Origin of the sequence: Paenibacillus sp. IHBB 10380, from assembly GCF_000949425.1 — a bacterium.
In the GTDB taxonomy this organism is placed as follows: Bacteria; Bacillota; Bacilli; order Paenibacillales; family Paenibacillaceae; genus Paenibacillus_AQ.
Map to the genome: position 1 here is coordinate 5,650,002 of NZ_CP010976.1, position 57,671 is coordinate 5,707,672.

Genomic DNA, 57,671 nt, shown 5'->3' on the forward strand with positions numbered 1-57,671 from the left:
AAGAGTCTGGGTGAATATAAAGAGCTGATTGGGAATCCAATCAGCTCTTTATGTTACTTACGAACCCTCCCGTATGTCCCCAAACGCCATATATATTCAACCGGTCCTATTGGAAAGCGGCGGAGCCAGAGCGTGCTTCCGATCATTTGACTAATCAGAATGAGGATAGCCGTCAGGAAGAGAGTAGAGCGATGAACAGTCCCTGACCAGTTGAAGGTATGATCGATGGTAAGAATAATAACCGTCTGTAATAGATAGTTGGTCAGCGCCATTCTACCTAAATTAGCTAAAGGAGTGAATAGGCGTTGATTCGAGCTTAATCGCATGAGAAGTATCATTGTAGTGACATAGAACACGCTGACGGGGAGCCCGCCTATCGCTAGTGCAATGTCTAAATATCCGGTTTCATTCAGAATCATTTCTTGAAGGAAGTACATGGGAATGATTAATACGAATGTTGCAATTTGTGTTCGTCTCAAGCCTTTTTTGTAGCGCTCTGGATCTTCGAATAGCTTAATTTGTCCTGTCCAATGTCCAAGTAAGAACATACCTAGAATAAGGACTGGGAAGCCTAACCAGCAGCCTATTATGGTGAAGAACAACCCGGAAGATAGAACGATCGTAGGTTTAGCGTTGTGGAATGGAATAAGCAATAATCCTATAATCGCATAATAGAATAGTGATTCTCCGGGTTGAAAGATGTGATGGACAGCCCCGAAGATGAGTAGAATAAGTAGTCTACGAAGAAATAGAAGTATCGGACGGCGTCTTTTAGCCTTGGCTCTAGAAGTAAAGAGATAGAATCCTACACCGAATAGGAAAGAGAAAATAACAAAGAATCGATGGCTGATTGCGATAATTGATACTTTGAAGAGCAAGAGATCGAGGGGACTAAAGTCTGTATTCACATAAACCATTTGCTCAATGTTAATAAAGATAATGCCTAGAAGCGCGAATCCTCGCAGAACATCAAGTGTAATCATTCGTTTCATAAGGAGTTCCTTTCTGATGACCGCTTAAGTTGTGTATTTAATGAAGGTTATACTCAACTGTAGCAGAGACCATTAGGAATTCCGATAGATTTAGATTACACTTTTCTTACAACGATTTAAGGTTATGTTCGATGGGACACTCACTTGCTTCAATGGTTATCCAGGGGTATTCTCTAAGTGAAGCTATATAGGTAAAGGAGTGTTAATGATGCAGACGATCTTGATTATTGAAGATGACCCTCAGTTACGGCAAATACTGAAGGAACACTTAGAAAAATATAATTATGAGGTTCACGTTATCGTAGAATTCGGGACCGTATTGGAACAGTTTAAAGAGGTTAAGCCACATTTGGTTCTGCTCGATGTGAATTTGCCCAAATTTGATGGCTTCTTCTGGTGCAGACAAATTCGTACCGTGTCGACCTGTCCCATTCTCTTTATCTCGGCGCGTGCAGATAAGATGGATCAAGTCGTAGCATTGCAGAACGGCGCAGATGACTATATCACCAAGCCATTCTATCCGGAAGTGGTGCTTGCGAAAGTTGAAAGTCAATTAAGACGTGCCTATGGAGATTATGCTTCATCCTCTACCATCATGACCGTAGGGGAATTGAGCTTGAAATTAGATACACATGAGCTTTCTTACAATGGTGTCACGGTTGAGCTTAGTTTTAAAGAAAAGACTTTACTAGCGCTACTAATGGAGCATTCTAATCAAGTGGTAAGTCGAGTATTTCTGCTCGATGCACTGTGGGATGATCATCGTTACGTGGGAGAGAACACGCTCAATGTCTATGTCACACGTTTGCGGAAGAGTCTTGAGATCATCGGTCTCGAACAGTCGATTGAGACGATCCGAGGTGTAGGGTACAGGCTGAAGTTGGGTGATGATACATGAGACTTTTTGTAAAAGATCACCTGATGCTCATCGCTATGAATCTTCTGCAATTATTCTTTTTATTATCGACGCTCTGGTTGGAAGGATTCACAAAGGTATCATCCCTCATGTATATTTTCTTGCTAGGCTTTGTTCTACTCTGCCTGTATTTAACCGTTCGTTATGTCCAGAATCGTTCTTACTATCATCTCCTATCTCAAGTTGAGACGATGAGCAAGCTGGATGATACCATACAGCTTAAAGCGAATACCTACGCAGCGAAGCGGACAGAAGACTTGTTACATAAGCAATATCAGCTATATATGAAAGATGTTGGGCAGTTTGAGTCGCGTCAGAAACAGCATATATTGTTTATGAATCAATGGGTTCATCAGATGAAGACACCTCTCTCCGTTGCGAATCTAATGACTAAAGGGCGACCCGATCCGTTATTTGTAGATATCCAAGAGCAGCTTGACCGGATGGAGAAAGGACTTGATATGGTGTTATATATGTCGCGTCTTGAGAGCTTTGAACTGGACTTTTTCCTCGAACAGACGGATATCCTTGAATTATTAAATGAGGTGTTACGCGATCATCGCCGTCTATTGATTAAAAATGAGCTGTATCCTTCCGTCCATGGAGAGGAAGGGTTGATCATCATAACGGATAAGAAGTGGTTAGCTTTCATCATGTCGCAGATTGTAACGAATGCAGTACGGTATTCTATGGCGTCTAGTCAGCTGGATGTTCGATTGTTTAGGGAAAAGGACTCGATTGTTGTTGAAGTAGAGGATTACGGTGTAGGTATTGCACCGCAGGATGTTCCTCGTGTATTTGATGCTCATTTTACGGGTGAGAACGGGCGACTATACCTTGAGTCAACAGGGATGGGTCTGTATATGGCTAAGGAAGTATGTCTACGCTTAACACATACGATTGAGGTGACATCCGTTCAAGGGTCAGGTACAACGGTTCGTATGACCTTTGCTGTGCCAAGAGACTTATCTTACATCGATGTAAGATAAGTGTAAGGAAAACAAGTCGATCCCTTGATTGTGATTACGGTAAGTTGTAGGTAACACAATAGAAGGGAAGAGGTTGGGCACATGAATACAGTACAAATAAATCAAGTGAGTAAGATATATAACGGCAAAGTATCCTATAAGGCATTATCAGATATTTCTTTTACGATACAGCAGGGAGAGTTTGTAGGAATTATGGGGCCATCGGGTAGTGGGAAGACAACATTACTTAACTTGATTTCCACGATTGATCCCCCTACATCAGGCGAAATAATGATTAATAATAAACGAGCAACAGGTTTATCGAAAAAGGAGCTTGCTACGTTTCGCCGTCGTGAATTCGGTCTTGTCTTTCAAGATTTTAACCTTCTTGATACGTTGACGGTCAAAGAAAATATCATCTTACCGTTATCGCTTGATCGCAAGAGTCTCGTTGAGATGAATATACGTGTCCAAGAGATTGCTGAACGAATTGGGATTTCAGAGATCCTAGATAAACGTACGTATGAAATTTCAGGGGGGCAGCTTCAACGCGCAGCGATTGCACGAGCCGTGATTCATCAGCCTTCACTATTACTTGCGGATGAGCCTACGGGTAATCTTGATTCCAACTCGTCTCGTCATGTGATGAGAATGATAGAAACGCTGAATCGTGAAGATCAGACTACGACCCTTCTAGTCACTCATGATCCTGTTGCGGCAAGTTATTGTCAGCGCATTATCTTTATAAAGGATGGTCAACTTCACAATGAACTGCGCCGAGGAGAGAATAAGCAGACCTTCTATCAGGAGATTATTAACACGTTGTCATTTCTAGGGGGCGAGTCTCGTGACATTTAGTCAATTCGCCTGGAACAATGTAACCCGAAATGCGCGAGCTTATGTAGCCTTCTTCCTGTGTAGCACATTCTCTGTGTCGATTTTCTTTTCTTATGCGATATTTATGTTTCATCCTAAACTGTTGAACAACGAACTCGGAATGTCTGTTAAAGCTGGAATGACAGCAGCAGAATATGTTATTTTCTTATTCTCTTTTTTCTTTGTTCTCTACTCCGTTAGTTCCTTCTTGAAAGCAAGGAAGAAGGAATTTGGAATATTAACCATACTCGGTGCGGAGCAAACACATATGTATACCCTTATTTTTATGGAGAATATAATCATTGGAGCGCTTGCTATAGTAAGTGGTCTAGGTTTAGGTCTATTGTTTTCTAAATTGTTCTTATTATTAAGTACCGAAATGACAGGCCTTGAAGGACTGAATTTTTACTTCCCAACACAAGCTATAGGGTTGACCACAGGTGCTTTTGCAGCCCTTTTCTTTATCATTTCGTTTACAACGATGTTTTTTCTACGAAATCAACAAACGATGGAATTACTGAAAGGGACGAGTAAACCGAAAACAGAGCCGAAAGCGTCAATTTTTCTGTCGCTCCTGTCGGTCGCTTGTATAGGTGGTTCTTTTTTCCTAATTCAGAGAGATATTGGTCAAACTTATTTATACGTGCTTGGCTTAGGTAGCATCGGTACGTATTTCTTTTTTACACAGCTAAGTGTATTCATGATCCGTATTTTGAAACGTAGTCAGACTTTCTTTTACCGTGGAGTCAATCTTCTCTGGCTATCAGAGATGGCGTACAAAATTAAAGACAGTGCACGTATATTCTTTATCATCACAGTCGTAACTGCGATGGCTTGTGGGTTCCTGAGCATTGTATTGAGTGAAGACAGTCAGAATAAACGAGAATTCATCAATAAACCGTTTGCGATTCAATATAAATCATATGATACGTTAAACTCCGAGTGGGATCAGGATGTACAGAGAATCGATCAAATCTTAGATCACAACGAAATAGCCTATGACAAAATACAATATGAAAGTGTAAATGTGAATTTTGAAGAGGAGGCTTCGGGTTCGTTTGCAGTAACTCGTTTATCGGACTACAAGCAACTAGCAGGGATTTATGATCTCCCTAACATCGATGCCTTAGCGGATCGAGAATTAGTTCTTCTCAACAATTCTTCAAGTTCATTTACCGATTCTGGTCAAAGGAAAACAGATGGGTTTAGATCATATACAAATCTGACAGTTAGTACATTTTCATTCGATGTTATGATGCAAGAAACGGTGACTATACCGAATATCTATGATGAGCAAATAGTAGTCATATCTGATCAGCAATATAACGATTTGTATGAGCAAGTATTGGAAGTTCCTAAAGGTAGGTCATCCTCTGCTGCCGTTTTTTATAGGATAACGGAATGGTCGAATGATGATCTTCCTGTAGAAGATTCAATAGAATCGAAGGTTACAGGAGAAATCAACAACGTGATTAATCAAGATCTAGGATTCATTTCTCTTCGTGCGCTGGACTTCTTACAAGTACAGCAAACAACTAGCATTTTTAAATTTGTATGGATCTTCATTGCTGCAATATTCTCAGTGTCATCCATCAGTTTCTTATATTTCAAATTGTACAGTGATTTGCAGGCGGATCAACGTATGTATCAGTCATTATCACGGATGGGTCTTACGGAGCAAGAAATGAGTACGTCAGCCTCGATCCAGCTGGCTATTCTATTCTTTCTTCCGCTATTCATTGCATCCCTTGGAGCGATTATAACGGTAGAGCTCATTCGTCCAGAACTAGCGATTGCGAGCACGATACAATCCTCTTTAACAGTTGTATTGGGTTACTTCATTATACAAGTTGTTTATTTCATTCTAATTAGAGCTCTCTATGTCCAAAAGTTGAAAAAGGCCATGTTCTAAGCATCGAAAGACCTGAAAGAAGGAGCCTTTGAGAAAAATGCCTTTCTTTTAGGTATCTTGCACGATGCCTCTAGATACTTCTATTGTTCTATTGGGTACAAATGGTGTTCGCCTAAAGAGCAGAAATGCAGCTATTCCTAGTATGTAGGAGTAGCTGCATTTTTGTTAGAAAGCATGTCCCAAATGACCTATTTGTTTTTGATGATTGAAAAGTATCATTTTTAGTTGTTCAGGTAGATAGTAATGGTTTTGCTCTCAGGATAGAATGTAAGAAGAACAACAAGAGCAAAGAGCAAGGGGGATTGAATAGTGGCGCAACTTTCCGTAGAGAACGAGTTAAGATTGAAACCGAAAAAGCCAAAAAGTGTGTTCAGTCGGTTTATAGCACAAATGGATCTCCAATTGATGGTGATTCCTGGGTTGTTGCTTATCTTTGTATTTAGTTATATTCCGATGTACGGTGTCCTAATGGCTTTTCAAGATTACAGCATTTTCAAAGGTTTTATGGCGAGTGAATGGGTTGGTCTGAAGCACTTTGATATGTTCTTCAACTCCCCAGAGTTTTGGAACGTCATGCGAAATACGGCTATCATAAGCTTATTGAAATTTTGTATTGGCTTCCCAGCACCGATCGCTCTCGCATTGATGCTCAATGAAGTAAAGAACATGATGTTTAAGAAAGTCATACAAACGGTAAGTTATCTTCCTCACTTTATGTCTTGGGTGATCGTCGCTGGATTGATCATGTCAATGCTTTCGACAGACAATGGAAGCGTAAACATCCTGCTTGAGAAGATGAATTTCATTGACGAACCGATTAACTTCCTATCGATTCCCAACATGTTTTGGGGCATTCTCGTATCAACGGGTGTCTGGAAGGAAATCGGCTTTGGCTCCATTGTATATCTAGCAGCTATCGCTAGTATTGATCCTAGCATGTATGAGGCTGCATCCATGGATGGAGCAAGTAAGTTTAAACAAATCTTTTTAATCACACTCCCTTCTATCATGCCTGTTATCATTATATTTATGATACTAGCGATTGGGAATTTGCTGAATGCAGGTTTTGAAGATATACTCCTGCTTGCTGTAAACCCAATACTCAGGGATGTTTCCGATGTCATTGATACTTACGTGTATCGAGTGGGTATTCAAAACTCAAGGTACTCATACGCCACTGCAGTAGGTTTATTCAAAGCAGTAATCAGCGTCGGACTTCTAACAATAGCCAACTATGCAGCACGCAGAAATGGCAACAGCTTGTGGTAAACAAACAACAGTCCGGAAAGGCGATGATGCAGTTATGAGACACAGCTTGGGAGACCGCATTATGACGGTTACCATTTACATCCTACTTACACTATTGGCTTTTGTGACCTTTTATCCCTTCTGGAATGCGCTTGTCATTTCATTTAACACGGGGATAGATACCTCGAAGGGTGGTATAACTTTTTGGCCACGAAGTTGGACTTTAGAAAATTACGGCATTGTATTTAAGGACCCTCGATTGGTCAACGCATTTATGGTCTCGATCGCAAGGACGGTTGTCGGTACTGCAGCATCGATACTGTGCACGGCGATTTTCGCTTATGGCATTTCGAAGAAAGAGCTGATGGGCCGCAAATATTATATGATTATGTGCATCATTACGATGTATTTCAGCGGTGGTCTCATTCCTTCCTTCCTGCTCATTCGGGAATTGCATCTGATGAATACGTTCTGGGTATTTATTATCCCATCGCTTATCAGCGTTTGGAATATGATCATTTTTCGCACCTTCTTTCAAGGCTTGCCTGCAGGTCTTGAGGAATCGGCCAAAATCGATGGAAGTGGCAATTGGGGCGTCTTTTTCCGGATCGTTATTCCACTATCCGGACCCGTTATCGCAACGCTATCGCTTTTCACGGCTATCTTTCATTGGAATGATTGGTTTGGGCCAAGTATCTACATTACAAATGAGAAGCTGGTTCCTATACAAACGATGCTGAAGCAAATATTGAACTCTAACACCATATCGGATTTGTCTCAGCTCGATTCAGCGGCACAGGGCCAACTGGCTAAAATGAGAACGGTATCAAGCAAGTCACTGTCCATGGCGACGATGATGGTGGCCACGCTTCCGATCATTATGGTGTATCCGTTCGTGCAGAGATATTTTGTAAAAGGTGTTCTCGTTGGATCTTTGAAAGAGTAGCAGCCAGCGTGTGAAAAGTGGTTTTTAGCGAAAGCTTTAAACATATAAAAATGAGCTTGAAAGGGGAGTTTTAACAAATGAAGTTTAAAAGTAAACTGCTCGTCCCGATCGTCTCCACATTTATGGCTGTTGCTTTAATAGCGGGCTGCGGCGGAGGTAATGGAGGTAATTCCAGCAACGGTGAAGCTGCTAAAACTCCAAAGGAGACTAATAGCGATACGCCAGCATCTGTGTATGAACTTGGCAAGGAACAACTTGATTTCACACTTTATGGTCATTATGACTGGTATACCATGCCTGCATGGGGTGGCGATATTTCAAGTACATGGATTAAAGATACGAAGAAAGTAAACGTTAAAGCGATTCATTCCGGTGGGTCAGCTGAATCTAAGTTGAACACGATGATTGCGAGTGGAGAGTTACCTGATGCGATCTGGTTGGAGCGTCTTAATGTTGAGAAATTGCGTAGTAACGATTTACTCGTACCATTGGACGATTATATAGACAAATATCCGAATCTGAAAAAGTGGTTGGGCGAAGAAGGTATTAACATGCTTCGTTCTGAAGACGGTAAATTGTACCAATTCCCTAACTGGTATACAAATCAACCTAACGGTAACGCGGGTTATGTTGTGAACAAGAAAATTTACACTGAGCTTGGCTCTCCTAAGCTAGAAACAACGGATGACCTATACAGCTACTTGAAGCTTGTAAAAGCGAAATATCCGAATGTTGTTCCTTATGAGCCAGATTTAGCGAAGGACGGACAAGGGATTGACATGTTGTATTCAGCTTTCAAAGAAAACGATCAAAAATATCCGGGTCTGCGTGCTGTTAAGAATGGGGATAAATTGACTTCGATTTTCCTTGATCCTGAATACCGCGAAGCACAACAATATGTCTCTAAGCTGTTCCGCGAGAAATTGATTACGCAAGATGCTATGACACAAACAAAAGATCAAATTGAAGAAAAAGTAATGACAGGCCGCGTTGCTGTTTACGCAGGTGCAAGTCCGACGGAATTCGCGATGAAAGCTCATGCTGAGCTTACGAAAAGTGATCCAGAAGCAGGTTATTTCATGATTTGGCCGATTCACAAGGAAGGTCTTGATAAAGATAAGATTTTCCCTGGAACATACAATATGCTTGGTTGGAACGTAACGGTTATTACGAAATCAGCTAAAAACCCAGAAGCGATCTTCGCCTTCTATGACTGGCTGACAGGTGCTGAAGGACAGAGTGTAATAACATGGGGCCCTCCAGGCATCTATTGGGATGGCGTAGAAGCAGACGGCGAGACTCCGAAATTCACAGACAAATATACGTCTGACGGAGCTACACTAGCGAAGTTGCAATCGGAGACAACGAACCTGAACTGGGTTGGTAATACGGTGTTCCTAGATACAACGAAAGCGAAATTTGAAGAGAAATTGCCAGTTGAACAACAAAACTGGTCAACTCGTTACCAACGTGAAGTTACGTGGAAAACGCAATCCGATGCCACAGAATTCATTGGCATTGATCCACCAGCAGAATCAGAAGAAGGTATTATTCGTCAGCGTATTCAGGATCTGTACCTTGAAGTGAGCGCAAAAACATTGTTCGCTAAATCCGATGCAGAGGTGATTGCCATCCTTGATAAGGCGGAGGCGGATGCTCAAACTGCTGGTTATGACAAACTACTAGCTTTCAGAACCGAAAAATGGCAAGCAAACCTTGCAAAAATGAAAGCAAAATAATTAAAATTATAATTAATGCTTTTCAAAAAACGGCGGGTATACTAAGCTTCTTAGTATACCCGAGTTTTTTCGTTTTCAGACAAATTCTCATGTTATGGATGATTTTTCAAAAAAAGGACAGCGATAAGGGTTGGCTGGAAATGCAAGCCCCAATCGTATTTCCAAAAATGGAGTTGAGAGCATCATGTACAAAGTACTGCTGGCAGATGACGAACAGCTAGATTTGGAAGGTATGCGTACATTTATTCCTTGGCAGGAACTCAATATGGTGGTCGTTGCTGGGGTAATGAACGGCTTCGATGCTTGTAAGGTGCTGGATGAGGAAAGGATCGACATTCTAGTAACGGATGTGCGAATGCCCAATATGTCGGGTCTGGAGCTTGCGAGACGAGCACTCGAGAAATCAAAGGATATTAAAATTATATTCGTTAGTGGCTATCAGGATTTTAGTTATGCGAAGCAGGCGTTGTCGCTTCATGCCGTCAATTATTTACTGAAGCCGATGGATGATCAAGAGCTTATCGATTCCTTAATCAAGGTACGTGCGGATTTGGATCAGGAGCGGGTACGACAAGATACATATGGGCAAATGGTCCCGATCGTCAAAAATGAATTTTTACTGCAGCTGCTTGAAGGGCCGAGCAATGAGAAGACAATTGATACGCTTAACAAGGAGTATAAAATGAATCGTTTTGTTTGGCCAGGCTATGCGGCAGTTCTTGAGATTGATGATCTGTCGTGGAAGATGGGCGATCAGAATCGGATCGAGCAGGGCGAAATGCAGCAGGTCGTATCGATTTGTACAGAGCTCGGCGTAAGGCATATTTGTAAAATAAGCAAAACACGGGTAGCAGTGCTCATAGAATGTTCAGATAACGATTTTTTATTGCAGCAGATTATGGATCGAGTGAACGAGGAAAATTATTTTTCGATTACGGCCGGTGTTGGGGAACTACGCTACTCAATCTCTGAATTAACGGCATCTTATCATCAAGCGGTGGAAGCGTTAGATTTGAAAATGTTCTATGGCAAAGGTAAGATCATCGGTTACGGCGAGGTTAGACCTTCGGAGAAGGAGGATATGAAGTTTTTAGATACAAAGCTTGAGGCGTTATTCGTAGCGATGTCGGACTATGAGCTTGTCCGCATTCATGATGAGCTGGATACTTTGTTTCAGGTGGCCAAAAGCTTGAAATCAAAATTTACGCTGCGTAATTATGCGCTCTATATCGTAATGAAGCTTGATAATTATTTACAAAGTACGAATGAAAGCGTATTTCAGTTGTTAGGGATGGAGCTGGATAATTACGAAATCATACAGCAATTTGAAACGATAAGTGACATTCACTCATGGCTTAGACGGAGAGTTTATGAAATTTCGGAGACACTGCAAGCGAATAAACATAGAAAAAATTGGAAATTTATTAAGCAAATGATTGAATACATGAAGGAACACACGCATGACAACATTACGCTGCGTGACTTAGCTGAGCAGTTCTCGTTCTCGCCGAACTATCTCGGATTAATTTTCAAAGAGGAAACAGGCAAAAATTTTAGTGAATATTTCATCCAACTGCGAATGGAGAAATCATGCGAGCTACTCAAAACGACGAATATGAAAATATATGAAATTGCCGATCAGGTTGGCTATCGCCACTTGCCTTATTTTAGCAGACAATTTAAAGAAACGTACGGTATGACGCCATTGGAGTATAGACGAGCATGACCGCGCACAAGAAGGAGCATCATTATATTCCGTTTGGCATCAAGCTGATGATCACGTACAGCTTGTTTATTATCATACCTGTGCTTCTCGTTGGCTACGCTGCTAATATGATCTTTACGAACTCGATACAAGAGCAAACTCGCGAAATCAATCACGGAACGTTGGAGCAGATGAAGGATAATATTTCTTACAGAATAGAGGATATGTCACGCATTTCAGGTATGCTTTATTTCGATAGCAATCTAGCCTTTTATTTACGACATCTTGAGGAGGGCTGGGTTAGCTACGAGGCAACGACGAAGCAGCTTCTTCCGAAAATACAGACGACAATTGAGTCAGCGAACAATAAAATGAGGCTCGCGGTCTATCTCCATAACGATACACTTCCAGAGATTTATCATAACTACAATAACAGCGATCCTCTGAAGGCCGAAGGTCCGTTATTCGATTTGTACCATATTGCTAGAATTAAGGATAGGCCGTGGTACATGAATTATCCGAAGGAGAAATATGGTCAAACCATGCAATGGAAGCAGGTGGAGGGCGACGCGAAATTCGAACATATTTCACTCTTAAGACGGCTTGTTGATACGAATAGTCCGTTGGCGCTTAAAGAAATCGGTTTCATTCGCATTAGCTTGAGAATAACGGATCTTCTCGGAAGCGTTGATTTCCAGAAAATCGGCAACGGAACGAAAATTTTTGCGCTGGATGAAAGCCGTAAAATTATGTTCTCCTCTGGCGATACAGACTATAATCTCGGTGAGACGCTAAGTGAGAAGGAAATCGCTAACTATTGGGTCATTGACGAGGTTATTCCGCAGCTGAATTGGCATCTTGTCGCGCTCGTCCCGAACGACATTATGGAGCAGGCGACCAGTAAGGTTAGACTGTGGACGATATTCATCTGCTTAGCCTGTTACATCATATTTTCAATAGCTGGCTTATTCGTATCCCGTTTCTATTCTCGTAGGGTATCCAAAATAGTCCGCGTTCTCGATGCATTTCAAGAGGGGAACTTCCAGAAAAGCATACATTTTAAGGGGAAAGATGAATTCACACGCATTTCGGTAGCCCTCAATGAAATGGGTCAGAACATTGATGAATTAATTCAAGAACTGTATATGACGAACCTCAAGAAAAAGGAAGCCGAGCTAGAGTCGCTACAGGCGCAAATTAATCCCCATTTCTTGTATAACACGTTATCCTCGATTAGCCGCTTGGCGAAATTTGGCGAGGTGGACAAGTTACAGCGGATGGTGTTGGATTTGGCTAAATTTTACCGTCTATCGCTTAATGAGGGAAGAACGGTTATACCGATCAAGAATGAGTTGGAGCAAATTAATGCCTATATCAATATTCAAAAGACGAAGTTTGGTGACAGCTTACAGGTGATGTTTGACGTTGAGTCGGATATTATCCGGTATCAGACTGTAAAGCTTATTTTACAGCCTTTTATCGAAAATGCGTTAGAGCATGCCTGGTACGGCGATCGTATTAACATTCGTATAATCGGCAGGCTGGAGGGAGAGCTTATCACGTTCCGAATTATTGATGACGGCATCGGCATTCATCCCGAAATACTTCGCCAACTTTTTGATCCTGCGGAGAGCTTAAACGTTGGCTTTGGCATTCGTAATGTGGACGAAAGAATTAAGCTTCATTTCGGGCCAGAATACGGTGTGAAAATCGTGAGTAAGCGGGGCATGGGAACGTCTGTCAACATTACGATTCTTGCCCAAAAAAAAGATAAACCCTCGGGCCGTCTTAGTTAAAATATTAATCAATGGCTTATTCCAACTTGTAATGTGAGGAGGAATGAGTCTTTTTTGTATGCTCAGAATCATAAGCAAGCTTCGGATCTATTAACCATTTATGTATCAGCTCGTCGTATTTGATTCATACTATGACCGATGCTGATATAGAAGGGGGAAAGTAACTTTGAGGTTTCATTTGATTCTATATGTTTTATTTATATTACAACAAATACATCCTCTGGAGCCTTTGGTGATTAAGGATCAAGGACAAGTTATAGCAGAAATGAATCAGTCGGATTACACAATACCCGGAGTAGCGCTCGTTGATGATATTAAAGTAAATGTTCTAATGGACGATTTGGATAAGCAAGTATATCGGGCGCCTAGTAATGCTGTTATTGATGGAGGAGGCAGAATTATATCCGAGAAAATAGGTAGGCAGCTTAACCGAACGAAATTTAAGGAGCAGGTTTACAGCTATATTTTCGAGGGTAGCTTCACTACATTGGATGTGCCTTTGCGGAATGTCCATCCAAGGGTAGATAGCGAGCTGTTGGAATCTATTATGGCTAAGAAGATTGGGAACTATTATACATATTACAATGCAAATAATAAAAACCGTTCTCAGAATATCGGACTCGCCGCAAAAGCAATCAATAATGTTGTCATTTTTCCTGAAGAGACATTTTCGTTCAATACGGTTGTAGGGAAGCGAACGAAGGAGAAGGGATACTTACGTGCTCCTATCATTGTAAGGGGAGAAGCATCCGAAGATATTGGCGGAGGGATATGTCAGATTTCATCGACACTCTACAATGCGGTTGATCGAGCCGGGTTAGAAATTATCCAGCGATATTCCCATAGTAAGAATGTCCCCTATGTACCTCCTGGTCGCGATGCAACAGTAAGCTGGTATGGACCTGATTTTTCTTTTAAAAACAAGTACAATCAACCGATTCTCATACGAGCTTTCGCGCATGGGGGGCAAGTTAGCATCATGATTTCCTCTTCTGATATGATCGATAACAAACCGCGAGAAGTGCCTAGCGCCTCTAAAAAAATACCGGAGGAGATTACAACCGACCTGAATGCTAATCATATGTGAATGGGTCGAACGAATTGCTCGATTCTCTCATTTGGCTATTTTTCTTTGTTGGGGACCTTGGTCCTAGTTTGTCGGATTCAAAGCTTGGTTTGTATTTCAGAAGTTAACATGCTCTTTTGGCTTCCGTTTTTGGTATAATTTCCTTACTGATATTACTTACAGAAGGGAGAACATCACAAGATGCATCAACGAATGGAGATATGGGGGCAGCAATGGGATATTCTCATTTCAAAGCTGGATCAAAAAGGGGCGGATACGCATCTCACATTGGACCCACCAGCCAGTGAGGCGGAGCTAACCGAAGCTGAATCTAGGCTTGGGGTTCGGCTGCCAAACGAGTTACGTACTCTGTTAGGACAGGGGAGTGCTAAAGCACTTGTGTATTGGAATCTTCCAGACGGTATTATTATACCGTTCGAGGTGAGCGGAGACGTAGGCTGGGATATTCAATCTTTAGATTTCCCGGATTTCGCAGATGACAATATGATACAACAGCAACGTTACATGACGTTTCATCTCGCTGGGAACGGCGATGAGCTGCTACTCGATCTAGAAGACGGATCGGGGCAGCCTGCCGTTGTGCATTGGGCGCATGAGATGGGAGAATTCCTGCGGCTAGCCCCTTCTTTAGGTGAATTTATAGATCGGATTACAGAACTAGGCTGCGTGGGGGCAGAGGAGTGGCAATATCCGCCGTTCTGTGATGAGGAGGGGCTGAATCCAGTTGGGACGAATGCGATGAAATGGAAACATTGGCTGCATCAGTACACGTCACTTACACTCGATAAGGTACGGACTGAATTGCTATCGCTCATCTCCTATACGACAATGAACGGTATAGATGCGGATGTTGTGGCTTCGTTTGCATCATTTGATCCAGATGACGTTCTTCAAGCATGGTTGGCTCGTATACAGGCGGAGCCGGAGCGGAACGTGCGGCAAAGTCTAATGCGGTATGTAGGTCAAAGTATGGGTCCATATGCCGCTGAATGGGTGCGTACGTTATGGTCTGATCCAGCTACGGATGGAAGCATTCCGCAGGTTCAGGCTTATCTGGCTGCGTTGTGCCTACCAGAAGAAGAAGGCTTGCAGCTCGTATGGAATCATTTGGACAGCGAGTCAAAGGGAACCAAGCTGAGCGGTTACCTGGCGAATTCTATGCTCTCTCCATTTCATAGCCGACATGTGATCGCGTGGATGGAAACAAGGGTGTCTTTTCCCTACGGAGGTTGGGAGACATTATTTGCACAATCTTGCCCAGTTACAGAAGATGTTATTCGCTGGCTGAATGGCAAAGATGTGCAGCGCCAAGTCGTCATCTCAGCCCTGTCCAAACTGCCGGACGAAACAGAGTTATTGGCAAGCGAGTTAGATCGTCGAAGTATGCTGGAACTGCTGAAGCAAGCACTGGATCAAGCGGTGCTTAAGAAAGAAAAACAGTTGGTACAGGAGGCAATTAGTAGATTTGAACGTGGGTAACATCGTACCCGTTAATTATTGCGTTATGTATATCATCTTCATCCGTAGTGGAACATGAAACAGCCACCCTATATTATTTTACGAGGGAGTGGCTGTTTCTTTTTGTAAGCCATGTTAATTAGATATCCATAATAATATGTCCTTCACCGAGTTCAATCTCTGTGAAGCCGGCCATATGACGTGCTTGAAATACGATGGGCTTATTACTGGCAATGATAATAATATTTAGGATATCGTTGAAACCATCTGACGGTAAGAGAAACAATTTGGTATAGGCGTATTCTTTGCTAACGGTTGTATAGATGGCCTTAATTAGCTTGTCATTCTCACCTCTTCCCGTCAGATTCATGATGATAGCTCCCTCGGAATCGAGTTTTTCTTTGGTAATCTTGAAAAATTCCTTGGATATTAATTGCCGTGGAGTTCCCTTAGCGGTGAAGGCGTCCAGAATAATATAATTATAGGCATGTGGTTCTTCACTCTCGAGAATATGACGTCCATCACCGATGATTACATTATTCTTGAGGTAACCGAAATACCTCTTGCTTAATTCAACTACTTTATCATCAAGTTCTGCTATTTTAAATTTCTTCTCTGCAAAATGGCTGGCGATTGTTCCTATTCCATGCCCGATTAGAAATACGTCTTCAAATGATGGGTTGTTAAACTCCATTAAGTGGATCATTGCTCTCGGATATTCAAACATGATGCGTTTCGGATGATTTAAATCCATCGCACCTTGGATAGCTGCATTCGAAAACTCCAGAACTCGGAATTTTCCTTTCTCCCCATATAACTCGTTAGTATCATAAACCGCTATTTCATGATTGTTACTGAGCTCTTTAAATAGTAAATGCAAGTCAACGATCTCCTTTAAGTTTCTTTATAACAGTATACCATCAGATATCTTAGGTACACATAGGTCGGACTTAGAATGGAGTTGATGTATACATGAATGGTGGATTGTTACTATAAAAAGCATTAGTTGATATGTATAGTAGATGAGGCCACCATTCGTTATGGGTCATCTTTTTTATAATCGACTACTATAGGCAGTGGTTTGGTTGAATAGGTTATAATATACATATGAGTTCAAAGTTAAACTTTGTTTTTACTAAATCATCGGGTCTGCTTGGAGGAATGTTATGGGTATCATCTTTTCTTTTCTTAAAAAGTATCGGGTTGCTTCGATCGTGGCTTTAAGCATGATGCTCATTGAGCTGACTGTGGAGTTACTCCAGCCATTTCTTATCTCAAAAATTATTGATGAAGGAATCCTAAAGAAGGATTTATCTGTCGTATGGCTGTGGGGAGGCGTGTTGGTCGGAAGCGCAGTCGTCGCATTTATTGCTGGAATCTCAAGTTCATTCTACGCATCCCATGCGAGTCAGGGATTGGGTTATGATCTTCGAGATAAGTTATATTCCAAAGTCCAGTCACTCTCTTATTCGGTATTTAATCGGTTCGCGACCGCATCATTGATCACACGTCTGACCGGTGATATCTCACAGGTTCAGGATACAGTGTTTATGAGCTTGCGGTTCATGACACGCGTACCTCTACTAGTGGTGGGGAGTGTGATCATGGCATTGATTGTGAATGTAAAGCTGGGATTGTTGTTGGTGCTTACGATCCCCGTATTGTTGTTATTTATATTGTGGATGATGAAGAAGGCGTCCATGTTATTCCGGATGGTTCAATGTCGACTGGATGGGGTGAATGGCGTTATTCAGGAGAATCTAACGGGTATAAGGTTAATTCGTGTCTTCGTACGTATGAGTCATGAGATTAATAGATTCGCGAAATCTAGTGGGGAATTGATGAAAGGCACGATATCTGCGTTACGATTAACGGAAAGTACGATGCCTTTTATCCTTCTCATGATGAATGCTGGGATCATCGCTATATTATGGTTCGGACGAATGGATATTGCAACGGGAAGCGCGACAGTGGGCGAAGTGGTTGCGGTCGTCAATTATTCGTTGCGGACTATTGGAGCAATGTCAGCATTGTCATGGCTAGTCGTTACCTTCTCTAGAGCTTCAGCTTCGGCTCAGCGGATTCAAGAGGTATTATCTACTGAGAATGATACATATGACAATGAATTGGATAATAATGTAAACGAACTTAATCGGCAGACCATCGAAGGTCGAGTGGAATTTGAGGGTATTAGCTTCCAATATCCGGGAAGTGGAATTGCTGTACTGGAGGATATCTCTTTTGAAGCAGGCATAGGTGAAACTATCGCGATCATGGGAGCGACTGGAGCGGGTAAATCTTCGCTTGTTCAATTGATTCCGAGTTTATATGAGCAGGACAGGGGTGTTGTTCGTATCGATGGCATCGATACGCGGAAGCTTGACGTCTCATCGTTACGTGGAGCGATCGGTTATGTGCCACAGGAAGTAGTTCTCTTTACAGGTTCCATTCGTGATAACATCGCTTGGGGTCTTGAAGATGCAAGTCTAGAGCAGATTAAGGAAGCTGCGAAGCGGGCGCAGATCCATGATACGATTGCACACCTACCGAATGGATACGATACAATGCTTGGACAACGGGGTGTCAATCTGTCTGGAGGACAGAAGCAACGCCTATCCATTGCAAGGGCACTTGTAAGAAATCCTAAGATTCTAATCTTAGATGATAGTACAAGTGCACTGGATGTGGAAACGGAAGCAGCACTCCTCGAAGCACTGAAAAGTTTATCCTGCACTACATTCTTGATTACCCAGAAGATCAGCTCTACGACATCGGCTGATTTAATTTTATTACTCGATGAAGGCAGGCTAATTGAGCGAGGGAACCATAAGGACTTAATGGCAAGTTCGTCTCTTTATTGTCGTATCTATGAATCTCAGTATGGGGAGGTGGCACAGCATGTTCAAAGCGTTCATTGAGCCATTTCAACATCCTGCACCAAAGCTAGATCTGGGCAAGAATAACAAAGGTAACTCTGGGCGTAAGCCGAAGGCCAAAGCCAAAAATTGGTCAGGCACGCTGCAACGGATCTGGAACTATCTTGCTCGCCGTAAAGCGAAGCTTAGCCTTGTTCTATTCATGGTTGTGCTTAGCTCTGGGCTTTCGCTTCTAGGCCCTTATCTGATAGGTGTTGCAGTCGATGACTATCTGCAGGGAGCTGGAGGTCAGACATGGGTTTATTTCCTTATTGGGTTGAGTGTCGTATATGCGCTGTATTCACTTACATCTTGGTTGCAGAATATTTGGATGATCGAGATTGCACAGGAGACGATCTACCGAATGAGGTTCGATTTATTCGCACATCTGCACAGGCTACCTATTCCGTTCTTTGGTAAGCGGCAACAAGGAGAGATTATGAGCCGATTGACGAATGATATTGAGAATGTTAGTTCAACGCTAAATAGCTCAGTCATTCAAATATTCTCTAGTGTATTGACCCTTATAGGTACGGTCACTGTTATGCTATGGCTTAGTCCATTATTAACGTTGCTTACATTCACCATCGTGCCTCTAATGGCGTTAGGAATGCGCTGGATTACAAAGCGTACAGGTCCGCTCTATAAAGAGCGACAAAGAAATTTAGGAGAGCTGAACGGATACATTGAAGAGACATTGTCAGGTCAACGGATCATCAAAGCATTCTCACAGGAACCACGGGTTATTCGTGGATTGGCTGAGCGTAATGAACAGATTAAACAATCAGGCTTCTGGGCGCAGACGATCTCTGGATTCATTCCGAAGCTCATGAATGGACTGAACAATCTGAGCTTTGCCATTGTAGCGGGTGTCGGAGGGATTCTAGCCATTAAAGGCTCGATCACCGTTGGGGTAATTATTGTATTTGTTGAATATTCAAGACAGTTTACGAGACCCCTTAATGATCTGGCTAATCAGTGGAACACTGTACTATCTGCCATTGCGGGTGCAGAGCGTGTATTCGAGTTGTTGGACGAGGATGCGGAGGCTAAGGATGAGGGCGCTGCAATAACGTTAGATACCATGGAAGGTGCCGTGTGTTTCTCGAATGTTTCTTTTTCGTATGATGAGGATGGAGCCGGAGATACACTAACTGATATTAGTTTTGAAGCCAAGCCGGGTGAGATGATTGCTTTGGTAGGTCCTACAGGTGCAGGCAAGACGACATTGATTCAATTGTTATCACGATTTTACGATCCAAGTGGTGGTAATATTACCGTTGATGGGCATGACCTCACTACGATCCGTCGAGATAGTCTGCGTTCACAAATGGCATTTGTTCTGCAAGACTCGTTCTTGTTCCAAGGAACAATCCGTGAGAATATACGTTTTGGTAGGCTAGATGCGACGGACGAAGAAGTGGAGGAGGCATCGAAGCTTGCGAATGCCCATTCATTCATTATGCGGATGACAGATGGATATGACAAAATGCTTCAGGGGGACGGTAGTGGGATCAGTCAAGGCCAGAAGCAGCTACTTGCGATTGCACGTGCCCTTCTCGCTAATCCTTCAATGCTTGTACTTGATGAAGCAACGAGTAGCATCGATACGGTAACTGAGATCAAGATACAGGAAGGATTACAGCGACTCATGGAAGGCCGAACAAGCTTTGTGATCGCCCATCGATTGAATACGATTCGGCAGGCGGATCGAATATTAGTGCTGAAGGATGGCCGATTGCTCGAACAAGGGACACATGACGAGCTGTTGGCGCAAGGTAGATTTTATAGTGCTCTGTTCCAAGGACATTTGAGGAAAGAAGCTTAGTACTCCTACAGAAATTCAAACGGCTACTCCGGTGTATTACCAGAGTGCCGTTTCTTATTGTTTGTCTACGAATTCATTACATCAAATAACACTCTGACCACCAGATCATGATCAAATAGTTTTTAAAAATTGGATTCTAGTAAAGAATAGACATTTGTATTATAGGCAACACCATTTTGATACATATAATTCTTTAGAATACCTTCTTTTTGAAATCCTAGTTTGGTTAGTAAAAGGTTAGACCCTTCATTTTCAATGAATACAACTGCACCTATTCGAGTCAAGTTTAAGTCTCTGAATCCGTAAGAAATGATTTGTGCTATAGCTTCTGATGCATATCCTCTTCTCCAATGTGCAGGATGAATTTCATATCCTAACTCTGCCCGTCTATGTTTTGGCATCCAAGCATTAAATCCGATAGTGCCGATAATTCCCTCTGTCCCTTTTACTTCAATCCCCCATCTAATGCCACGTTTCTCTTCGTAGTTTTTTGCGAAAAAGGCAATGACCTGTTTTGCCTGTTCTATGTTTTCCAAGTTGTTTTGTCCATAATATCGCGTCACCTCATCATTGGAAAAACAAGCAAAGATACCTTCAGCATCTTGATTTGTGATTTCCCGCAACAGTAGCCTTTCTGTTTCTAATATAGGAAACATTTTATCAACTCCATTTTACATAATGGCTCAGACCAGCCTTAGCTAGATTCAAGTAATTGCTTTAATTTAGATTCGGTTGTGGAATCAGGGGCAGGGGTATAAATGCTACAGCGTAAATCTTCACTTCCATGAACCTGCAATGAGGTTAAATGGAACAGCATTTTCCCTGCCTTGGCATGTCGGAATTCAAGCAGAACATCGGGAGCCGAGCTTACGTCGCTTTGTTCCCATAATTCATCGAACCCAGGATGAATTCCACGCATTTCATCAAGAAATTGATTGTACCAGGGGTCCTCGACATATTGTCCATAATAAGCACGAAATATAGCTAGATACCCCTTAACAAACTGCTCCCAGTTGATGGCTAATCTCTGGAATTCCTTCCGTATAAATAGTAAGCGAATCATATTTCGTTGCTCATATGGGATTTGCTCAAAGTCCAAAAAGACATGGGATGCCGCTTGGTTCCATCCCACAATATGACAACGACGATCAGAAATAAGGGTTGGACAGTGTTTAAGTTCTAAAAGGATCCTATGGAGAGACGGGCTGATCTGAGGCTCGGCTTGTTCATGGATCAGCGTAGTACCGGGTCCTGTCTCTAGCGCTAATGCATAGAGATATTTGCGTTCATCTACACTTAGCTGTAATGCAGTAGAGATACAATCCAGAACAGAGGGAGATACTTTAATGTCACGGCCTTGCTCTAGCCAAGTGTACCAAGTGGAACTAACACCTGCTAATTGAGCAACCTCCTCTCTCCTGAGGCCCGGAGTTCTTCTGCGGGTACCTATAGGTAGACCGACAGACTGAGGCTGGATCTTAGCTCGGTGTGCTTTCAAAAATGAAGATAATGCTTGAAGTCTTGTCTGATGATTCATATGATCCCTGCCTTTGATTAGATACGTTATTATTGTAGTACTAATTATACTAGTATAAACAACAACTTGTAATAGGATAAATTACATGGCAAGATACGTTCATAAAGCAATCGTGAATGGAGGAAATAAGATGGAGCGGGTAGTGATTACAGGTATGGGTGTTATTTCGCCCCTTGGTAATAATGTAGAGACCTTATGGAATCGTTTGGTTCAAGGAGAGTCAGGGATTTCTCATATTGATACATTTGATACATCTAACCACAAGACGAAAATCGCGGGTATAATACGGGATTTCAATGCTGAGGAACGATTCGGTCGTAAAGAAGCAAGGCGTATGGATCGTTTCAGTCAGTTTGCTGTGGCTGCTGCGGAGCAAGCTGTACAAGATTCAGGACTGACCCTTGAGGATATGGATAAAGAACGTCTAGGTGTCTATGTCGGTTCTGGTATTGGAGGTATTCAGGTTCTACTCGAACAAGCCACACTATTACGAGAGCGAGGTCCAGCTCGAGTTAGTCCTACGTTAGTCCCGATGATGATATCTAATATGGCAGCGGCATTGATTAGCATTAAGTTCGGGGCGCTAGGTCCAACAATGTCTCCAGTCACAGCCTGCTCTATAGGGAATACAGCGATAGGGGAAGCAGCACGTCTTATCCGCTATGGGGGGGCCGATGTAATGATTGCTGGAGGAACGGAAGCCGCGATTACAGAAGTATCTTTGGCTAGTTTTGGGAATGCCACGGCTTTATCCACTCGAAATGACGAACCAACGAGAGCAAGTAGACCCTTTGATGCGGGACGTGATGGCTTCGTTATGGGCGAAGGAGCAGGGATTCTCGTGCTTGAGTCGCTGTCACATGCTCTACGTAGAAATGCGAGAATACATGCTGAAGTTATTGGGTATGGGGCTACTTCAGATGCCTATCATATGGTAGCTACTCATCCAGAAGGAGAAGGTGCTTACCGAGCTATGAGATTGGCACTACTAGAAGCGAATATTCAACCTGAAGAAGTGGATGTCATTAGTGCACATGCGACAAGTACAGAAATCGGTGATCAGTCGGAAACACAGGCAATCAAAAAGATGTTTAAGGAGGCCTCATACCGAATCCCGATTACAGCTAATAAATCGATGATTGGTCATATGTTAGGAGCATCGGGTGGGGTGGAAGCTATCGCTCTGGTAAAAAGCTTGGGGACAGGAGTCATTCCTCCTACCATTAATTTAGAGCATCCAGATCCGAAGTGTGATTTGGACTACGTGGCGAATACAGCTCGACAAGCCAAATTAAATATTGGGATGTCTAATTCCTTCGGTTTCGGTGGTCATAATGCCGTAATTGTGCTAAAAAATTATACAAATGAATGACGGGTTTATTTTTAGAAAACTTGCAAGTCTTGATTCTTATATTACGTTCAGGAGATTCATCATATGATGAATCTCCGTGTATAAAATAACCCCAAGCTTATATAAGCTTGGGGTTAAAAATGATTATAGTACAATGATTACTCAGATCTATCTGTCTTAAAAGTATTCACAACCTTATATAGGTCCTGTGAAATATCGAGTAGACCCTTAGCTGAAGCAGCAATCTCTTCTGTAGAAGCCAACTGCTCTTCAGCAGCAGTGGCAACCGTCTGGGCAGTAGCGGATGTCTGTTGAGCCACAGCGCCTACATTACTAACCGTTGCAGCAACTTCTTCAGAACTTGCTGCCATTTGTTCAGCCGCGGCGGCTGTCTCCTGAACTTTTAGAGCGACCATCTCGGAAGACTTAACAATCTGATCGAATGCTTTCTCCGTTTCACTTACCTCAAGTAAACCTTCATTCACTTCTAGTAGTCCCTCACTCATGACTTGTACCGCCTTAGCAGAATCCTGTTGGATACTATTAATCAATCCGGTAATATCCTGAATGGACTGATCTGTCTGGGAGGCAAGCTTACGTACTTCATTGGCTACTACAGCGAAACCCTTACCACTCTCACCTGCACGAGCCGCTTCTATGGCAGCATTCAGCGCCAACAGGTTAGTTTGTGCTGAGATGTTGCCTATTAATGTTGAAATCTGACCAATATTATGTGAGTGGACTTCTAAATCCTTCAGAACGCCATTTGCATTATCAACCGCTGTACTGACGGCCTGCATTTTATGTAAGACACGCTGCATAGATTCTGTACCCTTTTTTGCATTGTCCGTTGCAGAGATTGATAGCTCCGAGACGTCGGACGCCGTTTCTGCGATTCGTTGAATACCTACTGACATTTCATCCATGGCTCTGCTACACTCAACGGAGCTTTGAGCTTGTATCTCTGCCCCTGTAGCAACTTCTTGTACAGATATCGTAACGTGATTCGAGGCATCAGCATTATTCTTAGAGTTTGCGAGTAATTGCTCAGAAGATGAAGCCACTTTATTAGAAGCATCGTGCATTTGATTAACGGATTCACGTAAATGTAATACCATTCGATTAACGGCATGAATCATTGTCCCGAACTCATCCTTGTTTCTAACGACTATAGTTTCTACCGTAAGATCACCATCTGCAATACGATTAAGTGCTATAGATGCTTTTTGGACGGGGATGGAAACGCTCCGCACGATTAATATGGCTATAACGACAATAAGAACGATTATGATACTAATACCCAACAGTATCTGCTGCGTATTAGAATTAGATAAGGCGGTGTTCTCTTGTTGAGCATTCGCGGCTCCATCCTGATTGAATAACACCATAGGAATAACAAGCTGCTTCACATTACTAAGTGCGTTATCAATGTTGCTCGTAGCTTCCTTCATCTCTTGGGAGTAGAGCTTTGCCTTTTCAAATACAGTAAAAGCATTCTTGTAAGCGGTCCATTCTTGTTCTAATTGAGTATAGTTAGCGATATCTACTTCACCAGTCAATGATCTTTTATAATCTAACAATTTCTGATCAACATCAGTCATCGTATTGGTTAGATCCGTAAATAATGCAGTTCGCTCCTTAACAACTTGGGTCGATACAATTTGGTACTTAACGAAGTCAATATGTTCTACGCTATAGTGAATGTTCTCTATGATTTCGATCCCTTTCATCCAGTCTAGCACAATTTCATTAGTGTTTTTTTGGAGTTGTTGCATTCTAACGATATTCATCCATCCGAATAGGCCCACTAGAATCACTACACTAACAAATACGGCTATAAATTTAATTTTTACTGTTAAACGCATGCCAAAGTACCCCTCTCTCACAGTCCTATTCTACTATCTCTAAATTTTATATCGTCATTTTATAGGGAAATAATAATAAACCCTTTTAATAATTTTAAAATGAAAATTCTTCACATTAAGGATATGAGCATTGACAATAAAAAAAGGCAGCAGAGGCTACCTTTCAAGTGATAATTATTTGGAAATAATTTATAAATAACTATTGAATGATAAACATTTATAATTAGTAATCTCCTAACTGCTTCTTGCTAAAGCTATAGGGTGATTGTGGATTCTTCATCCACATATTTCCTTGAATGATAAGTAAATAGACGGCGATGACAAAATAAACTGTCCCCATGATCCAGCCTGATAAGGATACGAGATTGTGACTAGTAATGTAGTGGATATACCAGATACCAATTGGCAGGTGGAGAAATAGCGCCGCGAATAGTCCGGGATTGTAAATGGATCTCGCCTTTAGGTTGGCAAAGACGCCATGCCAGATGATCTGGAAGAAACCCATTAATATCGGAGCAAGCCCCAGCCAAATGACATCGGGGAAGAGGACGGGTAGTAAATAAAACAGATAGGCAATGAGTAGGTTTATAACCATAGCCGAATGCGAATTCAACGGATAATGATCTGGATGTGGGCTCTTGAATATAATGACGTTAAATAAGCCTCCGAAGGTTCCGGGCCAACGGTATTCCTCGAATTGATGAATGAGGATGGACACAAAGCTGAGCCATAAAACAACTCTTATTTCTGCTATATAATCCCAGTTTGACAATATATATACGGATACGACTGCGGCCAAGAGAAGTCCTAGATCTTGCCAATGTCTTCTTAATATATGCATTGTTATCGCTCCTCGATATATTTATTCATGAAAATAACGTTCGAACAATAGCTCAATCTGCTGCGCTGTTGTTGAAACGTTCACCCCTGTACCCGAGACGATTAAAGGCTTCATCAGTTCGGGAAGAAATATGGCTCCGAATATTTGCATGATCATCATCATCAGCCGATCTGGGTTTGATTCATTGGTCATTTCCGATAACGTGCGGCTTACTTTGTCGAAGCCTGACATTCGGAGAAACTGACCATATTCGTACTGAGAGGCGAAAGTCGCATTTCCTAGGGCGATAATCTTGGATACCAGCTCTGGGTATTGGCTAATAACTTTGACATAATCGGTTAAAAATTGCTTCAGCCGTTCTTTGGGTGACAAGGACATGTTATCCAATATCGTAAAGCTTTCTTGAAAACTGCTCAATAAGGATTGAATGGCTTCGCTAATCAGCTTATCTTTGGATCCAAAATAGTAATTGACCAACGAAATATTAGTATCGGACTGCGTGGCGATTTTCCTGATGGTAATAGCCTCGAACCCTTCCTTCTTGATTAACTCTAAGGCCGTATTCAAAATTTTAACTCTCGTCACATTTTGTTTGTCAGATGCTGTCATGCTTACCCTCCTCGTATTTGATAATGCTGATATGAAATTAAAACAATGTTTAAAACATTGTTTTAATTATTCTAACATTATTTTGTTTGTAGTTCAATCCAGAAACGAATCGCACCAAAGGGCGGAATTTTGCGCGATTACAATCCTATTGCAATGGCGGCCAGATCTACGCGTTCTAGACCTTATGGCAACTTGTACCTAACTTGTTCTTCTTCCTGAACTGAGGGGAGAGTGTTCCTAAGGAGGATTTAGTGCGTTAATACAAATTCATCCAGCTTCTTTCCATCCACATCGTAGGCCTGATAAGTAAGTGTATTACCGTTAATATGAACACCTGCATACATCTGTTTATTATATTGAAAGTGTACTTTATGATAGAATTGATCCTCTTTCTTCTCATTGAACTTTTGTCCCGAAGTAAGGGGAACCACATAGACTGTTCCTTCTCCATCTTCCACGATTTTGTTACCCTTCAAAGGGAATGATCTTGAATATTCATGGTTGTGACCTTGCAATACGAGATCAACGCCGAATTCGTCAAATATGGGAACCCACCGTTTAACGACTTTGTCATCTTGATTACCACCGTAAGCAGGACGATGAATCGCTACAATGATCCAAGATTTATCAGTTGCTACAAGATCGTCTCGAAGCCACTGGGCTTGATCTTTGACGCTTGATTCTGTATTCATGAACACGAAATGTGCAGTTCCATAATCGAACGAATAACTTGTGCCAGGGATCGTGTCTTCAGATCCATTATTAGGAACGTTGAAGTGCGAAACAAAACGATCAGCAACCTTATCTACTTCGTCATGATTACCCGTAACAGGCATCAAAGGATAGTTAGTTATCCATTTTTTTGCTTTTCCAAAGAAGTTCTCCCAAGCGGATTCATCCTCAGGGTATTCGATTAGGTCTCCTCCATGGATAATGAATTGTGCGGTCGGAAATGTCTTGAAAGCTTGATCCAATGTATTCCCCCACAGGTCGAAATCCTGCTCAGTAATTCCTTGTGAATCCGTCACATTAATGAAAGTGAAGTCGGTTACATCCTCAGCTTCAGTCGTGAATAATGCGGGATCACTCCATCCTTCAGCATCTCCATTACCTACTCTATAAGCATATGTTCTACCTGGTTTAAGGCCCGTTATATTGACTTTATGAACACCCTCTAAGGTTCTATTTCCAATGTCTATCGTCGTTGTTGTTCCTTTAGTGGTCGTAACGTCTTGTTCTTCTAGTGACTCGACGTTGTTCCCCTCGACCCACTGAATGACGGTACCCGCATGGGGACTCTTCGTATACCAAGTAAATGCACGACTCGTTCGGGCATTATCTTTAAATGTGGTCACTAAAGAAGTAGGAGTAGTGGTTGGATTTGTTGTGGATCGCAACATTTCTATAGTAGCAAATACGATAATTAGCAGAACTAATAAAGCGCCTAGTATCCAGTAACCCTTTTGTTCGATCAAATATAATCCCTCCTAAAGAGTAACGTACATATCTTAATTTTTAAGCTTAACGGTCAGAATTATCGAAGTCAAATAGGGTATTTAGAAGTTGTTTCTGACTGTTTTGATCGTTGCAAGTCCCCCGTAGAAACATTCAGCGGACGCTCAGTTGCTTTTAAGCTAGCAATAATCTTCGTCATGTAAAGTAATTGTAAAGCGCATAGTGAAGAGGGGGGAAACATATTGAGTCCAAAATTAAAATATCGCCATGAGTTAAAATACAACATTAACTATCATCAATATCTGATCATACGGCAACAGTTGAAGAACCTATTGAAGCAAGATAGGAATGCTGATTCAACGGGAGAGTATCATATTCGGAGCTTGTATTTCGATGATATCGACAATAAGGCACTGCATGAGAAGCTAGGCGGAGTTCGGGATCGGGAGAAGTATCGGATTAGAATTTATAATCTTTCTGACGAAGTCATTCATTTAGAGAAGAAGATTAAATTCAATGATTATATTACGAAGATTAAGGAATCCCTAACGAGAGAAATGGTAGACGCTGTTCTAAGTGGAAATTACGAAGTGCTGAATATGCCAGAGAAGCCTTTGTTATATGAGATGTACACAGCCATGAAGCATAAGCTACTTCGTCCTAAGGTCATCGTGGATTACGTACGCGAAGCCTACATAGCACAATCGGGTAATGTTCGGATTACCTTCGATAAGCATCTGAAGACAGGATTGAATTCTGTCGATTTATTTAACCCGGATGTGCCTATGATTCATGCGCTTGATGATCATACGATTGTATTTGAAGTCAAGTACGATGAATATCTTCCTGAATATATTAGGGCAGCTGTTCAGAGCAATGGTTTAATCCAGCAATCTAATTCCAAGTACGTTATATGTAGGAAATACCTTAAATTCAACCACTGGGAGGATCAATAATTATGGATCAGACAACAACAACTCAAGCAGCAGCGGACACAACAACTAATTTTAGCGATATTATTAAAAACTCGGTGTTAACGAACTTTAGTTCAGATATCAGCATTGTCAAAATGTTACTTACCATGTCAATTGCTTTTTTAATCGGACTATTTATCTTCATCTTGTACAAGCGGGTATTTAGTGGGGTTCTTTACTCTAAGAGCTTTAACGTATCCTTGGTCGGAATGACCTTAATTACTGCACTTGTTATTATCGCAATTAATTCTAGTCTAGTATTGTCACTTGGTATGGTGGGTGCACTGAGTATCGTTCGTTTTAGAACACCTATCAAAGATCCAACAGATTTGATCTTCTTGTTCTGGGCAGCCGTTGCAGGGATTGTAACAGGTGCGGGATTCTACACACTAGCCATCATCGGTTCTGTCATCATCGGTCTTGTATTGTTTATCTTTATCAAAAGGGATTCGTTCGAAACGCCATACCTGCTTGTTATTAACTGCGAGGGAAATGAAAGTGAGAAGTCTGTACTTGCAAAGCTAAACGCTGCTGTTAAACGCTTCAATGTGAAACAAAAAACAGTAACTGCTGGAAATATTGAAATGACGCTAGAAGTACGATTAAGCAATGATGAATCGAGTTTCGTAAATCAGATTACGGAGCTTGACGGGGTAAGAAATGCCGTTCTAATTAGCTACAGCGGCGATTATGTATCACAATAATGGGGGGGATGAAGATGAAGTTCAGACCCGTTGCTACAATCGTCGTATGTGCCTGTGTTGCTCTATTGATCATTGGCATCACAACGTATATGTCTCAAGATACGGAGAATGAGCATGCCACAGGGGAAGCAAGTATCTCTGTAGTTGATAATACGGAGAAGATTATAGAGAATGTATTTCCAAAGGACAAAGTCGTCGATGTGAAAATTACGATTGATGAAGACGACTTTCAGAGTATGATGGACAATGCTTCAGCGGAAGAAGTGAAGACGGCTTCCGTGGATTACAATGGGATTCATTATGACAACATTGGCGTTCGTACCAAAGGTAATCTTAGCTTACGTAGTGTGGTCAGTATGGATGATTCAGATCGATATAGTCTGAAGCTCTCCTTCGATGAGTATCTATCGAGTCAAACGTTATATGGTATCAGTAAAATTAATCTAAACAACAACTATAGTGATGCCAGTTACATGCGAGAGTATTTAACCTACGAATTAGCGGAACAAATGGGTTTACCTACGCCAGGTTATTCATTCGTTAATGTCTACGTGAATGATAAGCTGTGGGGGTTCTATCTAGCTGTACAGCAGGTAGATGAACAGTATCTAGAGTCCAACTTCGGTAATTCTTATGGAGCGTTGTATAAAGCAGAAATGATGGGGACGGGTAGTGACCTTGTATGGATTGACGATAAGATATCATCCTATTCAGGACTTGCTATGAAATCAGAATCTTCTAATGGAGATATCCTAATTGATATGATTAATGAGTTGAATAACGGTACGAATATTGAGAAGTATTTGGACGTTGAGGAAGCACTGAAATACATTACACTTCAAGTGGTTACTAACAATACGGATAGCTATATTGGCTCTAATAAACAAAATTATTATCTGTATGAGGATGACGGAATATTCAAAGTTCTGCCATGGGATTACAATATGGCCTTTGGTGGTCTAGGGAAATCAAGTCTCTTGATTGATGAACCTACACAAGGAGCATTGGCAGAGCGGCCTCTCGTTGCTAAGCTTCTTGAGGTAGACGAATACAAGGAAAAGTATCACGAAATGATTCAAAATGCGACTGAGGGTTATCTTTCATCTGCTACATTTAAAGAACGTGTGACGCAAGTGTCGGATATGATTTCTTCCTATGTGAAGGCAGATCCATCAGCTTTTTATACTTATGAAGAGTATGAAACTGGCGTGAAACAGCTGATCCAGACCAACGATAGTCAAGTGAGTAATATGAATCAGCAGCTTGATGGCACCATTGCCTCTTCCGGTGACGGAAGTGGTAGTGGCTTTGACATGGGTGGCTTTGATAAGGCTGGTGGCGGAATGGGTGGCAGGGGAATGGGTGGCGGTCAAATGCCAACAGCCAATGGAACTGATGGAGATTATGCTGTCGCAGCAATAACGCCTCCTGATGGCAAAGAAGCAGGAGGCGTAGCGCCAACAGGGGAAGCAGGCCAAGGAGGCGGATTCAATCGGGGTCAAGGTGGTGGTTTTCCAGGTGGAGGCCAAGGAAGAAGTCCAGGCTTTCCTGGAGGCGGCGGTTTTGGTGGTAATCAAGCGAATAGTGCCCCACAAGGAACGATGAAGGATGTCATCATTACGCTAGTTGCATTAGTAGTGTTAGGATTGTCCTGTGTATTTGTTCTACTCTATAAGAGAAAACGAATTTAAAGAACAATTTCAAAGCTAAAATAGTAGGCAAGGTATGATCCTTGGCCTATTGTTTTAGTTTTTTTGGTCTGTCTTTTAGGATTCCTAAATAGGGTTGACGATTCAGTTTCGACAACGATATGATTTAAACATACATGAACGTCTCTCGATGACGGTAAATATATTAATTTTTCACGATAAGATCCATGAAAATAGGATATTATGATAACTTATCTGTTTTTGAGAGAAGAGAGGAACGATAGACATGGAGAAATTCACATTTTTTTGGAGTACCCAATCACCCTTTTCACAATGGCATCCATCCCCCTTTGTTATAGATGGGAACACCTTTAATTGCGCAGAGCAATATATGATGTATGAGAAAGCTTGGTTATTTGGTGACGAGGATACGGCGCATCAGATTCTAGCAGCGACTTCTCCAGGAACCCAGAAGCAGCTCGGACGGAAGGTAGCTCCATTTAATCCAGAAATGTGGAACAAACATTGTAAGCAGATTGTACATGATGGGAATTTCGAGAAGTTCACACAAAATCAAGAGTTGCTGTTGAAACTGTTGGCAACGAAAGGTACAACATTGGTTGAAGCAAGTCCGTTGGATCGGATCTGGGGCGTAGGACTAGCTGAAGATGATCCTAAAATTCATAACCGTAAGACGTGGCGGGGCACGAACTGGTTAGGTGAAATATTAACGGATTTAAGAGAAGAATTACTCAAATTAAGAAATAAGAATGAGAAGTAAAGGTATTAGAAATGATGTGAAATTTAAATTTAATATTTACAAATATTGCAATTGTAGATTTTTTCCTTCAAAGGTATAATATCTATAGGTAATTTGTCGCAATATGTAAAGATGGGAGTGATGGATTTTGTTGAATTTATGGCCATATCTCATCTTATCTGTTTTTGAGACTGGTGCTATGTTCTTTCTATCATTCAAAATATTCAAGATTGACTTGTTCCTTAAGGAGATTGTATTTGCTAGTTTAATAATGGGCTTTATTTCTTACATATTAAGAAATGATTATCATCTGACTCAAATAGACATCGTCTTGCAGTATATGCTCATGTTCTGTTTTCTATGGCTTATGTTCAGAATTCACGTATTTTATGCTGCTATAATGACGGGGATGGGCTATCATGCCTATTTACTAATTCAGACTTTCTTTTATTTCATCATGGATCGCATGGATTTCCTATCCTATAGTACCCAAATTGGAATAAATATTGGCACTTTAATTCTTCAATCGTTATCTGTATTTACGGCAATTTTAATTGGAATGTATATAGGTAAGAAACGTAAAGGTTTCGATTTCATTCCAGATAAACCTAACGGTAAAATTCATATTTGCTCTAGAGATAAAATTTTATTTGCCTTAAATATTCCATCCATTCTCATCGTATTCTCGACCATGTACTTTGCCAATTATTTATCACAGTGGTTTTTTATAATGCCATTTTCATATGCTCTGGTATTATACGGTTATCTACATTTATCTTACAAAAAGGATAGAAGTAATAATGAAAACTTTGGCTTATAGAATCGCAGAGTCAATCAAGCGCACGGATCCGGAACGAACGCATTCTATTGAAGTCATGCAGTATGCGCTTGGTATTATCCTTAACACGCTATTCATTTTTATTACTTCTCTACTTTTGGGATGGGCTACTGGAAGAATGGGAGATACCTTATTGGTATTTTTTGCAATAGCAATATTGCGTATGTGTTCAGGAGGAACTCATTTAAAGTCTGTGTGGGCGTGTAACATCGTTTCTATCGTCATTTGTACTGGTATTCCACTTTTGTCACTATTGTTCGACGATGTGCTATTGTACATAAATGCTGTCAGCTTAGTGGTCATGCTGTTGTTTGCTCCAAGACCTGATGCTAATGTTCATATATCTAGGGGAGCATATCCTTGGCTAAAGGTTATATCTGTTCTATTGGTAGCCCTTAACTTTATTATAGGCTCATCCGTTGTAGGACTAGCATTTCTAGTTCAGTCCTTGACAATCATCCCTTTGAGAAGGAGGAAAACCACATGAAAAAAATGACTGCTCGTTATGCCTCTAAGGCATTGGCATCATCAGCTCGACTTTTTACTGCTGTATTAAAACCGATGTTCCACAGCCCAGAAGCGCCACAAGAGCTCCGCAAGTAATTTGATGAGGGTGGGGAAAGTATGCGTGTTCTGAATAAAGACGGGTCTTCCAACGAAATTCAGGAAGAAGATATATTGTATTTCTCCAATCATAAGAATACAATATTCGTTCATACCAAAGAAGGCGAATTTCTACTCCCCACCACGTTGTCCGATTTACATACCGCCTATCAATGTAAGGGTTTTGAACGTCTTGATCGATCTAATGTTGCTAACATTAACAATGTTACCGATTATGATCAAGATCGAAAGGTCGTATTCTTTGATTCCAAGCAGAATTTTACCACAGTATCCGAATCCAATGAACCAAGGATTAAGAAATATTTGGCTTCGATCAAAAAGAGCTAAACCCGTTAGTGGGTTTAGCTCTTTTTTAGATAAATATTCCATTATTCCATATTATCCATCATTTGTAAAGAGAAATTCGGAGGGTGGAAAAACCGAGACATTTGAAGGTTGGAATGGTACTCTTTTACAAGGTTATTAATTATACAAATATCTATGCCTTGTGGAGGAATAAGATGAAAAGTAAATTCTTACCGTCTCCTCGTCCTTCTGCGCTCGAGTCGCTGAACGACCAGCAACTGTTAAATGTGTATGAGTTAGCAGTCCAAGCGGAGACTTCAACCGATTTTATTGAAATACTAGAAGAGACTTTGGAAAAAAGACATATTAACTTTAGAAAGTAGTTATACAAGTTTAGATTGCGGTTTAAGCTGTAACATTTCCTTTCGAGCCTGATTGCGAATAGGTGGCTGAATAGTCATGATCAAGATAAGAGAGATCATACATAGAACACCGATGACGATAAATGTGGGTTTGAATCCACCAAGGTAAGAAGCGATAAAGGAGCCAGATAGGGCACCTAGTCCAAAGCCTTGGTAGATGATCCCATAGTTCTTACTATGGTTCTTCAGGCCGAAGAAGTCTCCGACAATGGCTGGGAATACCGTAATATTACCACCGAAGCAAAAAGCAATTCCTGCTACACAAGCGAAGAAAATTCCGAAATTTAAATGAGCAAAGCTGAGAACTAGTACGGCTACGGAAGTTACAGCAAGAGAGCCTGCTACTACACGTAAACGTCCTACTTTATCAGATAACGCACCGAGAATAATTCGACCAGCGGTATTGAAGATTGCTATCATGGCAACAGCATTAGCAGCGGTATTAATACTAAGCCCGACCATTTGGACTCCTATATCTTTCACGATCCCAATGAGGTAGAGTCCACTCATACAAGCAGTGAAAAAGATAATAAATAGTACATATGCTTCTTTGGTCTTCAACATTTCTTTGACACTGAAATTAACTTCTGTGTTATTAAGGTTCACGTTACCATTGGTGTTATCCTGTACTGGAATGGGGGCCTCTTTGACCAGCTGGGCTCCAGCAACAACCATGATCATCACGATAGCTCCCCATAATAAGAATGCCTGCGATACGCCCATAGAGCTAATAAAGCCTGAGTTAATGTATTTGAATATGAGACTGCCCATTCCAAATGCACCGACGGACACCCCAGAGATTAAGCCTTTTCGTTCAGGAAACCATTTAATAAGATTAGATAGAGAAGTAATATAAGCAATACCATCTGCGAAGCCTACGACTATACCAGCTAGCAAATAGATGAGAGCTAATGAATGAACCTGAGAGCTTGCGATTAGACCGAGCCCAAGCACAATTCCAGCTATGGATATCAGTTTACGAATGCCCCATTGTTCTTGTAGTTTACCTGCAAATAGAGTAGCGATAGCTAGAGAAAAGCTAGTGATAGAGAAGGTCATAGCTACAGAACTGAGTTCCCAGCCGAATTTAGATACTAGAGGTTGATTGAATAGGCTCCATGTATAGATCGTACCGAGCCCCATCTGAACAATGATTGTTCCGAGTACTATGAGCCAGCGGTTCATGGTTGTATTTTTCATTGTGATAGCCTTCTTTCTCATAATGTTAACCCTTACATTCTGTATTATAAGGCAAGAAGTAAGGGGATAACGGTTTTGAGAATGAGATGCAAGGATGGCAGTATCAAATGCATTTAAATGTTCATGATCTGCCTGAATTCTTTGATTTTACTACGGCTCACAGGTACTTCATAGTCTAGATCCTTCATTTTTAGAAGGTAAGTGTTATTAAACCATGGAATAATTTCCCTTATCTTTGAAATGTTTATGCTATATGAGCGATGGCAGCGAAAGAACACATCAGAGGGTAAACTGTTGTGGAAATCAGATATACTCATATTCATGGTATATTCTTCGTCTTTTGTATAGACAAAGGTTACTTTCTCTTGCGCTGAAGCATAATAAATATCATCAATATCGACTACGATAATCTTCTCGTTTTTCCACAAATTGATCTTATTCTTAACTCCTGTCCGCTCTACTGGACTGAGCTTGTCCGCTCCTCGCTCACGAGTGTGTGTAGCTTCTAGCTTATGAAGCATTGAAGTGATACGGGATTCATGATATGGCTTCAAAATATAGTCAAAAGCTTCAATTTCAAAAGCCTCAATGGCATGCTCCTTGTATGCTGTAATAAATACGATATAAGGTTTAGTGGAGAATTTACTGATGCTCTTACCTAGTAGTACGCCGTCCAGTGAAGGGATACTAATATCTAGAAAGATCACATCCACTTCGTTATCTTGTATAAATTTGAGCGCATCAATTCCGTCCTCGAACTGGCCGACGATGTCGATATCGCTATGTGCCTTGATTAAATATTCTAATTCCTCTCTTGCTAAATATTCATCTTCTACGAGGATTGCTTTCATCGGATCTCCTTCTGAACATAGAAATGGATTTCGGTCCCTTGTGTGAGCCTAGTGATCACTAGACCTTTACCATAAGTAAGCTTTACCCGCTGGTGTACATTGTATAGACCGATTTTGTGGTCTGGAACTTGGTCATGATAAATGTTATAAATGGTATTCTCATCAATCCCTACTCCGCTATCCTCAATGGATATTAACACATGTTGCCCTTCATCCTTGACTCGGATGGTGACAGTCCCTGGACCTTTGGACTTCAGAATACCGTGGACAATGGCATTCTCTACTAGCGGTTGGATGATGAGGCTTGGAATTTGCACATTCACATCGTCAATATCGTAGGTAACCTGGAGTCGGTTACCGAATCTGGCAGTTTCAATCTCAACATAGTTACGGACCTGCTGTAGCTCCTTATTAATATCAATGAACTGGTCATTTAATTCTAGGTTATACCGCATGTACCCCGATAAATTAACGATTAATTCCCGTGCTTTGTCAGGGTTAATACGAATTGAAGAAATAACAGCGTTCAGTGCGTTGAATAGAAAATGTGGGTTAATCTGGCTTTGTAGCGCTTTAAGCTCTGCCTTATTAGCCATTTCTTTAACTTGCTCAATTCGTGACACTTCCATCAGTGTGGAGATGATTTGGGACAGACCAATCGCCATGGTTTGCAAGGGATAGGTTATTTTGTGAGCCTTGTGATAATAGATTTTTAGTACTCCGGTCACTTCACCTTTCTCTTTAAGCGGAATAATAATGAGTGATTTAACCAATGGATTTTTATTGTCTTCATCATTATTTCTAATTGTAATTTCACCGCTTCGAATGGTTTCTTTCGTCACATCACTAATAATCTCATTTCCTAGATTGTATAACTGTGAACCCAGTCCAACATAGGCCAGAATACTTCTCGTGTCGGTTATTGCTACAGCATCAGCTTGGATATCTTCTCTGATGATTTCACATATCTTACGGAGTGATTGCTCATTAATGGAACGGAAGTAAGGAAGTGTCTTGTTCGCGATATCGAGCGCTAGCTTAGCTTGCTTCGCAGCAATGGTATCTTTCTCATTCTCAACACCTTGTATAAGCAAGACAATTAACCCGACACTAATCTCTCCAAGAATAAGAGGAGCGGCAATCTGTGACACTATATCCACACCAAGAGTGTGGGGATCGGCTAATATCAGAATGAGGATCATAGTCAAGGCTTCACACAACATGCCTGCAATGATACCGGCAATCCATCGTTTGTTTTTACTTATTTTAATATGAATATATCCAGCCACGACTCCAGCCACGATACTTGCGATCAGACAAGGCAGTGAGGTGATCCCATGGATATCGATAACATATCGATGCACTCCTGATAGAATCCCCGTACTGATCCCTACTATAGGACCGAATAGGATACCGCCTGACATGATGGCAATGATCCGGACATTGACTAAAGAACCTTCTACATTGATTCCTGAGTATGTACCGAGGATCGCAAATAGACTAAAGATAGCCGATAGTATGATTAGATGTTGGCGATTGTAAATTTCTTTCTGAAAAATTTCCTTGAATTGCGGAATGAGGGTCAAAAAGAATAAACAAGTTAGAAGTAGAGACGCACGTTCAAATTGTTGTATAAGAATCATATAGTTAGCATGCAACTGAATTTCCTCCAGGGTGGTGAAGCTAGGGCTGGCTCATGGGTAGGATTTGTCCTAAGCTCCATCTATATTTTATTTAGTTCAGTGTTCTCTATTATCCGCTATTCATTGCAAAAATCAAACATAAAAGGACCTAAACGGATTTTTACCGTCAGGTCCTTGAATAGTTTTAGTTTACAATAGGCTGTACATTTGAAATGTTATTTCTCTGTAATCTTAATACCATTAATCGTGACTTTCTCTGTAGGTGAACTAGGCTCGCCTGAAGGTCCTACCTCAACGGGTGTTGCTGCAATTTTCTGGATCACATCCATACCTTCACTGACTTTACCGAAGATAGTGTAGTTTGGCTGGTTATTCAGTCCAGCACTATCTGCTCCAGAACATATGAAGAATTGACTGCCGTTCGTATTGGGACCTGCATTTGCCATAGCTACAATACCAGGTTCATATTTATACTGGGTCTTCTCATCCTCAAAAGAATATCCAGGTCCACCTGATCCGTTACCTCGAGGATCACCCGTCTGTATCATGAATGATTCTAAAATACGATGGAAGATTATATCATCATAGAAACCTTGCTTCGCTAGAAATACGAAATTGTTTACTGTGAGCGGTGCATCTTTAGCATATAAATCGATCGTGAAGGTACCTTTGGATGTTGTAACTTCAGCTTGATAGGTCTTACTGCTATCAATCTCCATTGCGGGTGGCTTGTCCCAACTCATGGGTTCAGCTGTTGGGGTCTGACCTGTCTGTTCTGCCGGTTTTGTTGGTTCTGTCACTTGCTCTTCTGCTGTGGGTGTCTCGTTCTTACCGCAGGCAGCTAACAAGAGGACTACTGCCATGAGCGTAATTAACGATAGGAATATACGTTTCTTTTTCATGAAAATTTAATTCACTCCTTCATAACAACTCTTGTCTTATCATAGCTATTTTTTGCAATAAAATCTAGTTTACCTTCGAGAAGCGCACTAAAAGGTTCTTTATTTGAAACTTATTTACAACATAAACGTTAATGAAGGAGAGAGGTAAGGAATACAGAATGGAGGTAGAGGCATGTTTGAAGATCTGAATCTTAGGCTTGCTGTAGTGAAGGAAAAGGGTCGTAATTACGAGAAATGGGAGCAGCGACTTCAGGCGTTAGAGATTGAACGTGCTGAACAAGAGGAGCAAGCAGGTAGGTGGAGGAAGAAACTTAGTGAGGAAGAGAATGATGTTGATAGATTGATGGGGATGACCTTATCAAATTTAATCTATAGTATGATCGGTAAGAAAGAAGAGAAGCTGGAACGTGAGCAGATCGAGGTACTTGAAGTTAAGTTGAAATATGATGAGAGTGTTCGCACATTGGAAGATATAGAGAAACAAATGGACAATATCCGTTACAATCTGGAGCGGATTAGCGACTGGGAAGTTGAGTATGAGCATATAATGCGTGAGAAGGAACAATATATAGTCCATCATAGTCGTGAACTTGTAGATATTGCTGAAGCGCAGACAGATCTTACCCTTAGGCTTAAAGAATTAAAAGAAGCTATTAACGCAGGGATTTCCGTGATGGATAGTCTTGATAATGCAGTAGAAGGACTTAAATCTGCTAGTCATTGGGGAACTTATGATATGCTTGGTGGAGGAATGATATCTACGCATATTAAGCATAATCATATCGATGAAGCCATGGATTATGTCCATGAAGCAAGAAAGGGTATGGGTCACTTTGAGAAGGAGCTGAACGATATTCAGATGTCCTTGTCAGTGGATATTGACATCGGGGCAATTCTTACATTCTCAGATTACTTCTTTGATGGAATTATTGCGGATTGGATGGTGCAGGGGCGGATTCAAGATACATTGTCTAACGTCGAGAACAAAGCAACAGCTATTAGCCAGTTGCTGGGTCGCCTAGACGAAGAATATGATAGTCTGGAACTTGAGCTTGTCGATACCAAACGTCAATATATATCGATTATTGAGCATGCTAAATAAATAATGAGTAGTCATAGGGGGAATAAGAATTATGAGTTTTTTTGATAAGCTAAAATCCGGTGTATCTGAAGCAGGGAATAAAGCCAAGGTGGCTGTGGAAATTAACCGTCTCAAAATGCAGAATAGTAGCAAACATAAGGAAATTGACCAGCAGTATCAAGAAATTGGACGTTCTGTTTTTCTATCACTAACGAATGAGGATGAAAGCATTAGTTTAGATAAGCTACAGCCATTTATACAGCAAATCTTAACGTTGCAAGATGAGATTCAACGGAATCAAGCTCAGATAGGATTAGCTGGGGATGAGAAGAAATGTGTATGTGGAGAAAAGGTTCCTATGGAGACACGTTTTTGCCCTATTTGTGGTCATCCGTTCGAAGTCATTGATATCGGCTAGAGAAGGTCATAGTGCAGAAGTTCTCTCTCAGAGGACTTCTATTTAGTAGATGAATCGTACATAATACGCTATCAGCGCGTGCCGATACTCAATCGGTACGCGTTATTTAAGTTCAGCTAAAAGCGCGTTACCCAGCTTGTATGTCTGGAGAACCCAGATATGCTTGAGCTACGAATGTTTCATGAGTATGTAGGTAAATAGCAAAACACCCAAACACATAGCCTCTGATTAGAGTCTGTGTGTTTGGGTATTCGGTGGTCATGATGTATTACATCAAATAACGAAGGTAGATGTATAGCGTGGATATCATAATAGACAAAATCATGAGAGGAAAGCCGTATTTTAAAAATTGTAAGAACTTAATAGGTTGTCCCTCTTTGGCAGACATACCCGCTACAATAAGGTTCGCACTCGCTCCAATCAATGTTCCATTCCCTCCAAGGCAGGCTCCTAGAGCTAGACTCCACCAAATCGGTTCAAGATTGGTTATTCCCATCGTACCCATATCCTGAATCAATGGGATCATGGTGGCTACGAACGGAATATTGTCTACGAAGGCTGAAGCAATGGCACTAAGCCAAAGAACGAGCATAGACGTTGAGACTAAATCACCACCCGTCAGCGCGATAGCTTGTTCAGCCAAGGCACTTATGACACCTGTCTCGATTAGACCCCCAACAAGTACAAATAATCCGATGAAGAAAAAGATCGTGGTCCATTCTATTTTGGCAAAAGCGGCCTCTAAGAAATGTTCTCCCGTCAGAAGAAGGAGTAGAAAAGCTCCGGTTAAAGCAACAGTAGCGGATTCTATATGCACTAGCTGGTGTACGAAGAATCCGATGATCGTTAGACCTAGCACAGTTAAACATTTGATAAGTAGATTACGGTTAGTAATCACACTCTTCTCGTCGATGTTCATCATACTCTGTCTTAATTCTGGTGTTGTCTTCAATTGTTTACGAAACATAAGAATTAGAATAGGAATGATAATGAGCATAATGATCACGATGACGGGGGCTAAATTTTCAATAAAGGCCATAAAGGTTAATTCTTTAACAGCACTACCGATCATGATATTGGGTGGGTCCCCAATCATTGTAGCTGTCCCACCGATGTTAGAGGCCAATATCTGTGCAAATAGATAGGGAAATGGATTAACTCTTAATTGACGGGTTATGCTGAAGGTTACGGGTACCATTAATAATACGGTAGTTACATTGTCTAAGAATGCCGAACTAAGTGCTGTAATAAGCGTGAGCGAAATAAGAATACGGACAGGTTGCCCTTTCGCCTTCTTAGCTGCCCAGATTGCAATATATGTGAACAAACCTGTTTCGGCTGTAATATTGACGATAATCATCATTCCGATGAGAAGGCCAAGTGTGTTGAAATCGATATGGTGTAGTGCCGTTTCTTGGTCTACAATGCCGAGAATAACCATAAGTATTCCGCCAATCATAGCTAGAATCGTACGATGAATTTTTTCGGCAATAATAAACCCATATACAATCAGGAAAATACCAATCGCTAGAATCGTCTGATGTTCCATAACTATAAAATCCCCCTGTAATTTGTTACGTGATATGCCAAGACAAGAATAGCCTACACAAAGGTAGGCTGTCGATCAATAGAATTCATTATAGAGGATAATGAAATACACAACAAGGAGATCCGGCATGAATAAGAAATGGTGGAAAGAGTGTGTCGTGTATCAAATATACCCAGTAAGCTTCATGGATAGTAATGGAGATGGCATAGGGGATATTCCAGGGATTATATCGAAGTTGGATTACCTACAAGATCTTGGTGTAGAAGTACTATGGCTTTGTCCTGTATATAAGTCACCTAATCATGATAATGGGTATGACATCAGTGATTACTGTGACATCATGACTGAATTTGGCTCGATAGAAGATTTCGATAAGTTACTCACGCAAGCTCATGCACGGGGGCTGAAGATCATGATGGACCTTGTACTGAATCATACTTCCGATGAGCATCCGTGGTTCATTGAATCAAAGTCTTCGAAAGATAATTCGAAGAGAGATTTCTATATCTGGAGAAAAGGCAAGGATGGTGGACCGCCTAACAATTGGGAGTCCTACTTCAGTGGTTCTGTATGGGAATATGATAAGGAAAGCGACGAATATTATCTTCATTTGTATTCTAAGCATCAACCTGATTTGAACTGGGAGAATCAAGCGGTAGTCGATTGCATTTATGAGATGATTCATTGGTGGCTCAAAAAAGGGATCGATGGCTTTCGATTTGATGCTATTGCCCATATTGTTAAAGCGGAAGGGTTGCCAGATGCAGATAATCCTAATGATCTTCCCACAGTGCAGGCTTATGAATTGTTCTCTAATCTGGAGAATGTTCACACAACATTAAATCAACTGTATAATCAACTGCTATTTCACTACGACATTATGACTGTTGGTGAGACTTCGGGAATTGGCCCAGAGCAGGCGCTTGATTATGTGGGCGATACACGCAGTGAACTCAATATGGTATTTCAATTTGAGCATATGAAGCTAGATGCGGCAACTTTAGGAACAGGGAGATGGGACAAGAAACCTTGGACACTACTTGAACTTAAGAAGATCATTAGCAATTGGCAGGTTGTGCTACACAACAAAGGCTGGAATGCTAACTATTTATGTAACCATGATCAACCTAGATCGGTTTCTCGTTTCGGTAATGACGGAGAGTATCGGGTACAGTCGGCAAAAATGCTAGCCACTTTTATTCATATGCTTGAGGGAACCCCTTATATTTATCAAGGGGAAGAGATTGGGATGACTAATATTCACTTTCAATCGGTTGATGACTATCGGGATGTGGAGACGTTAAATTATGTTGAAGAGTCGATAAAGCAAGGTGTGCCGGAAGAGAAGATTATGCAAACGCTATGGGATAAAAGCAGAGACAATGCTCGTACGCCTATGCAGTGGAACAACTCTGAGAATGCAGGGTTTACAGAAGGTGCGCCTTGGATCCATATCAATGCTAACTATATAGACATTAATGTGGATGCTGCCCTCAAGGATCCTCACTCTATCTATCATTATTACCGTGAACTGATTAAGCTTAGGAAAGAGCATGAGGTCATTGTCTATGGTGAATATCGTCTGATACTACCCTTACACCCTGATATTTATGCGTATACAAGAACGCTTGGGAATGAACAACTTCTTGTCATTTTGAATTTTTTTGAAAGAGAGTCCGTATTTGAACTTCCGAATGATCTCGACATGGGGAGTATAGGCAAGTTACTGATCTCTAACTATCCGATAGGCAGTGGGAATAATTTAGAATCTTTGCCGCTTCGTCCTTATGAAGCAAGGGTGTATAAGATGAGTATGAAGTAGCATGTATGATTAGGCATATATCGTTCTACGTGAAACGGTTATCGTCCCTTTAAGGACGGTAACTGTTTCTTCTTGGTTGTATCGTTAAATTGAAATTATACTCGCTGATGATTATACTGAAGCACAAAGGGATAATCCATCGGTACATCTTTTATCTATATTTAATCATGGAAGGAAGAATAGGAATATGAATGCTCATCATCAAATAGAACAAATCAAAAAAATTAAGTATGACATTTCTCGATTCATGTTGATCTATAAATTTGCCTTGGACGAAATAGAGACTAAAGTTGAAATATTGAAAGAGGAATTTCAATCTTTACATGACTATAGTCCGATTGAAAATACCAAATCGCGGTTAAAGTCGCCAGAGAGCATTATGAACAAGATGATCCGTAAAAATTATGAATTATCATTCGCTGGGATAAAGAATAATATTAAAGATATTGCGGGTCTACGGATCACATGTTCATTTATTTCAGACATATATCGTATTAGTGAAATGCTTCAGAGGCAGAGTGATCTCACGATTCTGGAGGTGAAGGATTACATAAAGAATCCTAAACCAAACGGATATAAAAGTCTTCATTTGCTAGTTGAAGTTCCTGTTTTTATGTCAGATCGTCAGGAACTTGTTTGTGTAGAAGTGCAGATCCGTACGATTGCGATGGATTTCTGGGCAAGCCTAGAGCACAAAATTTTCTATAAATATAATCAGTCAGTACCAGTGAGACTTACCGAGGAGCTGAAGAATGCCGCAGACTCCGCGAATGCTTTGGATTTACAGATGGAGCGACTCCATCATGAAATTAAAGAGATCAAAGATGCTCAATCCGATTCTTCGGAGGAAGAATTGAGACGAATTATTATTGATAATCAGCAATTTACCCTTCCCTTAAATTTTCTGAAACTCCTTAACGATGAATAATAGTGGGCACAAGAGAAACAGGGTAACCCACTATTGACTTTCAGTATTGAAATTGTTAAATTAGTGTCATCCTAACCAAAGGGAGAGATATTGATGACGGGGTATGTTCTTAACTAACCTAACTCCATATGGACCGTATGTATGACAAGAAATTTTCGCTTGTGAGAGCGGGTTTATTTTCTTATGTCTGTGTACTGGTCTTGGAATAGTTAAGAACACGCGAAGCATCAAACGGCGCCTTTGGCTGTTTATTTCTTTGTAATCATACAGGTGTGGAGCTTGAGATGGGCGCTAATAAGAGCGCTATCTCTTCATTCACACTGTAAGACGTGCTCTTGTGAGCACGTCTTTTTGTATTTGGTTAGATAGTATTAGCTTCATACGATACACTCTAATCATTCATCGGTACAAGTAGCAAGCACCTTATCCTAGGTGATGGTCTGCGTATCTTTGGGTTTACTCAAGAAATAACGGTAGGACTTTAAGGGCAAAGAATGACATCCGTCTATTCTTTGCCTTTTTTTTGTTATTCATAATCAAGAAAGAACAAAGGAGGTTCATGAACATCATGGACAATGTAACATTAGCGATGTTGGAATATGACAAAATGAAGGAAAAGTTGTTGGATTACGCGATTTCTTATGAAGGTAGAAGGCTGATTGAGGAACTCAAGCCTAATGATCAGCTTAGAGCGATACAACGAGCGATGGAGGAAACAGAGGAGGCTAGAGCGCTGCTTGAGAAGGGAGCAAGTATTCCATTGCCATCTTTGGATGGCATTGAATATGTAGTATCTCTCTTGTATACAGGATATATGTTCACAGAACAGGACTTTGCTTCTATTAATACCTTCTTGAATAGCTGTAGTCAGCTAAAGCGGTATATGGCAGCAAAGGGGAATATTGCTCCCGTAATTAGTACTTATGCCTCGTCGTTAAGCGAGTTGACGAAGGTGAGGAGTGAAATTGATCGCTGTATTAAGCACGGGAAAGTGACCGATCAAGCTAGTAAGAATCTAGAGCGAGTACGTAAGAAAATGTTTGTGATCAAGGACCGCATCCAGAAGAAGCTAGCCACGTTATTAAGTAGGCATCAAGCCATTCTACAAGAGCACTTGGTAAGTGTTAGAAATGGACGGTATGTTATTCCAGTGAGAAAAGAGTACCACAAACAGGTCAAGGGATCGATACTTGACCAATCTACTAGCGGGCAAACGGTATATATGGAGCCAGAAGAAATCGCCTCCCTACAAGTAGAGCTTAGCATGCTTCAAGCAGACGAATCTCGGGAGGAGGGGATTATACTTTATGAGCTCACGGGTCTAGTAGAATCGGCCGCGTCCGATATTCAATTGAATATTCAAATTACAGGCACGTATGATTTTATTATTGCAAAAGGGAAATATGGCAGGTCCATCGGAGGGGGGCCAGTTCTGTTGAATGCGAATGGGAACATTGCTGTTTACGGCGCTAAACATCCATTACTACTTAGGACGATGATTCCGCTTGATATGGCTATTGGAACAGGATATCGTTCACTAATTATTACAGGTCCTAATACGGGCGGGAAGACGGTTGCGTTGAAAACGCTAGGGATACTTACGCTTATGGTGCAATCAGGATTATTGGTTCCTGTAGATCCAGGTAGTACATTTGCTGTGTTCTCTAAAGTGATGACTGTCATTGGGGATGGACAAAGTATCGAACAGTCTCTTAGTACTTTTTCTGCTCAAATTCAGCGGTTAATTCATATGGTAGAAACAGCTAACTCATCTACCCTTCTTCTCATTGATGAACTTGCTGCTGGGACAGATCCTGGTGAAGGAATGGCATTGTCGATTGCTATCCTAGAAGAGTTGAATCGTAGAGGGGCATGCATGATGGTGACGACTCATTTTAATGAACTGAAAACTTTCGCTTCACACACCGAAGGGTTTCAGAATGCACGTATGGAGTTCGATGTGGAGACGTTAGAGCCTTTATACCGTCTTACCATTGGTGAAGCCGGACGGAGTTATGCTATTGAAATAGCGAAGAAACTAGGGATGAGTCAAGGTATTGTGCAGCGTTCGCAAAATATTGTGACTGGACAGAAGCAACGCCTTAGCAGAGAAGAACAGCCGTATGTAGATGTAAAGGTTGATTCGGGTTTTAATTCCCAATCGAGCTCAGGTAACAGTAAATCTAAAGGGAACTCTAAATATCATCACAACCTTAAGGATCAGCAGCAGAGTGCTCGTCACTTAAGAAGGTTCGAAGTAGGGGATAGTGTGTATGTGAGCACTTACGGGAAGAATGGGATCGTCTATCAGTCAGAGGATTCTATGGGGATAGTCGGTGTAATGATCCAGACTCATAAGGTAAAGGTCAATAAGAAGCGGTTGAAGTTATTTATTGAGAAAAAAGAGCTGTACCCTGAGAATTATGACATGAATATTATACTTGAATCCAAAGAAAATCGGAAAAAGTTGAGGACGATGGAACGTAAACATGTAGATGGACTTACCATTATCCGAAAGCCTGAACAATAATCGTTTTTTTATCTCTTCATGAACAAGATATCTTCACGGGTCTATTTCTAGAAATGAAAAATCCCCATGTAAACAAGCAGTAAGTTCTTTTACTGTCTGCTTACATGGGGATGATATTTGTAAATCGCAAACTTACAAATGAGCCGATAAAATTTCTACAAATTGCTCTAGAAATTGGCGTTCTTCATCATCGAATCGGTTCTTAAGTGGGCTATCTATATCTAGTACCCCATACAGTTCACCGTCTTTCATGATCGGCACCACAATTTCACTGTTGGAAGCCTCATCGCAAGCGATATGACCAGGAAAGGCATGAACATCATCGATAAGGAGTGTACGACGCTCGATAGCAGCAGTTCCGCAGACACCGCGACCTAAGGGAATACGTATGCAGGCTGGAAGGCCTTGAAAGGGTCCAAGTACGAGCTCCTTACCATCAAACAAGTAGAATCCGACCCAGTTGGTATCCTTCATAAACAGGTTAAGTAAAGATGAGGCATTAGCTAAATTAGCGATGGAGCTAGGTTCGTCATGAATAAGGGATTTTAATTGATCTAATACGGCTGAGAATTGATATCCACGGTCGCCCTCGTAGGGAATCGCTTGAAACATTAGACACTCCACCTTTCTTATAAACCACCGGTTAATTATAAAAGAGTAGTACAGCGCAGCCTCTGTCGTCAAGTGAAAGTTATATAAGGAGAGCCGTAGTATGAGGATGGAGTGTTTCCTGCTGAACATAGTAGGGTAATCATTTGTGGAAATACTAGGGTATTCTCCAATCTGTCCGACCGAATTCATCTATATAGAGATAAAACAAGAGTTCCCGATATGTTATATACTTGTATTGGAAGTTTGAGTATAGATTGGAGAGTGAAGAAATTGAAGAAATACTTTTTGTTGATCATGTTAATGAGTTTGTTTATGACTAATGGTGTAGAAGCAGCTAAGGATTCGACTACAACGAGTCAAGCGTCGTCATTGTCTTCGTCTTCAAATTTTTTAGTATCAAATATTTCTGCATCTCATACGCAGCCGAAACCTAATGAAGATAATTCGCCCAACAGAATCCCTACTTCTGGGGCCGTTCTCATCGGTCTGGGAAGTCTGATTGTTATTGTTCTAATAGGAACAATGGGTGTTATCCTTGGATTGGGTAATGGGAGACGCAAACAAATAAGACAAGTGGGTATAGACCTCGCTGAACTTATGGTACAAGCCAATCATATGTTGGATTCTATTCAATCTTTTAAAGGCATATCCCAAGGGGTTACCGGTGAGATGGTTGAAGGAATCATTGAAAGGTTATCTAATAGTATGATTGAACTATCACGGATTCAATCTGAAATGTCTACTGTGCAAATATCGATAACTCACCTATCTACGCTTAAAGCATCATATGAGCACTTTCTGTCTGAACATAATAGAATGAAGGCTTTTGTTACAGCAGAGGAGATTCAAGTAGATGTTGTGATTAAGGCGGATCGGACATTGAAACAGAAAAAGGATGCCGTTAAGAAACAAGTGAGTAGCTTAAATGAGGACATAAAGACATCTACTGAGAATAGGGATTTAACACCCGCAGTCATTCAGGGACAATTAGATCAGATCGATGTTCATATAAGCAAAGTTGAAGAACTAGAAATGTTTGATCCGTTGGCTGCATTGACACTATTAGAAGTTATAGAACAAAAAATAGGGCAAGTCCGTAAAGATGTATTTCAAAAGTAAGCTTACTAGAAAAGAGTACAAATTGACACCTCTATAAATATTGTATACAATTAAGTTTTTAACAATTGAATATGAAGAAAAGAGGAGAATCATATGAGTACACTATATACGGCAACAGTAACGGCAACAGGTGGAAGAGAAGGTAAAGTGATATCTTCAGATGGTCAGATTGATTTAAATATTGAAATGCCAAAAAGTTTGGGTGGTAGCGGCGGAGCTGGAACAAACCCCGAGCAATTATTTGCTGCTGGATACTCGGCTTGTTTCGACAGTGCTCTGAACTTGGTCATTCGTTCAAAAAGAATGAAGGAAGTAACAGGAACCGAAGTAACAGCGCATGTCTCCATTATGAAAGAGGGCGACGGTTTCAAGATCGGCGCTATGTTGGATGTGAAAGTATCTGGTGTGGACAAAGCTACAGCTCAAGAGCTTGCAGACGCAGCACATCAAGTATGTCCGTATTCTAAAGCAACACGTGGTAATATCGACGTGACAATTAACGTCGTTGAATAAGAGCGAATACCGTATAGGTATTCATATATAACCCAACAACCTGACGATTTGTCGTCAGGTTGTTTTTTTTGAAAATATAAGAAAGGTGAAGTTTACTTATTCCGTAAAGGAAGCCAGTTCAATACGTCTTGGATTTTAGTATCCCAGTATCCCCACTCATGATTTCCAGACCCTTCCTCATAGGTTAGGTTTAGATTGGTTTGCTCACAAGCTTTCTTGAATATTTGATTGTCCTCGTATAGGAAATCCTCAGTTCCGCAGCACTGATAGATGAGAGGATTGACCCCTTCGGCTTGATTTCGTTGTTGTAGCAACCACAGGATATCATTATCTGTTCCTGCTATGGGTTGATCACCGAATACTTGATTATATTTGAGTGGCGAATCTTTCCACTCCTCTTTGAACATGGGATTAGACATATTAAGAGCACCAGATAAGCTTGCGGCAGCTGCGTATTGATTAGGATTACGAAGGGCTAGCTTCATGGCACCGTATCCACCCATAGATAATCCAGCTACAAAGTTGTCTTCTCTAGCAGCAGATAGATGAAAGAAGGAGCGAGCAATCTCAGGTAGTTCTTCACTTAGAAATGTGAAATACTTATTCCCTTGTGCCATATCTGTATAGAAGCTTAGATGAACCTGAGGCATAACGACCGCTAGGCCAAGTGGAGCGACATAACGCTCTATGGAAGTGCGACGCAGCCAGACGGAATCATCGTCTGTTAAACCATGAAGTAAATATAAGGTAGGGTGTTTATCTCCAAATTGCGAATTTTCCATACCGATCTGCGTGGTAGTACGTTGGGGTAGGATGACCGTCATAGATGTGCTTAACGCGAGTACCTCAGAGTAAAAGTGGCATTGGATCATTGCCATCGTAGCTATCCCCTCTCATTCGTTACAGGTATAAAATATATGTCTATTATAAAATAAAAAGGTAGTTGATAGAAGCAAGAGTAATCAGTTACTTTTTAACATGAAATAACTTGAATACTTTTCATTATTAATATATACTAACTTACATAAAGTAATCAGAAATAAAAAAATGATTCACTAAAGGAGATTTTATGAGCTATCCATTAAACCAAGCGACGACTATCGGCTATGTCCAATTAAAAGTACAAGATTTGAATCGATCCATAACTTTCTATGAGGAGATTATTGGGTTGAGAATATTAACACAAGAGGCTAGAACTGTATCACTAACGGTAGATGGCATTCGTCCATTGCTCGTTCTAGAGCAGCATCCAGATGCAGAAGCTAAACCAAGACATTCAACAGGGCTATATCATTTCGCTATTCTTGTTCCAGATCGTAGAAGTCTGGGGCAGTCTCTGCTTCATATGATCGAATCCAAGTACCCACTAAGTGGAGCTTCAGATCATCAGTTCAGTGAAGCGGTATACTTGTCTGATCCTGATGGGAATGGAATTGAGATTTATGCGGATCGTCCACGTGAACAATGGGCACGTGATAGCTCCGGACAATTCGCTACAATGAGCGATCCAATGGATGTTCAAGGTGTAATTGATGAGGCTGGGGAGCATGTGTGGAATGGACTACCTTTAGGTACAGTTATAGGGCATGTTCATCTTCATGTTGCTAATATTCAGAAATCGAAGGAATTTTACGTGGATATACTAGGTTTTGATGCAACCATTTATTATGGCGATCAAGCATTGTTTGTTTCAGCAGGGGGATATCATCATCACATTGGACTGAATACATGGACAGGTGCAGGGGCACCAACACCACCGGAAGGATCTGTGGGATTGAAATTCTTTACCATTGTTGTTCCTAATGAGGAAGAATTAAAGGGGATGGAGAACGAACTTAAATCCGCTGGAATTTCTACTGAACGAGACCATGGTGGAGTATTCGTCAAAGATCCTTCTGGAAATGGTATTGTGATCGTAGTTGCAACGGCCTGACCCTCTATTCTAGTGTTTGACTTGATTCTAGTTAATTATTATAGTTATATCATAATAATCCATATAGGGAAGCTGTCATTGGCTTCCCTTTAATTTTGGGAGAAAAGGGGCTGAAGAAAGGTTTATGCAACCGAAAAAGAAGACAAATATAAACACTGCTGCACAGCGTAGATTACAGCAGGAATTACAGAAAAAGCGTATGCAGAAGATCATGTGGATTACCGGATCTTGTATCGTAGTATTAGTTATATTACTTCTTGTTATTAAACCAAGTTCTAATGAGACAACGGCGGAATTTGCTTACGATCAATTGCCCGTTATAGGTGACGCAAGCGCACCTGTCAAAATCGTAGAGTTTGGTGATTATAAATGCCCAGCCTGTCAGGGGTTTAGTCAGTCATTTAAACCTCAAATTGTAAAGGACTACGTTGACAAAGGCCTTGTCTCTTTTTATTACATGAACTATCTTGTCATTAGTCCAGAGACAGACTCTAATACAGCAGCTTTAGCTGCTCAGGCTGTGTATCATCAGAGCAACGAGGAGTTCTGGAAGTATTATCATGTATTGTATGACAATCAACAGGATGAGCGGAAAGAGTGGGCAACACCTGAATATTTAGTAGAGCTTGCTCGCGAAGCAAAGCTTGATATTGATTATGACAAGCTTGCGAAGGACATTGCAGACAAAACGTACCAAAAAGAAGTGGACGAGCAGATGAAGTTCGCTAGTTCTTTAGATATAAGAAGTACACCGACGGTTTATATTAATGGACAGAAGTTAGCGGATGGCAGTTCTTATGCATCTCTGACCAAGGAAATAGATGCTGCAATAGCATCGAAAAATGCGGTCAAAGAGGAGAAATAACGATGGAAGGCAAAGGATTCTTCAGAACCTATTCCCTATATCTGGCCTGGCTTGTCTGCGTGATCGCGACATGCGGGAGTTTATATCTAAGTGAAGTGTTACATTATGAGCCATGCAGACTCTGCTGGTTCCAGCGGATTTTTATGTATCCCCAAGTGATTCTTCTGGCTATTGCCAGCTATAAGAATGACCGGAGTATTATTCCGTACTTGCTTCCTTTGAGCATTATTGGTGGAAGCATTTCTATCTATCATTACTTGGAACAGCAGGTTCCTGCATTCGCTAAGATTGCTCCCTGTACTGTAGGCGTGCCTTGTAATGTGGACTACTTGAACTGGTTCGGATTTATTACGATTCCGTTGTTAGCACTAATTGCATTTGTGATGATGATTGGTTTACTATGGGTGGGTAGACAGAAACGGGAAGAAGAATAGATTCTGTATGAATTATTAAAACAGCTATCGTCGGTGAATTCGACGGTAGCTGTTTTGATTCTGACGATAATAAATAAAGTTACACGCTCCTTGAGTAGGAAATGGGTTAAAGTACGTGTTAAAGTGTATGTGTAAAGTTATAGAATACATGCTGAACAATGGAAGGTGGGTCATCTATGTACATATGTGGTGGATTCGTTCCGCAGCTAGAGAATGCGCGCCTGATGCTTCGCCAATTAGAACTTGATGATGCACCGGATTTACTATGTTGTTGGTCAGAGGTAGAAGTGCGTGAATATTCAGGTATTCCAGAGCTTGAATCCATCGATCTGGCTAAGGAAATGATTACATTTCTTAATAGTTTATCTGCCACTGAGGATGGGATCCGGTGGGGAATTATAGATAAGCAGAGCGGTGTATGGATGGGCAGTTGTGGATTCAATATGTGGCAGTTAGAAGGAGCTTATCGCGGTGAGATTGGTTGTGAGATGTCCAGTTTGTTCTGGGGGCAGGGCTATATGAGAGAAGCAATCAACCTGATCGTGCAATATGGCTTTCAAGTGATGGGGCTTAATCGAATTGAAGCTTTAGTAGATCCTAGTAATACTCGCGCTAGTAGGTTATTCACCTCGCTCGAATTCATGCCAGATGGGAAGTTGCGAGAATATCGTCACACACCGGATGGGTTTAGAGATGTCTTTGTGTATTCTATACTGCGTAAGGATTGGGAAGGAAACCAGAAGGGAGGATAACGATGATCATACCTTATCAAAGAGGGAGTTCATATCTACATAAGTTGGATCCACTTAGTAAGCTAGTGCTCATTCTATGTATTGCTATTCTAGCGATGACTTTTCAACATTCAGGTGCGCAGGTTTGCTTGTTATTATTTACTACTGTCGCCGCTCGTTATGCCGCCGGGATGGTGTGGGGCAGGCAGTGGAAGATTGTACGATTCCTAATCCTATTTACACTCCCCTTATTCGTTATTACTTTATTTACAGCTTCTGGGAGTCATGAATTACTACGTTGGGGTTACTTCCAACTGACGGTGGAGGGACTGGATGGAGCGGGCTCAGTCACACTGCGTATGTTTACTTTATTTCTGTCCTCATACGTATATATTATAACTACGGACCCTCAGGATTTGGTTGCCGCATTAACTCAGCGGTTGAAGATCCCTTATCGCTTTTCATTTGGAATTTCTATGGCGCTTACGTTTCTGCCTTTACTAGAGGAAGAAGGGCGGATGATATCGGCGGCTCATCAGGTGAGGGGACGAAGACCACGGGGATGGGGTGACAAATGGCAGTGGTGGCGTATGTATATGTCCACTGTTCTATATAATGCGCTTAGACGTGTACAGCAGACAGCGGCAGCGATGGAGGCGAAGGGATTTGGAGCATATCCTGACCGCACCTACTTACGTCCGCTTATGTCATGGGAACGAGGACGTATTGTAGCTTTGCTAAGCATAGGGATAACAGGTTATTTGTGGTGGTTCGTTCAGAACGTTAACCACTAATTAAATATTGGTTGACGATAGAGGGGTCATCATGTCAGAATGGCAGAAGACAAGTGGAGTGCACACCACCTTGTAATGACCTATTAGAGGAGTTGACTGGATTTGAACTTGTTATTGCCTTTCACTAAGAAACGTGAAGCGTTCACCACGTTAGATATCGTACTTATGGCGATGCTAGCCACGGCTAATGCTGTGATGACCTTTTATTTATCGTATATTAACAAAATGCTGAATAGTATGGGCGGGCCTATCGCTACATCGACTATTGTAGGACTATATATGGTATATGGGCTTTTGGCGTACTATATTATTCGTAAACCTGGAACAGCTGTGATCACCTATGGTATTGGTGGAGCTATTCAATGTTTCGTAGGAACGACTTATGGGATTGCTTCCTGTATCGTCGCTGCACTATGTTATATGATTGTAGCTGAATTAATTTTTGCTATGTTTCGGTACAAGCAGTGGGGAGTAAGTGCTCTTATGTTAGCAGGCGGTGCGCTCGTTCCACTCTGGTTTCTCTGCGCTGTATATATGTTTGGATATACCACATGGGGCTGGCAAGTGCTTACACTTGCGCTGGGAATGCGGTTGTTAAGCGGGACCATATTGTGTGGTCTGTTAACCAAGCTACTTGGTGATGCTATCCAGCGGACAGGATTGCTAAGACGTTATAAGATCTGATCGAAGGGGGCTGGCTATGTCGACAACAGCGATAGAACTGCAAGGACTAACCTATACATTTGATGAACAATCAGAGCCCGTGTTGAACCAGATTACGTTGTCTATACCGAAAGGGCAGTGGGTCGCAGTTCTTGGACGTGGAGGGAGTGGTAAGTCCACCTTATGTCAACTGTTGAACGGCTATTTACCACGAAGCGGCGGTGGACGCCGAAGTGGTCTTGTGAGGGTAGAGGGAATGGATCCAGCGGTGGCTTCGCTCGCTGATATCGCTCATGTCATTGGCATCGTCTTTCAAGATGCCGATGCCCAGCTCGTACAAGGCAACGTTGAAGCCGACGTTGCCTTCGGGCCCGAGAATCTGCGGGTTCCCCCCGCAGATATCGCCCACCGCGTTACAGCTGCGCTGGCGGCGGTAGGCCTAACCCCGCACCGCGATGCGGCGGTGCGGGAGCTCTCCGGCGGCCAACGTCAGCGGGCCGCCATAGCCGCGGTGCTTGCGCTTGCGCCGCGGCTACTCGTCTTCGACGATGCGACCGCGAGCCTTGACGGCGCGGCGCAAGTGCAGTTCGTGCAGCTATGCGAAGCGCTGCACGAACAGGGCCGGACGCTCTTATGCGCGTCCGGCCGTTTCGACGATGTAGCGCGCGCAGCAGAGCGCGTCATCGTCTTAGAGGGAGGAGCCGTCGTGCTCGACGGCACGCCGCAGGAGCTGCTCGCCAGCTATGCGGAGCAGCTGGTGCAGCTCGGTTTGCTGCCCGCCACGGAGTGGGCAGAGCATCCTTCCACGCCATCATCGACCCCAGTCCTATCCGCTGGGGTGACCCCCAAAGGGGTTGATCTTGAAGGTGTTGCTGCTTCATCTTCATCTATCCCAGCGCTTGAGGACGATCTCAAGTTGGTTGATCTTGAAGGCATATCTGCTTCATCTTCATCTATCCCTGCGCTTGAGGACGATCCCAAGTTGGTTGAACTTGAGGCCGTGCCTGTTGCTCCATTGTTCATTCCGGCGCTCCCAGTGATAGAACAGCGCCCTTCTTCTAGTCGCTTTACTACAGGTAACGAAGAGGAAATATCGCTACTTGCAGTAAAGTCACTGAGTTATGCTTATCCGAGTGGGACTGAGGCCTTGCATAAGGTCAGTTTTACTTTGCAACCTGGGGATTGGGTTACTCTCATGGGAGAGAATGGATCAGGAAAGACGACGCTGAGTCGTTTGCTGATGGGACTCTTAAGAGCGCCCGGTCAAATGGTATATTGGAGAGGGCAAGATATATCGAATATACCTATCTATACGCTTGCGGAGGAGATCGGATATGTATTCCAGCAGCCTGAGCATCAGTTCGTTGCTCATACGGTTTGGGAAGAGATCACTTACGGTTGTGTATCTATGGGGAGAAGGAGACGTGGAATACTTACTCCAGAGCAGCGAGATACAGCTGAACAGATGCTAATAGGAGCAGGGCTGCTTCACAGGCGAGAAGACTCTCCGTACTTGCTTAGTCAGGGAGAGAAACGACTTTTGAGTGTTGTTAGTCAATTTATGACGCCCAAACGTATGTATATTTTGGACGAACCTACATCAGGGATTGATTATATAGCGGCCCAGCGGATACTGAAGTTATGCCGTCAGCAGGTTCTAAAGGGGAATGCATTACTGATGATTACCCATGATCCTGATCTTGTACAAAGAGAGGCTACTTTCAGCTTGAAGCTTCATCAAGGTCGGCTAGTATAGCCGTTCACCACCCATACTAATAACTAATCTTTATAAGGAAGAACTCCAAATTCACTTTCGTGATATGGAGTTTTTTTCTTGTTTAGCATGCATTCATGTCAGTTATGCGGTACAATACATTACGGTAAATTGAATGCAAGAAAGGAACTAAAAACGTGAATACACTGGCAAAAGGTAAACGAAGTCTCATTATGGTTGGAATACTACTTTCTACCTTCATGGCTGCAATTGAGGGCACGGTTACAGGACCCGCTGGCCCAGCTATTGTAAGTAATTTTGGTGGTATGCAGCTCATGAGTTGGATTTTTACGGCATATCTTCTAACGATGGCTGTCACCACACCTATTTTTGGGAAAATAAGTGATATTTATGGTCGTAAACCGGTATTCTTAATAGGTTCTTTATTGTTCGTTATAGGGTCACTTCTGTGTGGATTCTCAGGGAGTATGGAACAATTGATTGTATTTCGGGCAATTCAAGGGATCGGTGCAGGGGCTGTAATTCCAGTTACCTTTACGATCATTGGAGACATATATCCTATAGAAGAGCGAGGTAAAGTACAAGCACTACTTAGTTCAGTATGGGGGATATCTTCCTTAGTAGGACCGCTACTTGGAGGTTATTTCGTTGACTATTGGAGCTGGCGCTGGATCTTTGGATTTAATGTGCCATTCGGAATCATATCCATCTTGCTCATTGTCCGTTACTTACCTAAGCATAATGTCAAAAGAGAGACAAAGATTGATTATGCTGGAGCCATTACCTTTACCATCGGTATGACAGCCTTGCTATTCTCATTGGCAACAGGAGGTCAATATTTTGAGTGGGATTCGCCTTTATTAGTAGGATGTATCTTCATCGCTGTTATTTTCCTCGTCCTTTTCTTTATCGTGGAGAAGCGAGCTGAGGAGCCTATGATTCCGCTGAAATTATTCCGCATTCGTGACATTGCTGTCTCTGCTGGAGCAAATCTACTTATTAGCTCGCTTCTTATTGGTCTAACAACGTATACACCCCTTTGGATACA

At 41.6% G+C, this 57,671-nt stretch carries 53 protein-coding genes (2 of these 53 cut by a window edge); 38 read left to right on the top strand and 15 right to left on the bottom strand.

Annotated elements, in window-relative coordinates:
• Nucleotides 1–2: a 2-nt sliver of a DUF4241 domain-containing protein gene (locus tag UB51_RS25515; protein ID WP_082063257.1), read on the top strand. It extends 523 nt beyond the left edge of the window; only 2 of the gene's 525 nt are visible here; its start codon lies off the left edge, out of view; the stop codon is cut by the window's left edge — 2 of its three bases fall inside, at nt 1–2.
• Nucleotides 3–53: 51 nt separating this feature from the next.
• Here the strand turns inward: UB51_RS25515 and UB51_RS25520 are convergent, their stop codons facing one another.
• Complete coding sequence (locus tag UB51_RS25520; RefSeq protein ID WP_044879706.1) at nt 54–992, bottom strand: DUF418 domain-containing protein; 939 nt, start codon at nt 990–992, stop codon at nt 54–56.
• A 208-nt stretch (nt 993–1,200) separates the two neighbouring features.
• On the opposite strand from UB51_RS25520, the gene UB51_RS25525 reads away from it, so the two are divergent.
• The 11 genes from UB51_RS25525 to UB51_RS25575 all read left to right on the top strand — a co-directional run bounded on the left by UB51_RS25525 (nt 1,201) and on the right by UB51_RS25575 (nt 15,664).
• A complete protein-coding gene (locus UB51_RS25525) occupies nt 1,201–1,890 on the top strand; it encodes a response regulator transcription factor (protein WP_044879707.1) in 690 nt (229 codons plus the stop codon).
• Nucleotides 1,887–2,897, top strand: coding sequence for a sensor histidine kinase (locus UB51_RS25530; protein WP_044879708.1), 1,011 nt, complete (start codon nt 1,887–1,889; stop codon nt 2,895–2,897). Before UB51_RS25525 ends, UB51_RS25530 begins: the two co-directional genes overlap by 4 nt.
• 81 nt (nt 2,898–2,978) lie before the next feature.
• Nucleotides 2,979–3,734, top strand: coding sequence for an ABC transporter ATP-binding protein (locus tag UB51_RS25535; RefSeq protein ID WP_044879709.1), 756 nt, complete (start codon nt 2,979–2,981; stop codon nt 3,732–3,734).
• The gene (locus UB51_RS26685) at nt 3,724–5,664 is read left to right on the top strand and encodes an ABC transporter permease (RefSeq protein ID WP_052676086.1); all 1,941 of its coding nucleotides are present in this window, start codon (nt 3,724–3,726) and stop codon (nt 5,662–5,664) included. Before UB51_RS25535 ends, UB51_RS26685 begins: the two co-directional genes overlap by 11 nt.
• Before the next feature lie 309 nt (nt 5,665–5,973).
• Nucleotides 5,974–6,933 (top strand): ABC transporter permease, encoded by a 960-nt coding sequence (locus UB51_RS25545; protein ID WP_044879710.1) that lies wholly within the window; start codon nt 5,974–5,976, stop codon nt 6,931–6,933.
• A gap of 34 nt (nt 6,934–6,967) precedes the next feature.
• The gene (locus tag UB51_RS25550) at nt 6,968–7,858 is read left to right on the top strand and encodes a carbohydrate ABC transporter permease (protein ID WP_044880454.1); all 891 of its coding nucleotides are present in this window, start codon (nt 6,968–6,970) and stop codon (nt 7,856–7,858) included.
• Between the two features lie 77 nt (nt 7,859–7,935).
• On the top strand, nt 7,936–9,597 hold the full coding sequence (locus UB51_RS25555) for an extracellular solute-binding protein (protein WP_044879711.1): 1,662 nt from the start codon (nt 7,936–7,938) through the stop codon (nt 9,595–9,597).
• Nucleotides 9,598–9,781: 184 nt separating this feature from the next.
• Complete coding sequence (locus tag UB51_RS25560; RefSeq protein WP_044879712.1) at nt 9,782–11,323, top strand: response regulator; 1,542 nt, start codon at nt 9,782–9,784, stop codon at nt 11,321–11,323.
• The gene (locus UB51_RS25565; protein ID WP_044879713.1) at nt 11,320–13,098 is read left to right on the top strand and encodes a cache domain-containing sensor histidine kinase; all 1,779 of its coding nucleotides are present in this window, start codon (nt 11,320–11,322) and stop codon (nt 13,096–13,098) included. The genes UB51_RS25560 and UB51_RS25565 overlap by 4 nt, the downstream gene beginning before the upstream one ends.
• Nucleotides 13,099–13,264: 166 nt before the next feature.
• The gene (locus tag UB51_RS25570; protein ID WP_044879714.1) at nt 13,265–14,185 is read left to right on the top strand and encodes a VanW family protein; all 921 of its coding nucleotides are present in this window, start codon (nt 13,265–13,267) and stop codon (nt 14,183–14,185) included.
• A gap of 180 nt (nt 14,186–14,365) precedes the next feature.
• Nucleotides 14,366–15,664, top strand: coding sequence for an SMI1/KNR4 family protein (locus tag UB51_RS25575; protein ID WP_044879715.1), 1,299 nt, complete (start codon nt 14,366–14,368; stop codon nt 15,662–15,664).
• 118 nt (nt 15,665–15,782) lie between these two features.
• Here the strand turns inward: UB51_RS25575 and UB51_RS25580 are convergent, their stop codons facing one another.
• Entirely contained in the window at nt 15,783–16,523 is a 741-nt protein-coding gene (locus UB51_RS25580) for a spermidine synthase (protein ID WP_044879716.1), read from the bottom strand.
• Nucleotides 16,524–16,809: 286 nt separating this feature from the next.
• Here UB51_RS25580 and UB51_RS25585 point away from each other — a divergent pair, with 286 nt between their 5' ends.
• Both UB51_RS25585 and UB51_RS25590 read left to right on the top strand, forming a co-directional pair.
• Nucleotides 16,810–18,561, top strand: a complete 1,752-nt coding sequence (locus UB51_RS25585) for an ABC transporter ATP-binding protein (RefSeq protein WP_044879717.1) — start codon at nt 16,810–16,812, stop codon at nt 18,559–18,561.
• Nucleotides 18,542–20,386: an ABC transporter ATP-binding protein gene (locus tag UB51_RS25590; protein WP_044879718.1), complete on the top strand. Its 1,845-nt coding sequence runs from the start codon at nt 18,542–18,544 to the stop codon at nt 20,384–20,386. The genes UB51_RS25585 and UB51_RS25590 overlap by 20 nt, the downstream gene beginning before the upstream one ends.
• Before the next feature lie 122 nt (nt 20,387–20,508).
• Here the strand turns inward: UB51_RS25590 and UB51_RS25595 are convergent, their stop codons facing one another.
• Both UB51_RS25595 and UB51_RS25600 read right to left on the bottom strand, forming a co-directional pair.
• Nucleotides 20,509–21,042: a GNAT family N-acetyltransferase gene (locus UB51_RS25595; RefSeq protein ID WP_044879719.1), complete on the bottom strand. Its 534-nt coding sequence runs from the start codon at nt 21,040–21,042 to the stop codon at nt 20,509–20,511.
• A 38-nt stretch (nt 21,043–21,080) separates the two neighbouring features.
• Nucleotides 21,081–21,923 (bottom strand): helix-turn-helix transcriptional regulator, encoded by an 843-nt coding sequence (locus UB51_RS25600; protein WP_044879720.1) that lies wholly within the window; start codon nt 21,921–21,923, stop codon nt 21,081–21,083.
• Nucleotides 21,924–22,053: 130 nt separating this feature from the next.
• Here UB51_RS25600 and fabF point away from each other — a divergent pair, with 130 nt between their 5' ends.
• Entirely contained in the window at nt 22,054–23,295 is a 1,242-nt protein-coding gene (fabF, locus tag UB51_RS25605) for a beta-ketoacyl-ACP synthase II (protein WP_044879721.1), read from the top strand.
• A 137-nt stretch (nt 23,296–23,432) separates the two neighbouring features.
• On the opposite strand, the gene UB51_RS25610 is transcribed toward fabF, so the two are convergent.
• The 4 genes from UB51_RS25610 to UB51_RS25625 form a co-directional block, all read right to left on the bottom strand.
• A complete protein-coding gene (locus UB51_RS25610; protein WP_052676087.1) occupies nt 23,433–25,139 on the bottom strand; it encodes a methyl-accepting chemotaxis protein in 1,707 nt (568 codons plus the stop codon).
• Between the two features lie 223 nt (nt 25,140–25,362).
• Nucleotides 25,363–25,980 (bottom strand): HXXEE domain-containing protein, encoded by a 618-nt coding sequence (locus UB51_RS25615; RefSeq protein ID WP_044879722.1) that lies wholly within the window; start codon nt 25,978–25,980, stop codon nt 25,363–25,365.
• A 21-nt stretch (nt 25,981–26,001) separates the two neighbouring features.
• On the bottom strand, nt 26,002–26,589 hold the full coding sequence (locus UB51_RS25620) for a TetR/AcrR family transcriptional regulator (protein WP_044879723.1): 588 nt from the start codon (nt 26,587–26,589) through the stop codon (nt 26,002–26,004).
• Nucleotides 26,590–26,837: 248 nt separating this feature from the next.
• The gene (locus tag UB51_RS25625; protein WP_044879724.1) at nt 26,838–28,064 is read right to left on the bottom strand and encodes a purple acid phosphatase family protein; all 1,227 of its coding nucleotides are present in this window, start codon (nt 28,062–28,064) and stop codon (nt 26,838–26,840) included.
• 222 nt (nt 28,065–28,286) lie between these two features.
• Between UB51_RS25625 and UB51_RS25630 the strand changes: the two genes are divergently transcribed.
• The 8 genes from UB51_RS25630 (at nt 28,287) to sda (ending at nt 34,261) form a co-directional block, all read left to right on the top strand.
• Nucleotides 28,287–29,000 (top strand): polyphosphate polymerase domain-containing protein, encoded by a 714-nt coding sequence (locus tag UB51_RS25630; protein ID WP_044879725.1) that lies wholly within the window; start codon nt 28,287–28,289, stop codon nt 28,998–29,000.
• 2 nt (nt 29,001–29,002) lie between these two features.
• The gene (locus tag UB51_RS25635) at nt 29,003–29,722 is read left to right on the top strand and encodes a DUF4956 domain-containing protein (RefSeq protein ID WP_044879726.1); all 720 of its coding nucleotides are present in this window, start codon (nt 29,003–29,005) and stop codon (nt 29,720–29,722) included.
• 14 nt (nt 29,723–29,736) lie between these two features.
• Entirely contained in the window at nt 29,737–31,413 is a 1,677-nt protein-coding gene (locus tag UB51_RS25640; protein WP_082063258.1) for a CotH kinase family protein, read from the top strand.
• Between the two features lie 244 nt (nt 31,414–31,657).
• Complete coding sequence (locus UB51_RS25645; RefSeq protein ID WP_044879728.1) at nt 31,658–32,152, top strand: riboflavin biosynthesis intermediates N-glycosidase; 495 nt, start codon at nt 31,658–31,660, stop codon at nt 32,150–32,152.
• Between the two features lie 127 nt (nt 32,153–32,279).
• On the top strand, nt 32,280–32,951 hold the full coding sequence (locus UB51_RS25650; protein ID WP_044879729.1) for a hypothetical protein: 672 nt from the start codon (nt 32,280–32,282) through the stop codon (nt 32,949–32,951).
• Complete coding sequence (locus UB51_RS25655) at nt 32,932–33,456, top strand: accessory gene regulator ArgB-like protein (RefSeq protein ID WP_052676088.1); 525 nt, start codon at nt 32,932–32,934, stop codon at nt 33,454–33,456. Before UB51_RS25650 ends, UB51_RS25655 begins: the two co-directional genes overlap by 20 nt.
• A 137-nt stretch (nt 33,457–33,593) precedes the next feature.
• Nucleotides 33,594–33,920, top strand: a complete 327-nt coding sequence (locus UB51_RS25660; protein ID WP_044879730.1) for a LytTR family DNA-binding domain-containing protein — start codon at nt 33,594–33,596, stop codon at nt 33,918–33,920.
• Between the two features lie 173 nt (nt 33,921–34,093).
• Nucleotides 34,094–34,261, top strand: coding sequence for a sporulation histidine kinase inhibitor Sda (gene sda / locus UB51_RS25665; RefSeq protein WP_160297305.1), 168 nt, complete (start codon nt 34,094–34,096; stop codon nt 34,259–34,261).
• On the opposite strand, the gene UB51_RS25670 is transcribed toward sda, so the two are convergent.
• The 4 genes from UB51_RS25670 to UB51_RS25685 all read right to left on the bottom strand — a co-directional run bounded on the left by UB51_RS25670 (nt 34,262) and on the right by UB51_RS25685 (nt 38,896).
• Nucleotides 34,262–35,500: an L-lactate MFS transporter gene (locus UB51_RS25670; RefSeq protein WP_044879732.1), complete on the bottom strand. Its 1,239-nt coding sequence runs from the start codon at nt 35,498–35,500 to the stop codon at nt 34,262–34,264.
• 113 nt (nt 35,501–35,613) lie between these two features.
• A complete protein-coding gene (locus UB51_RS25675) occupies nt 35,614–36,351 on the bottom strand; it encodes a LytR/AlgR family response regulator transcription factor (RefSeq protein WP_044879733.1) in 738 nt (245 codons plus the stop codon).
• Nucleotides 36,348–38,009 (bottom strand): sensor histidine kinase, encoded by a 1,662-nt coding sequence (locus UB51_RS25680; RefSeq protein WP_199924973.1) that lies wholly within the window; start codon nt 38,007–38,009, stop codon nt 36,348–36,350. Before UB51_RS25680 ends, UB51_RS25675 begins: the two co-directional genes overlap by 4 nt.
• Nucleotides 38,010–38,209: 200 nt before the next feature.
• A complete protein-coding gene (locus UB51_RS25685; protein ID WP_044879734.1) occupies nt 38,210–38,896 on the bottom strand; it encodes a peptidylprolyl isomerase in 687 nt (228 codons plus the stop codon).
• A gap of 172 nt (nt 38,897–39,068) precedes the next feature.
• On the opposite strand from UB51_RS25685, the gene UB51_RS25690 reads away from it, so the two are divergent.
• Both UB51_RS25690 and UB51_RS25695 read left to right on the top strand, forming a co-directional pair.
• On the top strand, nt 39,069–39,998 hold the full coding sequence (locus UB51_RS25690) for a hypothetical protein (RefSeq protein WP_044879735.1): 930 nt from the start codon (nt 39,069–39,071) through the stop codon (nt 39,996–39,998).
• Between the two features lie 31 nt (nt 39,999–40,029).
• The gene (locus UB51_RS25695) at nt 40,030–40,395 is read left to right on the top strand and encodes a zinc ribbon domain-containing protein (protein WP_082063260.1); all 366 of its coding nucleotides are present in this window, start codon (nt 40,030–40,032) and stop codon (nt 40,393–40,395) included.
• Between the two features lie 268 nt (nt 40,396–40,663).
• On the opposite strand, the gene UB51_RS25700 is transcribed toward UB51_RS25695, so the two are convergent.
• Nucleotides 40,664–41,944, bottom strand: a complete 1,281-nt coding sequence (locus tag UB51_RS25700) for an ArsB/NhaD family transporter (RefSeq protein ID WP_044879736.1) — start codon at nt 41,942–41,944, stop codon at nt 40,664–40,666.
• 127 nt (nt 41,945–42,071) lie between these two features.
• Between UB51_RS25700 and UB51_RS25705 the strand changes: the two genes are divergently transcribed.
• The 3 genes from UB51_RS25705 to UB51_RS25715 all read left to right on the top strand — a co-directional run bounded on the left by UB51_RS25705 (nt 42,072) and on the right by UB51_RS25715 (nt 47,224).
• Entirely contained in the window at nt 42,072–43,766 is a 1,695-nt protein-coding gene (locus tag UB51_RS25705) for a glycoside hydrolase family 13 protein (protein WP_044879737.1), read from the top strand.
• Between the two features lie 187 nt (nt 43,767–43,953).
• The gene (locus UB51_RS25710; protein ID WP_044879738.1) at nt 43,954–44,694 is read left to right on the top strand and encodes a GTP pyrophosphokinase; all 741 of its coding nucleotides are present in this window, start codon (nt 43,954–43,956) and stop codon (nt 44,692–44,694) included.
• A gap of 568 nt (nt 44,695–45,262) precedes the next feature.
• Complete coding sequence (locus tag UB51_RS25715) at nt 45,263–47,224, top strand: endonuclease MutS2 (RefSeq protein WP_044879739.1); 1,962 nt, start codon at nt 45,263–45,265, stop codon at nt 47,222–47,224.
• A gap of 132 nt (nt 47,225–47,356) precedes the next feature.
• Here UB51_RS25715 and UB51_RS25720 read toward each other — a convergent pair whose 3' ends face one another.
• Entirely contained in the window at nt 47,357–47,836 is a 480-nt protein-coding gene (locus UB51_RS25720) for a GAF domain-containing protein (protein ID WP_044879740.1), read from the bottom strand.
• A 270-nt stretch (nt 47,837–48,106) separates the two neighbouring features.
• Between UB51_RS25720 and UB51_RS25725 the strand changes: the two genes are divergently transcribed.
• Both UB51_RS25725 and UB51_RS25730 read left to right on the top strand, forming a co-directional pair.
• Entirely contained in the window at nt 48,107–48,955 is an 849-nt protein-coding gene (locus UB51_RS25725; protein ID WP_144407076.1) for a hypothetical protein, read from the top strand.
• A gap of 93 nt (nt 48,956–49,048) precedes the next feature.
• The gene (locus UB51_RS25730) at nt 49,049–49,468 is read left to right on the top strand and encodes an organic hydroperoxide resistance protein (protein ID WP_044879742.1); all 420 of its coding nucleotides are present in this window, start codon (nt 49,049–49,051) and stop codon (nt 49,466–49,468) included.
• 92 nt (nt 49,469–49,560) lie between these two features.
• On the opposite strand, the gene UB51_RS25735 is transcribed toward UB51_RS25730, so the two are convergent.
• Nucleotides 49,561–50,346, bottom strand: coding sequence for an alpha/beta hydrolase (locus tag UB51_RS25735; RefSeq protein WP_044879743.1), 786 nt, complete (start codon nt 50,344–50,346; stop codon nt 49,561–49,563).
• Between the two features lie 191 nt (nt 50,347–50,537).
• Between UB51_RS25735 and UB51_RS25740 the strand changes: the two genes are divergently transcribed.
• The 8 genes from UB51_RS25740 to UB51_RS25775 form a co-directional block, all read left to right on the top strand.
• Nucleotides 50,538–51,401, top strand: coding sequence for a VOC family protein (locus UB51_RS25740; protein ID WP_044879744.1), 864 nt, complete (start codon nt 50,538–50,540; stop codon nt 51,399–51,401).
• Between the two features lie 124 nt (nt 51,402–51,525).
• Nucleotides 51,526–52,266, top strand: coding sequence for a DsbA family protein (locus UB51_RS25745; RefSeq protein ID WP_052676089.1), 741 nt, complete (start codon nt 51,526–51,528; stop codon nt 52,264–52,266).
• A gap of 2 nt (nt 52,267–52,268) precedes the next feature.
• On the top strand, nt 52,269–52,700 hold the full coding sequence (locus tag UB51_RS25750; RefSeq protein ID WP_044879745.1) for a disulfide oxidoreductase: 432 nt from the start codon (nt 52,269–52,271) through the stop codon (nt 52,698–52,700).
• 176 nt (nt 52,701–52,876) lie between these two features.
• A complete protein-coding gene (locus tag UB51_RS25755; RefSeq protein WP_044879746.1) occupies nt 52,877–53,452 on the top strand; it encodes a GNAT family N-acetyltransferase in 576 nt (191 codons plus the stop codon).
• 2 nt (nt 53,453–53,454) lie between these two features.
• A complete protein-coding gene (locus UB51_RS25760; protein ID WP_044879747.1) occupies nt 53,455–54,225 on the top strand; it encodes an energy-coupling factor transporter transmembrane component T family protein in 771 nt (256 codons plus the stop codon).
• A 165-nt stretch (nt 54,226–54,390) separates the two neighbouring features.
• On the top strand, nt 54,391–54,909 hold the full coding sequence (locus UB51_RS25765; RefSeq protein ID WP_044880460.1) for an ECF transporter S component: 519 nt from the start codon (nt 54,391–54,393) through the stop codon (nt 54,907–54,909).
• Nucleotides 54,910–54,925: 16 nt separating this feature from the next.
• A complete protein-coding gene (locus tag UB51_RS25770) occupies nt 54,926–56,644 on the top strand; it encodes an ABC transporter ATP-binding protein (RefSeq protein ID WP_044879748.1) in 1,719 nt (572 codons plus the stop codon).
• 191 nt (nt 56,645–56,835) lie between these two features.
• Nucleotides 56,836–57,671, top strand: partial view of an MDR family MFS transporter gene (locus UB51_RS25775; protein ID WP_044880461.1) — the 5' portion only. The gene runs 640 nt beyond the window's last position; only the first 836 of its 1,476 coding nucleotides appear in the window; its start codon is at nt 56,836–56,838; its stop codon lies off the right edge, out of view.

Coding starts and splice junctions, on each gene's coding strand:
- UB51_RS25520 (WP_044879706.1), bottom strand. CDS start 992: ATGAAACGAATGATTACACTTGATGTTCTGCGAGGATTCGCGCTTCTA.
- UB51_RS25525 (WP_044879707.1), top strand. CDS start 1,201: ATGCAGACGATCTTGATTATTGAAGATGACCCTCAGTTACGGCAAATA.
- UB51_RS25530 (WP_044879708.1), top strand. CDS start 1,887: ATGAGACTTTTTGTAAAAGATCACCTGATGCTCATCGCTATGAATCTT.
- UB51_RS25535 (WP_044879709.1), top strand. CDS start 2,979: ATGAATACAGTACAAATAAATCAAGTGAGTAAGATATATAACGGCAAA.
- UB51_RS25550 (WP_044880454.1), top strand. CDS start 6,968: ATGAGACACAGCTTGGGAGACCGCATTATGACGGTTACCATTTACATC.
- UB51_RS25555 (WP_044879711.1), top strand. CDS start 7,936: ATGAAGTTTAAAAGTAAACTGCTCGTCCCGATCGTCTCCACATTTATG.
- UB51_RS25560 (WP_044879712.1), top strand. CDS start 9,782: ATGTACAAAGTACTGCTGGCAGATGACGAACAGCTAGATTTGGAAGGT.
- UB51_RS25565 (WP_044879713.1), top strand. CDS start 11,320: ATGACCGCGCACAAGAAGGAGCATCATTATATTCCGTTTGGCATCAAG.
- UB51_RS25575 (WP_044879715.1), top strand. CDS start 14,366: ATGCATCAACGAATGGAGATATGGGGGCAGCAATGGGATATTCTCATT.
- UB51_RS25585 (WP_044879717.1), top strand. CDS start 16,810: ATGGGTATCATCTTTTCTTTTCTTAAAAAGTATCGGGTTGCTTCGATC.
- UB51_RS25590 (WP_044879718.1), top strand. CDS start 18,542: ATGTTCAAAGCGTTCATTGAGCCATTTCAACATCCTGCACCAAAGCTA.
- UB51_RS25595 (WP_044879719.1), bottom strand. CDS start 21,042: ATGTTTCCTATATTAGAAACAGAAAGGCTACTGTTGCGGGAAATCACA.
- UB51_RS25600 (WP_044879720.1), bottom strand. CDS start 21,923: ATGAATCATCAGACAAGACTTCAAGCATTATCTTCATTTTTGAAAGCA.
- fabF (WP_044879721.1), top strand. CDS start 22,054: ATGGAGCGGGTAGTGATTACAGGTATGGGTGTTATTTCGCCCCTTGGT.
- UB51_RS25610 (WP_052676087.1), bottom strand. CDS start 25,139: ATGCGTTTAACAGTAAAAATTAAATTTATAGCCGTATTTGTTAGTGTA.
- UB51_RS25615 (WP_044879722.1), bottom strand. CDS start 25,980: ATGCATATATTAAGAAGACATTGGCAAGATCTAGGACTTCTCTTGGCC.
- UB51_RS25620 (WP_044879723.1), bottom strand. CDS start 26,589: ATGACAGCATCTGACAAACAAAATGTGACGAGAGTTAAAATTTTGAAT.
- UB51_RS25635 (WP_044879726.1), top strand. CDS start 29,003: ATGGATCAGACAACAACAACTCAAGCAGCAGCGGACACAACAACTAAT.
- UB51_RS25640 (WP_082063258.1), top strand. CDS start 29,737: ATGAAGTTCAGACCCGTTGCTACAATCGTCGTATGTGCCTGTGTTGCT.
- UB51_RS25645 (WP_044879728.1), top strand. CDS start 31,658: ATGGAGAAATTCACATTTTTTTGGAGTACCCAATCACCCTTTTCACAA.
- UB51_RS25655 (WP_052676088.1), top strand. CDS start 32,932: ATGAAAACTTTGGCTTATAGAATCGCAGAGTCAATCAAGCGCACGGAT.
- UB51_RS25660 (WP_044879730.1), top strand. CDS start 33,594: ATGCGTGTTCTGAATAAAGACGGGTCTTCCAACGAAATTCAGGAAGAA.
- sda (WP_160297305.1), top strand. CDS start 34,094: ATGAAAAGTAAATTCTTACCGTCTCCTCGTCCTTCTGCGCTCGAGTCG.
- UB51_RS25670 (WP_044879732.1), bottom strand. CDS start 35,500: ATGAAAAATACAACCATGAACCGCTGGCTCATAGTACTCGGAACAATC.
- UB51_RS25675 (WP_044879733.1), bottom strand. CDS start 36,351: ATGAAAGCAATCCTCGTAGAAGATGAATATTTAGCAAGAGAGGAATTA.
- UB51_RS25685 (WP_044879734.1), bottom strand. CDS start 38,896: ATGAAAAAGAAACGTATATTCCTATCGTTAATTACGCTCATGGCAGTA.
- UB51_RS25690 (WP_044879735.1), top strand. CDS start 39,069: ATGTTTGAAGATCTGAATCTTAGGCTTGCTGTAGTGAAGGAAAAGGGT.
- UB51_RS25695 (WP_082063260.1), top strand. CDS start 40,030: ATGAGTTTTTTTGATAAGCTAAAATCCGGTGTATCTGAAGCAGGGAAT.
- UB51_RS25700 (WP_044879736.1), bottom strand. CDS start 41,944: ATGGAACATCAGACGATTCTAGCGATTGGTATTTTCCTGATTGTATAT.
- UB51_RS25705 (WP_044879737.1), top strand. CDS start 42,072: ATGAATAAGAAATGGTGGAAAGAGTGTGTCGTGTATCAAATATACCCA.
- UB51_RS25710 (WP_044879738.1), top strand. CDS start 43,954: ATGAATGCTCATCATCAAATAGAACAAATCAAAAAAATTAAGTATGAC.
- UB51_RS25715 (WP_044879739.1), top strand. CDS start 45,263: ATGGACAATGTAACATTAGCGATGTTGGAATATGACAAAATGAAGGAA.
- UB51_RS25720 (WP_044879740.1), bottom strand. CDS start 47,836: ATGTTTCAAGCGATTCCCTACGAGGGCGACCGTGGATATCAATTCTCA.
- UB51_RS25730 (WP_044879742.1), top strand. CDS start 49,049: ATGAGTACACTATATACGGCAACAGTAACGGCAACAGGTGGAAGAGAA.
- UB51_RS25735 (WP_044879743.1), bottom strand. CDS start 50,346: ATGGCAATGATCCAATGCCACTTTTACTCTGAGGTACTCGCGTTAAGC.
- UB51_RS25740 (WP_044879744.1), top strand. CDS start 50,538: ATGAGCTATCCATTAAACCAAGCGACGACTATCGGCTATGTCCAATTA.
- UB51_RS25745 (WP_052676089.1), top strand. CDS start 51,526: ATGCAACCGAAAAAGAAGACAAATATAAACACTGCTGCACAGCGTAGA.
- UB51_RS25750 (WP_044879745.1), top strand. CDS start 52,269: ATGGAAGGCAAAGGATTCTTCAGAACCTATTCCCTATATCTGGCCTGG.
- UB51_RS25755 (WP_044879746.1), top strand. CDS start 52,877: ATGTACATATGTGGTGGATTCGTTCCGCAGCTAGAGAATGCGCGCCTG.
- UB51_RS25760 (WP_044879747.1), top strand. CDS start 53,455: ATGATCATACCTTATCAAAGAGGGAGTTCATATCTACATAAGTTGGAT.
- UB51_RS25765 (WP_044880460.1), top strand. CDS start 54,391: ATGGCGATGCTAGCCACGGCTAATGCTGTGATGACCTTTTATTTATCG.
- UB51_RS25770 (WP_044879748.1), top strand. CDS start 54,926: ATGTCGACAACAGCGATAGAACTGCAAGGACTAACCTATACATTTGAT.